The 44684-nt window shown below is 63.9% G+C and carries 49 protein-coding genes, 2 tRNA genes and 2 pseudogenes (1 of these 53 cut by a window edge); 24 read left to right on the top strand and 29 right to left on the bottom strand.

The genetic code is table 11. From position 1 onward, the window contains the following. Positions 1-74: 74 nt before the first annotated feature. Positions 75-1085 (top strand): annotated as a pseudogene (locus tag AC1Q5P_RS14115) (IS3 family transposase); the annotation flags it as partial. A 47-nt stretch (positions 1086-1132) separates the two neighbouring features. Here the strand turns inward: AC1Q5P_RS14115 and AC1Q5P_RS14110 are convergent. Beyond that, positions 1133-1411 (bottom strand): annotated as a pseudogene (locus tag AC1Q5P_RS14110) (MerR family transcriptional regulator); the annotation flags it as partial. Positions 1412-1485: 74 nt separating this feature from the next. On the opposite strand from AC1Q5P_RS14110, the gene AC1Q5P_RS14105 reads away from it, so the two are divergent. The 7 genes from AC1Q5P_RS14105 (at position 1486) to AC1Q5P_RS14075 (ending at position 6150) form a co-directional block, all read left to right on the top strand. Further along, on the top strand, positions 1486-1845 hold the full coding sequence (locus tag AC1Q5P_RS14105) for a hypothetical protein (protein WP_021224336.1): 360 nt from the start codon (positions 1486-1488) through the stop codon (positions 1843-1845). Further along, positions 1838-2062 carry a GDCCVxC domain-containing (seleno)protein gene (locus AC1Q5P_RS14100; protein ID WP_021224337.1) on the top strand — a complete coding sequence of 75 codons (225 nt, stop codon included), beginning with the start codon at positions 1838-1840 and terminating at the stop codon, positions 2060-2062. The genes AC1Q5P_RS14105 and AC1Q5P_RS14100 overlap by 8 nt, the downstream gene beginning before the upstream one ends. A 167-nt stretch (positions 2063-2229) precedes the next feature. Further along, positions 2230-2853, top strand: a complete 624-nt coding sequence (locus AC1Q5P_RS14095; protein WP_016744717.1) for an alkylmercury lyase family protein — start codon at positions 2230-2232, stop codon at positions 2851-2853. Then, positions 2835-4184 (top strand): dihydrolipoyl dehydrogenase family protein, encoded by a 1350-nt coding sequence (locus AC1Q5P_RS14090; RefSeq protein WP_016744716.1) that lies wholly within the window; start codon positions 2835-2837, stop codon positions 4182-4184. The genes AC1Q5P_RS14095 and AC1Q5P_RS14090 overlap by 19 nt, the downstream gene beginning before the upstream one ends. Before the next feature lie 330 nt (positions 4185-4514). Further along, complete coding sequence (locus AC1Q5P_RS14085) at positions 4515-4769, top strand: zincin-like metallopeptidase domain-containing protein (RefSeq protein ID WP_492519249.1); 255 nt, start codon at positions 4515-4517, stop codon at positions 4767-4769. Continuing rightward, positions 4769-5539: a hypothetical protein gene (locus AC1Q5P_RS14080; RefSeq protein ID WP_492519248.1), complete on the top strand. Its 771-nt coding sequence runs from the start codon at positions 4769-4771 to the stop codon at positions 5537-5539. Before AC1Q5P_RS14085 ends, AC1Q5P_RS14080 begins: the two co-directional genes overlap by 1 nt. Positions 5540-5880: 341 nt before the next feature. Further along, on the top strand, positions 5881-6150 hold the full coding sequence (locus AC1Q5P_RS14075; RefSeq protein WP_492519247.1) for an excalibur calcium-binding domain-containing protein: 270 nt from the start codon (positions 5881-5883) through the stop codon (positions 6148-6150). A gap of 108 nt (positions 6151-6258) precedes the next feature. Here AC1Q5P_RS14075 and AC1Q5P_RS14070 read toward each other — a convergent pair whose 3' ends face one another. Next, on the bottom strand, positions 6259-6450 hold the full coding sequence (locus AC1Q5P_RS14070) for a hypothetical protein (RefSeq protein WP_492519246.1): 192 nt from the start codon (positions 6448-6450) through the stop codon (positions 6259-6261). A 29-nt stretch (positions 6451-6479) separates the two neighbouring features. On the opposite strand from AC1Q5P_RS14070, the gene AC1Q5P_RS14065 reads away from it, so the two are divergent. Then, a complete protein-coding gene (locus AC1Q5P_RS14065; RefSeq protein ID WP_492519245.1) occupies positions 6480-6659 on the top strand; it encodes a sigma factor-like helix-turn-helix DNA-binding protein in 180 nt (59 codons plus the stop codon). Positions 6660-6727: 68 nt separating this feature from the next. On the opposite strand, the gene AC1Q5P_RS14060 is transcribed toward AC1Q5P_RS14065, so the two are convergent. The 8 genes from AC1Q5P_RS14060 to aspS all read right to left on the bottom strand — a co-directional run bounded on the left by AC1Q5P_RS14060 (position 6728) and on the right by aspS (position 14830). Continuing rightward, positions 6728-7924 (bottom strand): tyrosine-type recombinase/integrase, encoded by a 1197-nt coding sequence (locus AC1Q5P_RS14060; RefSeq protein WP_492519244.1) that lies wholly within the window; start codon positions 7922-7924, stop codon positions 6728-6730. A gap of 162 nt (positions 7925-8086) precedes the next feature. After that, positions 8087-8162: transfer RNA gene (locus tag AC1Q5P_RS14055), tRNA-Thr, on the bottom strand. Between the two features lie 77 nt (positions 8163-8239). Continuing rightward, positions 8240-9520: an adenosylmethionine--8-amino-7-oxononanoate transaminase gene (locus AC1Q5P_RS14050; protein ID WP_193827005.1), complete on the bottom strand. Its 1281-nt coding sequence runs from the start codon at positions 9518-9520 to the stop codon at positions 8240-8242. Then, complete coding sequence (locus tag AC1Q5P_RS14045; RefSeq protein WP_492519243.1) at positions 9517-10080, bottom strand: 2'-5' RNA ligase family protein; 564 nt, start codon at positions 10078-10080, stop codon at positions 9517-9519. The genes AC1Q5P_RS14050 and AC1Q5P_RS14045 overlap by 4 nt, the downstream gene beginning before the upstream one ends. A gap of 228 nt (positions 10081-10308) precedes the next feature. Continuing rightward, entirely contained in the window at positions 10309-11286 is a 978-nt protein-coding gene (gene mltG / locus AC1Q5P_RS14040; protein WP_492519242.1) for an endolytic transglycosylase MltG, read from the bottom strand. A gap of 11 nt (positions 11287-11297) precedes the next feature. Beyond that, positions 11298-12560, bottom strand: coding sequence for a beta-ketoacyl-ACP synthase II (gene fabF, locus AC1Q5P_RS14035; RefSeq protein WP_062347628.1), 1263 nt, complete (start codon positions 12558-12560; stop codon positions 11298-11300). Between the two features lie 134 nt (positions 12561-12694). After that, the gene (locus AC1Q5P_RS14030) at positions 12695-12931 is read right to left on the bottom strand and encodes an acyl carrier protein (protein WP_011444997.1); all 237 of its coding nucleotides are present in this window, start codon (positions 12929-12931) and stop codon (positions 12695-12697) included. Between the two features lie 117 nt (positions 12932-13048). Next, positions 13049-14830 carry an aspartate--tRNA ligase gene (gene aspS / locus AC1Q5P_RS14025; RefSeq protein ID WP_039334231.1) on the bottom strand — a complete coding sequence of 594 codons (1782 nt, stop codon included), beginning with the start codon at positions 14828-14830 and terminating at the stop codon, positions 13049-13051. A gap of 140 nt (positions 14831-14970) precedes the next feature. Between aspS and rnd the strand changes: the two genes are divergently transcribed. Together rnd and AC1Q5P_RS14015 are read left to right on the top strand one after the other, a co-directional pair. After that, complete coding sequence (rnd, locus tag AC1Q5P_RS14020; protein WP_492476721.1) at positions 14971-16188, top strand: ribonuclease D; 1218 nt, start codon at positions 14971-14973, stop codon at positions 16186-16188. A gap of 6 nt (positions 16189-16194) precedes the next feature. Then, a complete protein-coding gene (locus tag AC1Q5P_RS14015) occupies positions 16195-17091 on the top strand; it encodes a hydrogen peroxide-inducible genes activator (RefSeq protein ID WP_039334235.1) in 897 nt (298 codons plus the stop codon). A gap of 5 nt (positions 17092-17096) precedes the next feature. Here AC1Q5P_RS14015 and chrA read toward each other — a convergent pair whose 3' ends face one another. Next, on the bottom strand, positions 17097-18416 hold the full coding sequence (chrA, locus tag AC1Q5P_RS14010; RefSeq protein WP_492519241.1) for a chromate efflux transporter: 1320 nt from the start codon (positions 18414-18416) through the stop codon (positions 17097-17099). Positions 18417-18566: 150 nt separating this feature from the next. Beyond that, entirely contained in the window at positions 18567-19160 is a 594-nt protein-coding gene (gene pgsA / locus AC1Q5P_RS14005) for a CDP-diacylglycerol--glycerol-3-phosphate 3-phosphatidyltransferase (protein ID WP_193827009.1), read from the bottom strand. Between the two features lie 135 nt (positions 19161-19295). Here pgsA and AC1Q5P_RS14000 point away from each other — a divergent pair, with 135 nt between their 5' ends. Beyond that, positions 19296-20606 carry an MFS transporter gene (locus AC1Q5P_RS14000; RefSeq protein ID WP_039334426.1) on the top strand — a complete coding sequence of 437 codons (1311 nt, stop codon included), beginning with the start codon at positions 19296-19298 and terminating at the stop codon, positions 20604-20606. Here AC1Q5P_RS14000 and AC1Q5P_RS13995 read toward each other — a convergent pair whose 3' ends face one another. The 3 genes from AC1Q5P_RS13995 to AC1Q5P_RS13985 all read right to left on the bottom strand — a co-directional run bounded on the left by AC1Q5P_RS13995 (position 20607) and on the right by AC1Q5P_RS13985 (position 21732). Beyond that, positions 20607-20864 carry a hypothetical protein gene (locus tag AC1Q5P_RS13995; protein WP_039334239.1) on the bottom strand — a complete coding sequence of 86 codons (258 nt, stop codon included), beginning with the start codon at positions 20862-20864 and terminating at the stop codon, positions 20607-20609. A 161-nt stretch (positions 20865-21025) separates the two neighbouring features. Continuing rightward, entirely contained in the window at positions 21026-21208 is a 183-nt protein-coding gene (locus AC1Q5P_RS13990) for a CsbD family protein (protein WP_039334242.1), read from the bottom strand. An 80-nt stretch (positions 21209-21288) separates the two neighbouring features. Continuing rightward, positions 21289-21732 carry an EVE domain-containing protein gene (locus tag AC1Q5P_RS13985; RefSeq protein WP_039334244.1) on the bottom strand — a complete coding sequence of 148 codons (444 nt, stop codon included), beginning with the start codon at positions 21730-21732 and terminating at the stop codon, positions 21289-21291. Positions 21733-21796: 64 nt separating this feature from the next. On the opposite strand from AC1Q5P_RS13985, the gene AC1Q5P_RS13980 reads away from it, so the two are divergent. Further along, on the top strand, positions 21797-22738 hold the full coding sequence (locus tag AC1Q5P_RS13980; RefSeq protein ID WP_039334246.1) for an isopenicillin N synthase family dioxygenase: 942 nt from the start codon (positions 21797-21799) through the stop codon (positions 22736-22738). 49 nt (positions 22739-22787) lie between these two features. Here AC1Q5P_RS13980 and AC1Q5P_RS13975 read toward each other — a convergent pair whose 3' ends face one another. The 4 genes from AC1Q5P_RS13975 to AC1Q5P_RS13960 form a co-directional block, all read right to left on the bottom strand. Next, the gene (locus tag AC1Q5P_RS13975) at positions 22788-23495 is read right to left on the bottom strand and encodes a COG3904 family protein (RefSeq protein WP_039334248.1); all 708 of its coding nucleotides are present in this window, start codon (positions 23493-23495) and stop codon (positions 22788-22790) included. Then, positions 23495-24025, bottom strand: a complete 531-nt coding sequence (locus tag AC1Q5P_RS13970) for a hypothetical protein (RefSeq protein ID WP_236727125.1) — start codon at positions 24023-24025, stop codon at positions 23495-23497. The genes AC1Q5P_RS13975 and AC1Q5P_RS13970 overlap by 1 nt, the downstream gene beginning before the upstream one ends. A 228-nt stretch (positions 24026-24253) precedes the next feature. Then, a tRNA-Ala gene (locus AC1Q5P_RS13965) sits at positions 24254-24329 on the bottom strand. A gap of 153 nt (positions 24330-24482) precedes the next feature. Further along, the gene (locus tag AC1Q5P_RS13960) at positions 24483-24800 is read right to left on the bottom strand and encodes a TIGR02300 family protein (RefSeq protein WP_039334252.1); all 318 of its coding nucleotides are present in this window, start codon (positions 24798-24800) and stop codon (positions 24483-24485) included. Between the two features lie 198 nt (positions 24801-24998). On the opposite strand from AC1Q5P_RS13960, the gene aroA reads away from it, so the two are divergent. The 3 genes from aroA to AC1Q5P_RS13945 are packed head-to-tail and all read left to right on the top strand — an operon-like array spanning position 24999 to position 27201. Continuing rightward, on the top strand, positions 24999-26321 hold the full coding sequence (gene aroA / locus AC1Q5P_RS13955; RefSeq protein ID WP_039334255.1) for a 3-phosphoshikimate 1-carboxyvinyltransferase: 1323 nt from the start codon (positions 24999-25001) through the stop codon (positions 26319-26321). Beyond that, complete coding sequence (locus tag AC1Q5P_RS13950; RefSeq protein ID WP_062347614.1) at positions 26318-26575, top strand: CBU_0592 family membrane protein; 258 nt, start codon at positions 26318-26320, stop codon at positions 26573-26575. Before aroA ends, AC1Q5P_RS13950 begins: the two co-directional genes overlap by 4 nt. Then, complete coding sequence (locus AC1Q5P_RS13945) at positions 26572-27201, top strand: (d)CMP kinase (protein WP_193827013.1); 630 nt, start codon at positions 26572-26574, stop codon at positions 27199-27201. The genes AC1Q5P_RS13950 and AC1Q5P_RS13945 overlap by 4 nt, the downstream gene beginning before the upstream one ends. Here AC1Q5P_RS13945 and AC1Q5P_RS13940 read toward each other — a convergent pair. Continuing rightward, complete coding sequence (locus AC1Q5P_RS13940; RefSeq protein WP_193827014.1) at positions 27198-28484, bottom strand: adenylate/guanylate cyclase domain-containing protein; 1287 nt, start codon at positions 28482-28484, stop codon at positions 27198-27200. The two genes, AC1Q5P_RS13945 and AC1Q5P_RS13940, sit on opposite strands and share 4 nt — an antisense overlap. A 284-nt stretch (positions 28485-28768) precedes the next feature. Here AC1Q5P_RS13940 and rpsA point away from each other — a divergent pair, with 284 nt between their 5' ends. From rpsA to AC1Q5P_RS13925, 3 genes are all read left to right on the top strand, one after another. Beyond that, positions 28769-30475: a 30S ribosomal protein S1 gene (gene rpsA / locus AC1Q5P_RS13935; protein ID WP_039334259.1), complete on the top strand. Its 1707-nt coding sequence runs from the start codon at positions 28769-28771 to the stop codon at positions 30473-30475. Positions 30476-30622: 147 nt separating this feature from the next. Continuing rightward, complete coding sequence (gene gloB / locus AC1Q5P_RS13930; RefSeq protein WP_492519240.1) at positions 30623-31387, top strand: hydroxyacylglutathione hydrolase; 765 nt, start codon at positions 30623-30625, stop codon at positions 31385-31387. A 39-nt stretch (positions 31388-31426) separates the two neighbouring features. After that, positions 31427-32455 (top strand): LacI family DNA-binding transcriptional regulator, encoded by a 1029-nt coding sequence (locus AC1Q5P_RS13925; RefSeq protein WP_492519239.1) that lies wholly within the window; start codon positions 31427-31429, stop codon positions 32453-32455. 206 nt (positions 32456-32661) lie between these two features. Here the strand turns inward: AC1Q5P_RS13925 and AC1Q5P_RS13920 are convergent, their stop codons facing one another. The 8 genes from AC1Q5P_RS13920 to AC1Q5P_RS13885 form a co-directional block, all read right to left on the bottom strand. Further along, positions 32662-33216 carry a F0F1 ATP synthase subunit B family protein gene (locus AC1Q5P_RS13920; protein ID WP_039334263.1) on the bottom strand — a complete coding sequence of 185 codons (555 nt, stop codon included), beginning with the start codon at positions 33214-33216 and terminating at the stop codon, positions 32662-32664. Further along, positions 33209-33703, bottom strand: a complete 495-nt coding sequence (locus AC1Q5P_RS13915; protein WP_193827017.1) for a F0F1 ATP synthase subunit B family protein — start codon at positions 33701-33703, stop codon at positions 33209-33211. The genes AC1Q5P_RS13920 and AC1Q5P_RS13915 overlap by 8 nt, the downstream gene beginning before the upstream one ends. A gap of 74 nt (positions 33704-33777) precedes the next feature. Continuing rightward, entirely contained in the window at positions 33778-34005 is a 228-nt protein-coding gene (locus AC1Q5P_RS13910) for a F0F1 ATP synthase subunit C (RefSeq protein ID WP_011444975.1), read from the bottom strand. Positions 34006-34053: 48 nt separating this feature from the next. After that, entirely contained in the window at positions 34054-34836 is a 783-nt protein-coding gene (locus AC1Q5P_RS13905; protein ID WP_039334268.1) for a F0F1 ATP synthase subunit A, read from the bottom strand. Positions 34837-34875: 39 nt separating this feature from the next. Continuing rightward, a complete protein-coding gene (locus AC1Q5P_RS13900; protein WP_062347609.1) occupies positions 34876-35196 on the bottom strand; it encodes an AtpZ/AtpI family protein in 321 nt (106 codons plus the stop codon). Between the two features lie 233 nt (positions 35197-35429). Beyond that, entirely contained in the window at positions 35430-35828 is a 399-nt protein-coding gene (locus AC1Q5P_RS13895) for a YdbL family probable chaperone protein (protein ID WP_492519238.1), read from the bottom strand. A gap of 28 nt (positions 35829-35856) precedes the next feature. Further along, positions 35857-36063 carry a YnbE family lipoprotein gene (locus AC1Q5P_RS13890; RefSeq protein ID WP_062347608.1) on the bottom strand — a complete coding sequence of 69 codons (207 nt, stop codon included), beginning with the start codon at positions 36061-36063 and terminating at the stop codon, positions 35857-35859. Positions 36064-36110: 47 nt separating this feature from the next. Continuing rightward, entirely contained in the window at positions 36111-39335 is a 3225-nt protein-coding gene (locus tag AC1Q5P_RS13885) for an intermembrane phospholipid transport YdbH family protein (RefSeq protein WP_492519237.1), read from the bottom strand. Between the two features lie 122 nt (positions 39336-39457). Between AC1Q5P_RS13885 and radC the strand changes: the two genes are divergently transcribed. Continuing rightward, positions 39458-40195, top strand: coding sequence for a RadC family protein (gene radC, locus AC1Q5P_RS13880; protein ID WP_039334272.1), 738 nt, complete (start codon positions 39458-39460; stop codon positions 40193-40195). A 4-nt stretch (positions 40196-40199) separates the two neighbouring features. Here the strand turns inward: radC and AC1Q5P_RS13875 are convergent, their stop codons facing one another. Continuing rightward, positions 40200-40325, bottom strand: a complete 126-nt coding sequence (locus tag AC1Q5P_RS13875) for an entericidin A/B family lipoprotein (RefSeq protein WP_082013356.1) — start codon at positions 40323-40325, stop codon at positions 40200-40202. Between the two features lie 209 nt (positions 40326-40534). On the opposite strand from AC1Q5P_RS13875, the gene AC1Q5P_RS13870 reads away from it, so the two are divergent. From AC1Q5P_RS13870 to pyrF, 4 genes are all read left to right on the top strand, one after another. Continuing rightward, positions 40535-42397, top strand: coding sequence for an acyltransferase family protein (locus AC1Q5P_RS13870; RefSeq protein ID WP_193827019.1), 1863 nt, complete (start codon positions 40535-40537; stop codon positions 42395-42397). Between the two features lie 81 nt (positions 42398-42478). Continuing rightward, the gene (gene purB, locus AC1Q5P_RS13865; protein WP_039334274.1) at positions 42479-43795 is read left to right on the top strand and encodes an adenylosuccinate lyase; all 1317 of its coding nucleotides are present in this window, start codon (positions 42479-42481) and stop codon (positions 43793-43795) included. A gap of 82 nt (positions 43796-43877) precedes the next feature. Then, positions 43878-44195, top strand: a complete 318-nt coding sequence (locus AC1Q5P_RS13860) for a lipopolysaccharide assembly protein LapA domain-containing protein (protein ID WP_062348484.1) — start codon at positions 43878-43880, stop codon at positions 44193-44195. Then, on the top strand, positions 44192-44684 hold the 5' portion of the coding sequence (gene pyrF, locus AC1Q5P_RS13855) for an orotidine-5'-phosphate decarboxylase (protein ID WP_492519236.1). Its footprint extends 182 nt past the window's final position; the window shows 493 of its 675 coding nt (coding positions 1-493); the start codon lies at positions 44192-44194; the stop codon falls past the right edge of the window. The genes AC1Q5P_RS13860 and pyrF overlap by 4 nt, the downstream gene beginning before the upstream one ends.

Raw genomic sequence — 44684 nt, 5'->3', positions numbered from 1 at the left:
ATCGGTCCGCTCCTTTCCTCTTCAAGCACCAGCATCATATCCGATGCCGGGGAAAAGGGGCGGGCCATCCCATAAAGCATGATCGCGGATGGGGGCGACGACGAATGAGGTACCCCGCCGCAGAAAAGCTGGAGATTATCAGGATCGTCGAGCAGTCGCACCTGCCGGCCAAGCACACTCTGGACAAGCTGGGTATTCCTCGCCGGACGTTCTACCGCTGGTATGACCGCTTCCTTGAGGGCGGTCCTGAAGCCCTGGAGGATCGCCCCTCGGCGCCGAGCCGGGTGTGGAACCGCATCACCGAGGATATCCGCGCGCAGATCGTCGAGATGGCGCTCGAGGCGACCGAGCTTTCCCCTCGCGAACTGGCGGTGCGCTTCACCGACGAGAAGCGCTATTTCGTGTCGGAAGCCACGGTTTACCGCCTGTTGAAGGCCCATGACCTGATCACCAGTCCAGCCTATACCGTGATCAAGGCCGCTGACCAGTTCCACACGAAGACCACCCGGCCGAATGAGATGTGGCAAACCGACTTCACCTACTTCAAGATCATCGGGTGGGGCTGGATGTACCTGTCGACCGTGCTCGACGACTACTCGCGCTACATCATTGCCTGGAAACTGTGCACCAACATGCGCGCCGAGGACGTCACTGACACGCTGGACTTGGCCCTCAAGGCATCGGGCTGCGACAGCGCCACGGTCCTGCACAAGCCCCGGCTACTATCCGACAACGGCCCCAGTTACATCGCGGGCGAACTCGCCGAGTACATCGAGGCCCAGCAGATGAGTCACGTCCGTGGCGCCCCGTTGCATCCGCAAACGCAGGGCAAGATCGAGCGCTGGCACCAGACCTTGAAGAATCGCATCCTGTTGGAACATTACTTCCTGCCCGGCGACCTCGAAGCCCAGATCGAAGCGTTCGTGGAGCACTACAATCACCAGCGCTACCACGAGAGCCTGAACAACGTGACGCCCGCTGACGCCTACTTCGGCAGGGCTCCCGCTATCATCAAGCGTCGCGAAACCATCAAGCAAAAAACCATCGAATATCGCCGCTTGCTTCACCGCAAGCTCGCCGCCTAACATCAACCCCCAGACGAGGCTCGCTCTCCGCTAATCCACGCCCCGATCTGTGCCAAATGTCTCGACGACGGACACTCGGCGCAGGAGGCCTGACCGCCAACCGCGAGTCCGAGCAAGGCGCGTACCTCGTCCAGGGTAAAGCCCAGCTCCCTCGCGCGGCGCACGAAGCCCAGGCGAGCCACGTCCTCCCGGCCATAGCTGCGGTAGCGGCCCCGCCGCGGCGGAGCGGGCAGCAGCCCGATCCGCTCGTAATAGCGGATCGTCTCGATGTTGCATCCGGTGCGGCGTGAGAGTTCGCCGATCTGGATCGCGCCGGTTGCGGCCATCCCCAAAATACCTCTTGAGTCTGTAGTCGCTACAGATGTTAGGACAGCTCAATGCCCGCCACAAGGAGTCGCCCGTGACCCAGACGCCAAGCCCGCCTAAGGGGATCGGCACCGCCACGCTCACGCTGGCGGGGATCGCTGCGGCGTTCGGCGTCGCCGCCTGCTGTGCGCTGCCGATCCTCTTCGCATCCGCCGGGATCGGCGCAGCTTGGCTCGGCGGCGTGGCCATTGTCGCCGCGCCGTATCGCACGCCGCTTCTCCTCATTGGCGCATTGTGCCTGCTTGCCGGCGCGGCGCTGCTGTTGCGCCAGCAAGTTACGGCGGCGCGCTGTGGGCCGGGCGGCATATGCACGCCGCGCTGGATGCGTGTTCTCACGCTCATCGGATTGCTGCTCGGTGCGGCCCTGCTCTGGGCAGGCTATCGCTATGTCTGATGCCACCCCCGAGCTGCGCTCGACGCTGACCTGTCCCCACTGCGGTCATCGGGCGACGGAGACCATGCCGACCAATGCCTGCCAGTATTTCTACGACTGCCGGGGTTGCGGCGCGGTCCTCAAGCCCAAGCCGGGCGATTGCTGCGTCTATTGCTCCTACGGCGACGTGCCCTGTCCGCCGATCCAGGAGAGCGGCGGCAAGGCGTGCTGCGGCTGAGGAGGGCGGGCGATGGCGCGCGCATCATCCGCTGAAGCCGCCTTTGGATCGACGGTTACATTCCCGGCGGTGCCGTTGTCCCGGACTGGAGCGCAGTCACAACACCCAGCGCCCGCGCAGCCCTGACGGCACTGTTCGCGGCGTTCATCGGTTCGAAGTGGCGCGGGATGGACGGCGTCGAGGAGCGGGTCCGGCGCGCCGTGCTTCAAGCCTATGCTGCCGATGGTCGCTCGCCGGTGCCGGCACAGATCGCCGCCGCATCGGGACTCCCCTCCGGCGAGGTCGGCTCGGCCCTGCAGCGGCTCGCCGGGCGCGATCTCGTGGTCCTCGACGGCGCGGGCCGGGTGACCGGCGCCTATCCGTTCACCGACGGCCCCAGCGAACATCAAGTCGAAGTCAGCGGAGTGACCATGAGCGCCATGTGCGCCATCGACGCGTTGGGGATCGGCGCCATGCTGGAGCGGGACTGCATGATCCGCTCGGCCTGCCGCCAGTGCCGGCGCACGCTCGCCATCCATACCCCCAGCCGCGGCCGCGAGCTGGAAGAGGTTGAGCCGGGCGCGATCGTCGTCTGGTCCGGCCGTCGCTATGCCAGTGGCTGCGCGGCATCGTCGCTCTGCACCTTGCAGGCCTTCTTCTGCGATGACGATCATCTGGCGGCCTGGTGCGCGAGCGGTCCGGTCGGAGCCGATGACGGCATTCGTCTGTGCCTGGCCGAAGCGCTCGAGGTTGGGCGCGCGATTTTTGCGCCGATGCGGATGGAGATGCGACCATGGCTTCCTACGACCTGATCGTCATCGGCAGTGGCACGGCAGCGCAGGTCGCGGTCGGCCGGGTCCGTGCCGCTGGATGGTCCGTCGCCGTCATCGATCACCGTCCGTTCGGCGGCACCTGTGCGCTGCGTGGCTGCGATCCCAAGAGGATGCTGGTCAGCGGCGAGGAAGCGATCGACGCGGCAAGGCGCATGGCCAGACATGGCGTCGACGGCACGCTGGCGATCGACTGGCCCGACCTGATGGCGTTCAAGCGGACCTTCACCGATCCGATCCCCGCCAAGCAGGCGCACCGCTACGCCGAGCTCGGTGTCGACGCATTACACGGTGTTGCTCGCTTTGCCGGCCCAGACACGATCGTGGTGGAAGGCCGGACATTGCGGGCCCGCCATATCCTGATCGCCAGCGGCGCGCGTCCAGTCCCGCTCGGCATTCCGGGCGAAGATCTGGTGAGCACAAGCGATGCGTTCCTGGAGCTTCAGGCCCTGCCGCGCCGGATCGTGCTGATCGGCGGCGGCTATGTCGCTGCGGAGTTCTCGCATCTGGCGGCCCGAGCGGGCGCAGAGGTCACCATCCTACAGCGGGCCGAGCGGCTCCTGCCGCACTTCGATCCCGACCTGGTGGGCTGGCTGACGCCCCGGTTCGAGGCGCTCGGCATCCGCGTCGAGACCGGTGCCACCGTTACCCGGGTCGAGCGCAGCGGGAGCGGTCTGCTGGTCCACGCCGAGCGCCAGGGCGAGCCTGATCTCAGCGTCGCCGCCGATCTCGTCGTTCATGCCGCCGGGCGCGGTCCTGACCTCAAGGCGCTCGACCTGTCCGCCGGCGAGGTGGCGGTGCAGGACGGGCGCCTGCAGCTCGACGCGCATCTGCGGAGCATTTCCAACCCGCGGGTCTATGCCGCCGGCGACGCTGCCGGAGTCGGGCCGCGGCTGACGCCGGTGTCCAGCCACGATGCCAAGGTAGTTGCCGCCAACCTCCTGGATGGCCCGACGCACCAGCCGGACTATCGCGGCGTGCCGAGCGTGGCCTTCACTCTGCCGCCGATCGCCGCCGTCGGACTGTCAGAGGAGGCGGCGCGCCGCGGCGGCGTCGCGCTCCGGGTCAACGCAGCCTCGACGCCAGACTGGTTCACCGCCCGCCGCCTCGCCGAGCCGGTCTACGGCCATAAGCTGCTGATCGACGAGGACACGGACCTCATCCTCGGCGCGCATCTCGTGGGGCCGAACGCCGACGAGGTAATCAACGTTTTCGGTCTGGCAATCCGCCACGGCCTCACCGCGGCCGATCTTCGCTCCACCATGTTCGCCTATCCGACCGGCGCCTCCGACGTCGGCTACATGCTGACTTAACGCACGAGCGCCACTGCCATGGCGGCCGATCCCTCGCGCGATCGGCCGCTTCGCGATGCATGTCGATGCGGGCTGTCGCCCGCCATTAAGCGGACGCCGCTTGCGCGGCGGCTCCGATTTTTTGGCCTCTCCCTCGATGCGGGAGTGGTCGGCGCTCCCTGCTAGGCCCGCCGCGGCGCGCTGCAAGCCTCGGCTTCGCCGGGCTGCTCCATTTCATTTCGCCCCTGCGGGTGCAGCCCGCCGCTTCAGCAGGCCTCTCCGGTCGCTCTCGCCGCCCACCCCCGCCTCGGGGGAGGCCATGGGGCTTTTGGGCAGTGCTGGAGGCAACCGATGGTTTTCACCTTCCAACCGCCATTTTGGGCTGGACTGTCAGGATATGTAGCCGAACTCGGATCAGCCTTCCTCGCCGCCGACCTTGGTCTGGCGCTTGAACCGCGCGCCGATCACGCTGCTTACATTGGAAGCTGGGTGCAGGTCCTGAAGAACGACCGCCGCGCGATCGTACAGGCCGCAGCACATGCCGAGCGTGCCGTTGCCTATCTCCACACGCTGGCAAAGCCCGCTGTTCAGCAGGAGGCAGCCTGATGGACGATCTTGCGACCCTGATCGTGGAGCGCGGCCTTGCCGCCTCCACATACCTGCTCGACCTCAACCGCACCCTGTCTGTGCCCCGCGACTTTCCTCTCTCCCATCCATGGTCCCTGCCCTCGCGGCTCTTTCGGTTTCCGATCGAGGTCAGTGCAGGACTTGATGAAGCGCCGCGACGCATCGGTCTGATGCATCCGCTTCTGGCCGATCACCCCTTTGTGCGCCACGTCGAGGAGGTGCTGGGCACTGTGCTTGATCCCGATGGCGCCCCGAACGCCTATGGTGTGAGCAATGCGCGCAGTGGCCTGTGGTGGCATGCCGTCGATCTGGTCAGTGCCGGGCAATGGCGTGCGCTTCTCGAAACGCGATGCTTTACCACCGAAGAGGAAATCGCACGCGCTGTGGCCTATGGCCTGTCCTATTCGGCCCACGATGGCAGGCGGCAGGGCTATCTTTCTGTGAGCGAAGCCCGTGCGATCATGGCGGCGATCGATGCGCCCGAGCCTGCAGGGCGGTGCGGATTGCTGGCGTTCTCAAAGCCATCGCCGTGCCAGCCCGGCAATGGTGCCGCACACTGGCCGATCAACCATCCCGCACTCCGCGCCAACCCCGTTGCGTGGGCCCTGATCCACGGTATCGAAAGCGGCTGGTTCGCCCACGACCGCGCCGGGTTCCTGCAATGGACAGAAGCTGGGCGCGAGCGTTTTGCCGCAGGCGATGCCTCGACCTTTGTCTCGTCGACCGGTCAGGGCGCATTCGCGTTCTGACCGTGCAAGCCCGTCAATTGTGGCGCGCCCGTTCCGGGCTGCCGCATTCCAGCCCACCCGCAGCCACCCCGGTGCGGGCTTGAAATCAGCTGAGGCCCTTGGAGAAGCTTCTTCCGCTTACGCGCCGTTTACGATCAAGGCCTTATTCTTCAGAGATGGCTGATATCCACCAGTTCAGACCTCGGCGAAATCGTCCGGGAAAACCGCGTCGCGTCTACCAGGCGCCGCGGCCAATTCGAAATCGCGCCCGCGTACTGCGCTGGACGGGAATTGCGGCTGTATTCGGCTTACTCGTTGGCACGGCAAGCGTCGCAGTGACGCCTGGGGGCACAGAACAGATCATGGCCAAGCTTGACACCGCCGCTGTCGGTCTTGGCTTGGCCCGCGAGCGCGCACCGCAGCAAGGCGACTACTGGCCGAATTGCGACGCCGCCCGCGCTGCGGGGACTGCGCCAATCTATCTGGGTGAGCCGGGCTATCGCGAAGGCCTCGATGGAGACGGCGACGGGTCGCTTGCGAGCCCTACCACGGCAGTTCAAGGCGGTGGCGGCGGAGCCATTGGGGCACCTGACGTCTGGCTGCGTCCTCTCCGACAGCTAGGCTGGCCCTGACGACGCAGGAAACGAAGCTGCAGCTGCTTGGAAGCTGTCTCCCTGATCTGCCTCTGAGCCTTGCCAATTCTGGCAAGCGCAGCGCCCAGCCGGTCTTGCCCGGTTCGGTCAGCGCTGCAACCCGGCTGCGCCGGGTCCTACACTGGCGTTGCGGCCCTGCGGGTGCAGACCGACCTTTGCGACCAGGCGGGACGGCTTTGCGTCGCTGCCCTTGCCATCATGGCAGACAAGTAGACGGCTGGAGGCTTCCCATGTCGTGCTCACTGCCCCGTTTCCTGCGCCGTCTTTCTCCTTGTTCACGCTGGACGACCCGCCACCGCCGCAGGGCGATGCAATCGGCGATCGACGCCCTGCCGGCGTTTCACCAGCAGGTCTTCCAACTCATGCGGTTCGAGAACCTGTCGATCAGTCAGGCTGCTGAGCGGCTTCAGTGCGAGGCCGAGACAGTGGAAACCGCCTTTGCCGAGGTGCTGATTGCACTGGTGCAGTCGGTTTCCCCGGATCCGTGAGAGTGATGCTGAACAGACCTGATAAAGCGAAACGAGCGCCCAGAAGCGCCTTCGCACCTACCGGAATATCAGGTTTGCCCGTTCTTGAGCGTGTCAAGGTAATCGGCCCACCACTGCGCCATCTCCACGCGCTCTGACCAATGCGCGCCCCTGTGATATGCGGCACGAACCTGGTCGCGATCCTTGTGAGCAAGAGCCCGCTCGATTGCATCAGGCGTCCACTTCCCCGATTCGTTCAGCAACGTGCTCGCCATCGCCCGGAAGCCGTGGGCGGTCATCTCGTTGCCGGTATAGCCCAGCCGTCGCAGCGCCGCATTGACCGTGTTCTCTGACATCGGTGCTCGAGGGGTCCGGATCGAGGGGAAGACGTACTTTCCATCGCCTGTGAATGCGCCAGCTTCCTTCAACACAGAAATCGCTTGCCGGGACAATGGCACGACGTGTTCGATCCTGCCCTTCATCTTCTCGGCAGGGATGCGCCAGACTGCCTCGGTCAGATCGATTTCGCTCCACTCTGCGTGGCGAAGTTCGCCCGGACGGACAAACACAAGGGGAGAGAACTGGAGCGCATACTTGGTTGTCGGATAGCCTTCATAGCCATCGATCGCGCGGAGCAGTTCGCCGACCTGTTTCGGTTCGAGAATTGCCGCGAAGTGCTTGGGCTTTCGACTGGAAAGCGCTCCCCGCAAATCGCGCGTCGGGTCACGATCGACCAGTTGATTGGCCACTGCGAACCGGAAGACCTGACCGATGAACTGCAGCGTCCTGTGCGCCTTCTCATCGTTGCGCGCAGCTTCGTAGGGCCGAACCGAATCAAGGATTTCGCCGGGTTTTATGTCGACGATTGGTCGCTTGCCGAGGGGTTTCTCCACCAATGACAGAAACCACTCCCGCTTTCGTACGGTTGCCTCTGCCTTTCCGTCGCGCTTGTTCTTCTCGATACAGGCACGTGCAATTGAAGCGAATGTGTTGTCCGCGTTGATACGTGCAACGCGCTTGTCCAGCTGCTTCTTTTCAGCTGGGTCTTCGCCTTTTGCGAGGCTCGACCTTGCCTTGTCGCGCATCTCCCGCGCCTCCTTGAGGCTCAGGTCGGGATAGGCCCCCAGTGACAGCTTCTTTTCGGCCCCCAGCGCATTGCGGAATTTCACTTTCCACAGCTTGCCCCCCGCCGGCGTGATCAGCAGATAAAGCCCCTTCTCGTCGGAGACCTTGTAGGCCTTGTCTCGGGGCTTCAAGGCGCGGACGCCGGAGTCGGAAAGGGACATTTGGGGGCCTCTTAAATTGGGGCTTTCAAAAGGCCCCCAGACAGGCCCCCAAAGCATGCCGGATATCGGCGCACAGAGGTGAACACTGGCGGTGGGCCAGCGCTAAGAATGGTAGATTTCCGGGATTTTTCAACCTTCAGCGGTTGTTAGCGATGAAGGAAATGGTGCCGCTTACGTGACTCGAACACGTGACCCCATCATTACGAATGATGTGCTCTACCAACTGAGCTAAAGCGGCGTGCCTCTTGGGCAGGGGCGCCGTTTAGCCAGCACCCGGGTGCTAGGCAACCCTTTTTCGCCTCGCGCCGGAGCGATTCACGTTGCCCGGTCGGCGCTCCATTCGCTGACAGCCGCAACCATGGCATTTGCGATGTGCGCAACATCCTCCTCTTGGGCGACAAGCGGGGGCGTGGTGTACAGGATATCTCGGAACGGGCGAAGCCAGACACCACTTGCGATGCAGCTTTCGGAAAGGCGGTCGGCGGGCGCAGGACCATCCAGCTGGATCACGCCGATCGCACCGCGCACGCGCACGTCCCTCACCCCAGGCAATTCCCGGGCAGGTTCGAGCAACGCCTGAAGCTGACGACCGATTGCGCGGGCCTGGGCAAGACGCGGTTCCTGTTCGAAAAGATCAAGCGAAGCATTGGCCGCTGCACAACCCAGGGCATTGCCCATATAGGTCGGCCCATGCATCAAAGCATGCATCGGATCGTCGGACAGGAAGCCTTCGTGGATACGGCGACTGGCGATCGTGGCGGCAAGTGGCAGTGTCCCGCCGGTCAAGGCTTTGGACAACGTGACAATGTCCGGCTGCACGCCCGCGATCTCACAGGCAAACATCGCGTCGCCAAGCCGTCCAAGCCCCACGAAAATCTCGTCGAAGATCAGCAGGAGTTCGTGGGTATCTGCAAGGCGCCGAAGAGCCTGCAATGTAAACGGATCGTGAAAGACCATGCCGCCCGCACCCTGTACCAAGGGCTCGACAACAATGCCGGCAAGATCCTTGCCATGCTGCTCCAGCAGTTCGCCGAGCGCAGCCTCTTGCGCAGCATTCGTGGGGAGGTTGACCACGATCTGTTCAAGCAATGCGCCCTTGAACAGGCTGTGCATGCCTTCGTCGGGATCGCAAACGCTCATCGTTGCGAAGGTATCGCCGTGATAGCCGCCCTTGAAGCAGAGGAACTTCACTCGGCGCCGTCCGCGATTGAGCCAATATTGCGAAGCCATTTTCATTGCGACTTCGACGGCGACCGAACCGGAGTCGCTGAAAAAGACGTGGTCCAGATCGCCGGGCAGCAATGCAGCGAGCCGTTGTGCCAAGGTATAGGCCTGCTCATGGGCCAGACCGCCAAGCATGACATGGGGCAACGTCTCAAGCTGGCGACGTACCGCAGCCTCGATATGCGGGTGGCGGTAGCCATGAACACAGGCCCACCAGCTGGAAATGCCGTCTATCAGCTCCCTTCCGTCGGAGAGACGAAGCCGAGTACCGGCCGCAGATGCCACCGGCAGGGGAGCTCTGGCAGTCTGCATCTGGGTGTACGGGAGCCACACATGCTTCCGGCCCTTGTCGAACCAGTCTGGCGCGGTCATGTGACTGTCCTTATCCTGCGTGGCTTGTGCTGAAGGGCCGCACGAAACGGCCAGCGTCCGATCGCTTCCCATGGTCCGCCCAGATAGCGGTGCAGCGCCAGCCCGGCAAAGGCAAAGCGGGAAGGCTCGAAATTGCGCGCCAGCAGTTCTTGCAATGCACGCGCTTCGCCTTGCGAGACCTTGTTCTGTATGGTCACGTGGAGACGGGGGCGATGGCTGTCCTGCACCGTCAGCATTCCCTGAAAGTGCTCGGCAATAGAATCGCGCAGGGCGATCATTGCAGGACTTTCGATCAGGAACGCGGTGCCCGTGCCAAGATCCATGACGCGCCGCAACTGCGCATCGACCGGGGGCGTGGCGCTCGCCATCCGAGACAGCAGATCGCGCGCCTCCGCCTCAACCTGCGGGGGCAGCGAATGGAACAGCGTGACATGGGCCGAGATCCAGTTGCGCTCCGCGGGGAAGTGGGCGCGGCGCAGACGATCAAGCCGGGCCTGCAATTCTGGCGGAAGGCTAGCCGTCACCACCAGCGGCGCTGTTCGGGAAGGATGCGATACCACCGCATCTGCCTGAGCAGCATTCACAGCGTTTTCAAGAGAAATGGAGAAGTGGGAACATTCGGCAAAGTCGAGACGGCGGCACGCGTCCGCTGCCCGGCACAGCCGGAATGTTCCCTGGATACTGGAGAAGCAAGCTCCTCCCGTGCCTCCGGGGCAGAGGTTTAAGCGATGTTACTTAATAATGGAAGAACCTGCGCTTATCGGAAATCCTGCCGAATCGGTTCCAGGTCACAGGTCGCCGCGCGCCTTGCGCAGCGCGAACCATTTGGCAACATTAGCGTTATGCTGTTGCAAGGTGTCTGCGAAGACGTGGCCACCGGTCCCATCGGCAACCATGAATAATGCTTCCGTTTCGGCAGGATCAAGCACCGCGGCAATCGAGTCGCGGCCCGGATTGGTGATCGGGCCTTTCGGCAGTCCAACCATCGTGTAGGTGTTGTATCCGTTCACGGCCTGGATTTCGGACTGGCGAATGCGCCGCCCGAGCGGCTTGCCCTTGGTGATAGGGTAGATGATCGTCGGATCGGCCTGCAGCAGCATGCCCTTGCGCAAGCGATTGGAGTAAAGCCCGGCCACCATGCGGCGCTCCTCGGGCTTGCCGGTTTCCTTTTCGACGATGGAGGCGAGGATCAGAGCCTCCTGTGGCGTCTTGGCGACGGTGCGAGGGCTGCGCTTGGCCCAAAGCTCGGCCAGCGTCTTGTCCATTGCTGCCTGCATGCGTTTGAGCACTGCGGCACGTGGTTCGCCCTTCTGCCAGTCGTAGCTGTCCGGCAGGACGGAGCCTTCCTCGGGAGCGGAGATCTCGCCAGTCAGATCCTTGTTGGCCGACAGGCGCTCGGCGACGAGGATAGACGGCATGCCCTCGGGAACGGTAATCAGGCGGCGGATGACCTTGTCACCCTTCAGGATTTCAAGAACGGTCGCTTCGCTGGCCCGTCTGGGAATCAGGAACGAGCCTGCCTTGATGTCGGTGCCTCCGCCAAGCAGCTTCGCCCGCAGCTTGAACAGTGTGGCCGAGCCGATCGCACCCTGCCCTTGCAGATCGTCAGCCAGAGCACTCAGGCCCTCGCCTTCGCCAACATCAAATTCGATCTGCTGCTCAAGGGGGCCGGAAGCGTACCAGCCACCCACGAGCCAGCCGGCGAGAGAAAGCAAGATGACGGCTGCCGCAAGCAACGGCAGCCGGGATGGACGACGGCGGGCCATCGCTTGCGTCCTTAGTCTTCGATCGCCTTGACGATCACGCTGGCATTGGTGCCGCCAAAACCGAACGAATTGTTCAGTGCCGCACGCACCTTGCGCTGGCGTGCCTTGAGCGGGACAAGGTCTACGCCCTCGGTGCCTTCGTCGGGGTTGTGCAGGTTAAGCGTCGGCGGAACGATCTGGTCGCGGATGGCGAGGATGCAGAATATCGTCTCGACCGCGCCGGCACCGCCAAGCAGGTGGCCGATGGCCGACTTGGTGCTGCTCATCGAAGCGCCCGAAAGATCATCGCCGAGCACGCGCTTGACCGCAGCCAGTTCGATCGTGTCGGCCATGGTCGAAGTGCCGTGAGCGTTGACGTAATCAATGTCGCCCGGCTCCATACCCGCCTTGCGCATCGCCATGCGCATGGCGAGTTCGGCGCCCTTGCCTTCAGGGTGGGGCGCAGTGACGTGGTAGGCGTCGCCAGAGAGGCCGTAACCGACGACTTCGGCGTAGATCTTCGCCCCACGCGCCTTGGCATGCTCGTATTCCTCGAGCACGACAACGCCTGCGCCTTCCCCCATCACGAAGCCATCGCGGTCCTTGTCGTAAGGACGGCTCGCCTCTTCGGGACGGTCGTTGTAGCTGCAGTTCAGTGCGCGGGCCTGCGCGAATCCGGCCACGCCCAAGGGGTTGATGGTGCTTTCCGCACCACCTGCCAGCATCACGTCGGCATCGCCGTCCTTGATCATGCGCGCGGCATCGCCGATCGAGTGCGCGCCGGTCGAGCAGGCAGTGACCACAGCGTGGTTTGGACCCATCAGGCCGTACTTGATCGAAACCTGGCCGGAGATCAGGTTGATCAGGCGGCCGTGGACGAAGTGCGGAGAGACGCGGCCCGGGCCCTTCTCGTGCAGGACAATCGATTCGCTTTCGATGCCCGGAAGGCCACCGATGCCCGAACCGATCGAGCAGCCGGTGCGCATCTTGAGATCGTCGTCCATGTCGGCAAGGCCGGCGTCTTCGAGCGCCTGTCCAGCGGCATCGATGCCGAACACGATGAATGGATCGACCTGACGCTGGATCTTGTGATCGACACGCTTTCCGGCATCAAAGCCGTATTCGTGGTCAGCAGGCTTTACCTCGCAGGCGATCTTGCACTTCTGGTCGCTGGTGTCGAACTTGGTAATCAGGCCCGCGCCGCTCTTGCCGGCGAGCAGGTTCTTCCACACGGTATCCACGTCTGCGCCCAGCGGGGTGACGAGGCCAAGTCCGGTTACGACGACACGACGCATTGAAATCTCCGGAAAATAAGCAAACAGGCCCAGCCCCTGAATTAGGGCTGAGCCTGCCGAAGTCCTCCCCTGCCCGACATCGAGTGCCTTGGCAGCCCTTCGACACGCTCAGGGCAATAGGGGGATGTGGGCGATCAGCCCTTGTTTTCGTCGATGTACTTGATCGCGTCCGAAACAGTCGAGATCTTCTCGGCCGCATCGTCGGGGATCTCGACGCCGAATTCTTCTTCGAACGCCATCACCAGCTCAACGATGTCGAGCGAGTCAGCGCCCAGATCGTCGATGAAGCTGGCTTCTTCGGTGACCTTGTCAGCCTCGACGCCGAGGTGCTCGACAACGATCTTCTTAACGCGGTCGGCGGTATCGCTCATGAAATGCCCCTTCGAAGGAAAGCGGTTGGTTATCTGTTTCGGACTTCGCCCTAATCAACGCAAAGGGCGCTGGCAAGAGGCGCGCTGTGGATCACCTCAGCGCACGCCCTGTCCGTCTCAGCCTTTTGTCTGCTCGACGACGCGGATGTTCAGCTCGCGCAGCTGCTTGAGTGCGGCAGGAGACGGTGCACCCATCAGCAGATCCTCGGCGCGCTGGTTCATCGGGAACAGCGTGATCTCGCGCAGATTCTGCGCACCGCAGATCAGCATGACGATGCGATCGACGCCAGCGGCCATGCCACCATGCGGCGGCGCGCCATACTGGAAGGCGCGATAGAGGCCGCCGAAGCGCTCTTCCACGTCAGCCTTGGACAGACCGACGATCTCGAATGCCTTGACCATCGTTTCGGGCGACTGGTTGCGGATCGAACCCGAGGCGATCTCGAAGCCGTTGCAGACGAGGTCGTACTGGAAGGCGTTGATCGTCAGCGGGTCCTGGGTGTTCAGCGCCTCGATCCCGCCCTGCGGCATCGAGAACGGGTTGTGGCTGAACTCGACCTTCTTGTTCTCCTCATCCCACTCGTAGAACGGAAAGTCGACGATCCAGCACAGCTCGAACCGGTCCTTGTCGATCAAGCCAAGCTGATCGGCGACGCGGGTGCGGGCGGCACCGGCAAGCTTGGCGGCCTGGCTCTCCTTGCCCGCAGCGAAGAAGCAGCCGTCATCCGGGCCGAGACCGAGCTTGTCGAACAGCGCGGCCATCTTGTCGGCGCCGTGGTTCTTGGCGATCGGCCCGCCAAATTCGCCACCCTTGCGAGTGACATAGCCCAGACCTGCGTGGCCTTCGGACCGCGCCCAGTCATTCATGTCGTCGAAGAACTTGCGGCTCTTGTCTGCCGTGCCCGGTGCCGGGATCAGACGCACGACGCCACCGGTGCCGACGATCTTCTCGAACAGGCCAAAGCCCGACTGGGTGAATTCTTCCGAAACATCCGAGATGATGATCGGGTTGCGCAGATCCGGCTTGTCCGAACCGTACTTGAGCATCGCTTCGGCATAGGGAATGCGCGGAAAGCTGCCAGTCGGCGTCACCGAGCGTCCGTTGGCAAATGCTTCGAATACGCCGCCGATGACCGGCTCCATCGTCTCCCAGACCTCTTCCTGGGTCACGAAGCTCATCTCGAGGTCGAGCTGGTAGAATTCGCCCGGCAGACGGTCGGCACGCGGATCCTCGTCGCGGAAGCAAGGGGCGATCTGGAAATAGCGGTCGAAGCCCGCCACCATCAGCAGCTGCTTGTACTGCTGCGGCGCCTGCGGCAGTGCATAGAACTTGCCGGGATGGATGCGGCTCGGCACGAGGAAGTCGCGCGCACCTTCGGGCGAGGATGCGGTGAGGATCGGCGTCGAGTATTCCGTGAACCCTGCGCCTTCCATGCGGCGGCGCATGTCGGAGATGACCTTGGTGCGCGTGACGATGTTTGCGTGCAGCGTCTCGCGGCGCAGGTCGAGGAAGCGATAGCGCAAGCGAATGTCTTCAGGGTACTCCTGCTCGCCAGCCACCGGCATCGGCAATTCCTCGGCCGCGGAAAGCACTGTTGCACCACGCGCGAAGACTTCGATCTCGCCGGTCGGCAGGTTGGCATTGATAGTGCCTTCCGAGCGCGCCTTGACCTCCCCGTCGATGGTGACGACCGATTCCACGCGCAGCGCTTCCAGGATCGGCAGTGCCGGACTGTCGGCATCGGCGACGATCTGCGTCATGCCATAGTGGTCGCGCAGGTCGACGAACAGCACGCCGCCGTGATCGCGCTTGCGGTGCACCCAGCCCGAAAGGCGGACGGTCTGCCCGACATCACCGCGCGTGAGGGCGCCGCAGGTATGGGAACGGTAAAGGTGCATCGAAACTCTTTCCAATCGGTCTGCAATCGGGCAGGGGGAATGGGCGGCTAACAGGCGATGGCCGCGCTTTTGTCAAGCCGCGCTCCCTGACGGGAGCACCACCGGGTCGCCCTTACCGGCGCGCCATACAGAAAAGACCGATGAAGATACATCCCCTGATCACGACGACCGACGCTCTGGCTGACTTGTGCGAGCGTCTGGCAAAAGCCGATTTCATCACGGTCGACACCGAATTCATGCGCGAGAACACCTACTGGCCGGAACTGTGCCTGGTGCAGATCGCCGATGACAAGGAAGCCGCAGCGATCGATCCGCTGGCGCCTGGGCTGGACATGACGCCGCTGCTCGACCTGCTGGTGGACAACGAGGATGTGCTCAAGGTCTTCCACGCTGGCGGACAGGACGTGGAGATCATCTACAACCTCACCGGCAAGACACCTCATCCCATCTTCGACACGCAGATCGCAATGATGGCGGTCAGCCAGTCGGAACAGATCGGCTATTCCAACCTCGTCGAATCCTGGCTCGGCTTCTCGATCGACAAGGGCGCCCGCTTCACCGACTGGTCGCGCCGTCCGCTGACCGACCGACAGATCGAATATGCCATCGGCGACGTCACCCATCTGTCCAAGATCTTCCCCAAGCTGCTCAAACGCCTGATCAAGACCGGTCGTGGCGAGTGGCTCGACATCGAGATGGAGAAGCTCGCCGATCCGGAGAATTACCGGACCGACATGGACACCGTCTGGCAGAAGATCCGCGCGCCCAGCCGCAACCCGGCCGTGCTTGGTCGGCTCAAGGCGCTGGCTGCATGGCGCGAGCGCGAGGCGATGGACAAGAACATCCCGCGCGGCCGCATCATGCGGGATGAAACGCTGGCGGATATAGCCAGCCACCCGCCCAAGGAGCAGCAGGACCTTGCCAAGGTGCGCGGGCTCTCGACGGGATGGAAGGATAACGACATCGGGCGCCGACTGATGCAGACGCTGGCCGAAGCCAAGCCCCTGACCGACGCCGAGATGCCGCCCAAGGCGCCCCGCGGCGCCCCGCTCGGCAAGGAAGGCGCGCTGGTGGCCGATCTGCTCAAGCTCCTGCTCAAGATCCGCAGCCGCGAGATCGATATCGCTGCGCGCCTCCTCGCGCGGACGGATGATCTCGAACTGCTTGCAGCTGGTCAGCGCAAGAACCTGCCGATCCTCGAAGGCTGGCGCTTCGAGCAGTTCGGTCGCGACGCCCTTGAACTGGTAGAGGGCAAGCTGGCGTTCGCGGTGGTGAACGGCCGGCTCAAGATGGCGCATATCGACGATATCGGCGGTTCCGCAGACAAGCCCGAAGTCGTCGTTCACGTGGACGAATAGGTCAAGATGAGCACATACCTGCCCACGCTCAAGCAATTGCAGTACCTCGTGGCCTTGCACGAGCATGGGCATTTCGGGCGTGCGGCGGACTCGTGCTTCGTCTCGCAATCGACGCTGTCAGCCGGTCTGCGCGAGCTGGAATCGCTGCTGGGCGTCGTGCTGGTCGAACGCACTCGCCGCGTGGTCCGCTTCACGCCGCTGGGAAATCAGGTGGTGGCCAAGGCGCATCGTCTGCTGCGCGAGGCCGAGGAGCTTTCCGAACTGGTGCAGAGCCACGGCGCGCCCCTGGCCGGCGAGTTGCGCATGAGCGTGATCCCGACGATCGCGCCGTTCCTGCTGCCGCGCATACTGCCGCGCCTGCGCAAAGAGCGCCCGCAGCTCAAGCTCTTCCTGCGCGAGGAGCCGAGCGCCGCGGCAATCGAATCGCTCCACCATGGCCGGGCTGACTGCGTGCTGCTGGCTCTCCCCTACGCCACTGGCGAAGTCGAAACCGAAGTCCTGTTCAAGGACGAATTGCTGGTGGCCTTCCCCAAGGACGATCCGCGCGATCCGCCTGCAACGATCACCGCAGACCTGATCGACGAGAACCGCCTACTCCTGCTCGAAGACGGCCACTGCCTGAAAGAGCACGCACTGGCCGCCTGCAACCGCCCCGAAATGCGCGCCAGTGCCACGATGATCGGCACATCGCTCCACACGCTGGTGCAGATGGTCGACAACGGGCTTGGCCTCACCATGCTGCCACAGATGGCGATCGATGCGGGCATCCTGCACGATACCCAGATCGTCGCCCGCCCGCTGAAGGCCGACCACGCCTGGCGCGACATTGCGTTGGTCTGGCGCCGCAACAGCCCCCGCGCCGAGGAGTTCCACATGCTGGCGCAGGAACTCCGGGCGGGTTGAGCGCTCTAAATTCCCGCTAGCACGAGACCCGCCAACGCGCAGACACCAAGCGTCGTGATGATGCCCAGGCGCAGACGAAAGATCATCACCGCGCTTCCAAGCGCGATGACCAGCACTCTCCAGTCAAGGGAAGCTAGGTCGGGCAGATCCAGCGTGATGGCCCCCAAGCTAGTCGGCGTAAGACGCGCGAACAGCACGTGCAGGGCAAACCACAGCGTCAGGTTCGCTATCACGCCCACCACGGCCGCGGTGATAGCCGCCAATCCACCCTTCAGACGCGGCGCATTCTCCAGCCGGTCCAACCAAGGGCTGAACGCGAATATCCACATGAAGCAAGGCACGAAGGTCACCCAAGTCGTCAGGATTGCGCCGAGGAGTCCGGCAAGGTAGGGGCCGAACGGCTCTGGCGCGCGAAACGCGGCAAGGTAGCCCACGAACTGCGTAACCATGATCAGCGGCCCGGGCGTCGTTTCGGCAAGGCCCAGTCCATCGGCCATTTCACCGGGCCGCAGCCAGCCGAACCCGTCGACCGCCTGCTGCGCCATGTAGGCAAGCACGGCATAGGCCCCGCCGAAGGTCACGACTGCCAGCTGGGAAAAGAACACGCCGATCTTCCACAGCACGTGGTCGGCGCCCAGAGTTGTCAGCACCAGAGCCAGGGGCAACACCCAGATCATCGCGCCCACGGCAATGGCGCGCATCGTGGCACCCCAGGGTCGCGGCCCGCTGGTTTCAACCGGCGCGCTGGACTTGACCCCGAGCATGTCGGGTCGCCGCGCTGCGATCACCATGCCGAGTGCCCCTGCTCCGAGAACGACCGCAGGGAACGGCACGGCAAATAACGCCAGCCCGATGAAGGCCGCGAGCGCTATGATCTTCTTGGTCGGCGTGCCAAGCGCCCGCCCGGCAATCCGCAGGAGCGCCTGCACGACAATCGCCAGAACGGCCGCCTTGATGCCGAGAAACAGTGCGGAAAACCAGCCAAGACCTGCCGCGGCCGCATAGAGCATCGACAGGGCGAGAATCACCGCGGCCCCGGGCAGGACGAAGAGCAGCCCCATGGCCAGCCCACCGCGATTGCCGTGCAGCTTCCAGCCGATCCACGTCGCCAGCTGCTGCGCTTCCGGGCCAGGCAGAAGATGGCAGAAATTCAGCGCGTGCAGGAACTGGTCCTCGCTGACCCAGCGGCGTTCGTCCACCAGTTCGCGATGCATCAGGGCGATCTGTCCGGCCGGACCGCCGAAACTGAGGCAGCCGATCCGCGCGCCCACGCGAACCAGCTCGGAGAAATCGGGTTTATTCAGCAAATCTGTACGTTCACTCATGATCAGCCCAACTACCTGCGGCCCGCAAAGCGGGCCGTGCAGGCAACGCTTGGGCTTCTGCCATGGCAGAACGCCTGACCGGGAGGTTGCATCGCCCCGGACATCCAGTAGCGCTCATTTAACTGCCGCTATCCAAAACCGCAAGCGCGCTCAATCCATGTGCTTGAGGCCGACGCGCAAGTAGTCCCAGCCCGTGACCACGGTCAGCACCGCTGCGCCCCACAGCGTGGTGAGGCCAACGGTATGCGGGACGTTCACCGTCAAACCTCCAGCTGTCAGCACCCAATCGGGCAGGGCCTGACCGAGGATCAACGCGCCGAGCGAGATCATCTGGAACGTCGTCTTCCATTTGGCGAGGCGGCTGACCGGCACGGAGACACGCAGGCCCCCGAGAAACTCCCGCAAACCAGACACCGCGATCTCACGCAGCAGAATCACCAATCCGGCGATCACGTGCATGTCGCCAACGTACGGTCCGCGCAGCACGCCCTGCGCTGTCAGCACCAGGATAACGGCAGCGACCATGATCTTGTCCGCTATCGGATCAAGGAAGACGCCCAGCTTGCTGACGGTCCCCTGGGCGCGAGCAAGATAGCCATCGAAATAATCGGTGATCCCCATCAGGCAATAGACGCCAAAGGCGAGCCCATAACCGAGGTGCCATTCCGGCCACCAAAGCAGCGCTGCCAGCAAGGGCACCGTAACGATCCGTGACAGGGTGAGCAGATTGGGCAACGTCAGCATGGAAAAGGCATAGCCTGCATTCGCGCCAAACGGAATCGCAACATTCACCGCTTAAGACAGCCGCCGCAAAACCTCTTGCCCGCAATCCTCACCGGGCTAAGGGTGCGCTCAAGAAGAGATGTCGGCAAAGGGTTCATGACAACATCGACGCATCTGGTGCGCACGCGCCGTTTCCTGCCGCTGTTCGTCACCCAGCTGCTGGGGGCCTTCAACGACAATCTCTACAAGAACGCGATGGTCCTGTACGTTGTGTACAGCGTCTACAATTCGGAGGCTGCCGAAGCGCGCTTCTCCGCTATCGCTTCGGGCCTGTTCATCCTGCCCTTCTTCCTGCTCTCAGCCTTGGCAGGCCAGTTGGCCGACATGCGTGACAAGGCGAAGATCATCCGCGTCGTGAAAGCGTGTGAGATCGCGATCATGCTTGTCGGTGGGACGGGCCTCGTCCTGGCCTGGCTGGGGCTTGAAGTCGAACAGGTGGCGATTCCGCTGATGCTTGCCGCCCTGCTGGCAATGGGCGTGCATTCCACGTTCTTCGGCCCGATCAAGTACGCCATCCTGCCGCAGCATCTCCATGACGGCGAGGTTCTGGCAGGCACCGGACTCGTCGAGGCAGGCACCTATATCGCCATCCTCGCCGGCACGATCCTGGCAGGCTGGATTCCGGTGGAAGTGGCGGCAGGTGGCGTAGTCGTGACGGCGCTCATCGGCTACTTCTCCGGTCGACAGGTCCCCCCTGCCCCGCCGATGATCGAGGCACAGAAGATCGATTTCAACGTCTTCACGTCATCGTGGAGACTGATCCGCAACACGACGCGGCACCGACAGGTGTTCATGGCGATCGTGGCGATCAGCTTCTTCTGGACCGTCGGCACCGTGCTGTTCATCCAGTTTCCGCCCCTTGCCAAGAACGTGCTTTCTGCCAGCAAGGAGGTGGCAAGCCTCTTTCTGGTGATGTTCTCGATCGGCATTGCCATCGGTTCGATGTCGATCAACGCGCTGCTCAAGGGGACCGTCTCGGCGCGTTATTCGCCCGCGTCGGTGATCGTGATGGGCCTGTTCATCGCCGCGTTCCATCAGGTTTGCGATTACTGGCCCGCACATCCCGGCATGCCATTGATGGACGTTGCCACCTTCATCGCTCAGCCCCTCGCCATCCCCCTGCTGCTTTGCCTGCTCGGCATCGCAGTGGCAGGCGGCATGTTCGTCGTGCCGCTCTACGCATTCCTGACGACCGTGGTCGACAAGTCCGAGACAGCCCGCACGATCGCTGCCAATAACATCGTTAATTCAGGAGCCATGGTGGTGGGGTCGCTGCTCGCGGTTGGCCTCAGCGCAGCAGGGGTCGCCATTGTCGACCAGTTGCTGCTCGGCGCAGCGATGTGCGTGGTCTCGGCCTGGCTCGGTTATCTGCTGTACCGCGCGGAGAAGGCTGCCAAGGCAGTCTGATCAGGCGATAAACACCATGATTGCCAGGAAGCAGGCGCAATAGGCGATCAGGAAATCGCGGATATCCTGCATGGATATGCGCCGCAGGTTGACTGGTTCAGACCGTATGTCTGCTTCGCGCAGCAGAGCCTCTGCCCGCTTCATCGCCGCCAGCACTTCCGGCTCATGGCGCGGCAACTCGCGCAACGCGTGCCGCGGCAACTGGGCGCGGAACGGGTGGCGTGCGGTGCCATAGGCGGTGCTGGGCGACATGGTCATGACCTGACCTTAACGCTTTTTTCACCCTTCGGTATCCCGGCATTCTGCGCTTTTTGCAGTCGTGCCTGTTCGGGACAGTCTGGCGCACACAGAAAGAGGCCGCCCCATCCGGGACGGCCTCCTGTGACCGGCCTGCCGGTCAAAACTGGTCCTGAATTGAATCAGACGTCGTCGCCGAGTGCGCCCTTGACCTTCCCGGCCGCCTGTTGCGCTTCACCCTTGCGCTCCTGCGCCACGCCTTCACCATGGAGGCTGGCATTGTCGGTTGCCTTGCCCGCTGCCTGCTTGGTGTTGCCAATGGCTTCGTTGGCAAGGCCCTTGGCGCGATCGGTCAGCTCACCCATCTTTGATCTCCTTGAATTTACGGCGAAGTTGCATCGCCTTCACGAAGATCAGTACGCACTGAATCCGCCGCGGTTCCGGCTTAGAGCACGCCTGCCATGCGCAGGATAAGGTTCCATTCGACTGGTCGCACGGCACCCACAGAAAGGCGCGAAAGCCGGATCAGATCCATCTCCTGAAGTTCCGGCGTGGCCTTTATCTGCTTCAGGGTCACTGTCTGCGGCAACTTCTCGACCGGCTTAACCTTCACCGCCGCCCACTTGCCTTCCGGATCGGTAGGATCAGTCAGACCGCCCTCGCTGATCACGATCACGCCAACCACCTCGACACCAATGTTGGAATGATAAAAGAACGCCAGATCGCCAGCCTGCATTGTGCGCAGGTTGCGCGCGGCGAGGTGGTTGCGCACGCCGTCCCACGTCCCCTCCCCTTCTGCGACGAGGTCATCCCAGCCATAGACGTCCGGTTCGGACTTCATCAGCCACAGGTTGCGGCCAGTCGTGTCGGTGATGTTGATTTTGGTCATGAAACCCCACGCGAATCCCGTTACAGGCGGTTTCCATAGCGACAATTTTCCGAACTGGAACACCATGCCCCTGCAAACCCTGCCGGTGATCTCGCTGAACAGCGAGCCCGCAACGCTTTCCCGTGACCTTGGCGAATCCTTCCAGACCTTCGGCTTTGCCATGGTCCGCGACCACGGTATCGATGCCGAACTGATCGCGCGCGCCTGGACTCTCACCGCCGAGTTCTTCGCCCTGCCCGAGGACGAGAAGCGCAGCTACTACATCGAGGGCCTTGGCGGCGCCCGTGGCTACACGCCATTCGGCACTGAAATCGCCAAGGGTGCAAAGCGCCACGACCTCAAGGAATTCTGGCACGTCGGCCGCGATCTGCCAGCAGACCATCCGCTTGCCGCGATGTCGATGTTCCCCAACGTCTGGCCGACCCGCCCCACAGGCTTCCGCGAGACTTTCGAAGCGCTCTATGCCGAGTTCGACCGCGTCGGCGCGCGCATCCTGTCGCGCATTGCGGTGTGGCTGGGGCTTGACGAGCACTGGTTCGACCCGGCGATCGAGGATGGAAACTCGGTCATGCGCCTCCTGCACTATCCCCCCCTGCCCGCCGATGCCGAACCCGGCGCGATTCGCGCCGGTGCGCACGAGGACATCAACCTGATCACGCTGCTGCTGGGCGCAGAGGAAGCAGGCCTTGAACTGCTGACGAAGCAGGGCGAATGGATTGGCGTCTCGCCGCCTGAAGGCGCGCTGGTGGTCAACATCGGCGACATGCTGCAGCGCCTGACCAACCACGTCCTGCCCTCGACGACGCATCGCGTGCGCAATCCCGAAGGCGAGCGCGCCCGCCACAGCCGGTATTCGATGCCTTTCTTCCTGCACCTGCGCAGCGACTTCCCCTTCAGGACGCTGGACCAGTGCATCACCCCGGAAAACCCCGACCGTTACCCGGTTTCGATCACGGCCGATGATTACCTGCAGGAACGCCTGCGCGAGATCGGGCTGAAGAAGTAACCTCGGAATTCCGCGCCCCCCGCCCGAGCGGGGGCACGGCATTGCAGATTCAGCCCGCCGGCCGCTCCACCGGGACGACGTTGTACTTGCGCACCTCATCCTGGCTCAGGCAATAGCGTGTCGACGGGTTCTCCTTCGTCGCCACGGCCTGCTGCTTGTACATCACCTCGGTCAGCAGCTTTCGGCTGATGCCCATGCGGATCAGGAAATCGTTGTCCTCGCTTGCCAACAAGGCGCTGGCCTGTTCGATCTCGCCGATCAACCGAGTGGTCTCCTCGGTGCCTTCATCGACCGATATCTCGATGACGTCGCGGTCGCCGGTGTGGGTGAACATGTGGACCATGAACATTCCACCGGGCTCCACAAACCGGCGATCGCCGCCCATGAACACGAAATTGCAGGCCGAAAAGCACGTCCATCCCGAAGGAATGCGGGTGACCATGCCGGGATAGGACCGAATCACCTTCCCCGCGCGATTGCCGGCAGCGGCATCTCCCCCTCGGGATTTCAGCCAGACCTCCTCGATCCGCTCGTCGGCGTCGATCGCCGCTTTCAGGCGTTCAGGCAAACGCGAATCGATGATGCCGTCGGCAATCAGCACGCGCTTGCCGCCCTTGTCGACAGGGGTCAGCTTCATGGCCTGGGCAAGGCCCCATTCCGGTTTCTCAGGGCATGTCGGGTTCCTGGGGTCCATCGCGACCGGCTTTGTTGCCCCTGTGGCCAGCAGCAGGGCCAGAAACGGGAAAGCCAGCCGCATCAGGCCGCCAGCGAATAGCGTGCGGAACCCGGAGCACGGCACATGCGCTTGTTGGCAGTCGTCTCCTCACCGTTGACGATGATGACGTCGGTCACGGTTATGCATTGGCGTCCCACCGCTCCGTTCGATGCCAGCTCATCATTGCGCGCGGTGACGGTCGAAGTGCCCGACACGTTCTCGCGGGTGTTCGACGTCCACGACGAGGTGCTGCCAACCTCTTCGCCCCGCGTCGCTTCAACCGTGGCTTCGGCTGCCTGCTTCTGCTCCTCGGGATCGAGACGGCAGGCAATCGCGTTTGTCAGCGTGTCGGCGAACTCGGCCGAAGGGAAGAAGCTGCCGACACCTGCCGAACTTGCGGCCCGCCCCACGCCCTGTCCGATCAGCCCGCCAAGAATCGAAGACCCGGTACTCTTGCTCTTGCCCTTGGGGCAGCCGTCTGCGCTTTTTTGCGAGGACGACGAACTGCGCGGGATCGACGGAATGCTGAAGCCGCCGAACTGCGCCGAGGCCTGGCTACCGACCAGGGCCATGGCTGCGAGAGTCGCCGCAATACGGCAGGAAATGGCAAGAGGCTTTGGCGCGCGGCGCATGACAGGTCTTTCCGGCAATGTGACTTGTGCGGCCCTTTAGGTGACCGGAGGCTAGCAAGGCTGTGATCTTCGTCAATCGCGGCGCGACAGGCTGATCACATCACCCACCTCAGATGCTACGCGCACCAACGCAAAAGGCCGCCCGGAGGCGGCCTTTCAAGGAGGGGATGGTGGAGCCTAGCGGGATCGAACCGCTGACCTCCTGCATGCCATGCAGGCGCTCTCCCAGCTGAGCTAAGGCCCCATTTCCCATCAGGCTCGCCCTGGGAGGCGAACCGTTCCGGCGGTGTCTCTCGCCGGGAGCCGCGCCTCTAAGGGAGGTTGCCTTGGCTGGCAAGACGAAAAAATCGCCCCCGGAAATTTTTTGGAGCCGGTCCGAAAACCGGCCCCGAAACCATTACACTTCGTCGTCGTCGCCGTCGTGACCGGCAACGCCAAGATCATCGTCGCCGCCGAGATCGACGTCGTTGTCCGGCGAATCACCGTCCTCATCGATGTCGAGATCCTCGTCGGCCAGATCGACGTCAGGTGCGACATCAACCTTGTCCTTCTGGATCTCCTCGTACGGGATCGGCTGCTTCGATTTGAGCACCGGCTCGGCGGTCCAGGTGTACTTGCACTCGACGCAGGTGATCGGGTCGGCATTGCCCAGATCGTAGAAGCGAGTGCCGCACTTCGGACAGCTGTGCTTGGCGCCCCATTCCGGCTTGACCATGAAACTTCCTCAAGACTGGCCCGGCAGGACAGAACATCGCCGGGCGGAGAACTGCACGCTTGATGGGTCCGCTCGTGCGCGGAATCAAGAGAGCGCGCGCCTTGCCATAGCGGCGCGCTGCTGTCAAAAGCCGCGCGCTTTATCAGCCCTCCCCGCTTCGAAAGTAGAGATTCCGTGTCCTCTCACGATCCGGCGCAGATGCGCCCCCGCCGCTTCACTGCCAACGGACCTCTCAGGGGCCGGATCCGCGTGCCCGGCGACAAGTCGATCAGCCACCGCTCGATCATGCTCGGCGCATTGGCCGTGGGCGAGACGCGAGTGACAGGGCTGCTCGAAGGCGAGGACGTGCTCTCGACCGCTGCTGCCATGCGCGCGATGGGTGCGACGATCGAGCGCGATGCCGATGGCATGTGGCACGTCCACGGCGTCGGCGTCGGCGGCCTTCTGCAGCCTCAGGCCGCGCTCGACATGGGCAATTCCGGCACCTCGACTCGCCTGCTCATGGGCCTTGTCGCCACGCATCCGATCACCGCGACATTCGTGGGCGACGCATCGCTGTCGAAGCGCCCGATGGGGCGCGTGATCGATCCGCTCTCGACCATGGGCGCGGAATTCACCGCGAGCCCCGGCGGCCGCCTGCCGCTCACGCTGCGCGGCATCTCGCCCGCAGTCCCGATCGAATACCGACTGCCAGTCGCCTCGGCGCAGGTGAAGAGCGCGATCCTTCTCGCAGGCCTCAACACCCCCGGCATCACCACGGTGATCGAGCCGATCCCCACGCGCGACCATTCCGAACGCATGCTGCGCGGCTTCGGCGCCGAGCTGACGGTCGACATCGCCGATGACGGCGCGCGCGTAATCAAGGTGCGGGGCGAGGCCGAGTTCAAGCCACAGGACATCGTCGTGCCCGGCGACCCCTCCTCAGCCGCGTTCTTCGTGGTCGCCGCGCTTCTGATCGAAGGCTCGGACCTCGTGGTCGAGAACGTCGGCCTCAACCCCACGCGCGCTGCGCTGTTCGATGTGCTGCGCCTGATGGGCGGCAGCATCGAGGAGCTTGACCGTCGCGATGTCGGCGGCGAGCCCGTGGCTGACCTGCGCGTGCGGCATTCGCTGCTCTCCGGCATCGACGTCGATCCCGCCGTGGTGCCCAGCATGGTCGACGAATTCCCGATCCTGTTCGTCGCCGCTGCGCTGGCCAAGGGCCGCACGGTAACGACCGGTCTCGAGGAACTGCGCGTCAAGGAGAGCGACCGCATCAGCGCCATGCGCGCCGCACTGGAACTGGCCGGTGCTACCGTCACCGAAACCGAGGACGGGCTGATCATAGATGGCACCGGCGGCGATCCGCTTCCCGGCACCGCGGAAGGTGCCAGCGTCGTCACCCACCTCGATCACCGCATTGCCATGTCGATGGCCATTGCCGGCATCGCCAGCAAGCGCGGCGTCGAGGTTGACGACACCCGCCCCATCGCCACCAGTTTCCCGGTCTTCGAAAGCCTGCTGGAGGGCGCGACGCGTTGACCAGTCACGATCTGGCCAACATCATCGGCTTCTGCGGCACCGCCTGCATTATCTTCGCCTACGGCTATGCCACCCGGCAGGACCGCCCCGACCCCTTCGTCCAGCACGGCGTCAACCTGCTCGGCGCGGTGCTGCTGACGATCTCGCTGCTGTTCAACATGAACCCCGCCTCGTTCGTGCTGGAGTTCTTCTGGGCGGCAATTGCGATATGGGGGCTGGTCAAGGCCTTCCGCAACCGGAGTTCCAACCCGTGATCATCGCTGTCGACGGCCCGACCGCTTCGGGCAAGGGCACCATCGCCAGGGCGCTGGCCGCACATTACGGGTTGCCTCACCTCGATACCGGCCTGCTCTATCGCGCCGTGGGCCGACAGGTATTTCTGAGCGAAGGCAACCCGGATGACGCGGGCGCCGCCCTTGCTGCCTGCGCCTTCCCGGAAAGCCTGCTGGCTGACCCTGAACTGCGCAGCGAAGAGACCGGCGGTTACGCCAGCCGCGTGTCAGTCCACCCTGCCGTCCGCGCCGCGCTGCTTGAACGCCAGCAAGCCTTTGCCAACCAGCCCGGCGGCGCGGTCCTAGACGGCCGCGACATCGCCACCGTCATCGCCCCCCACGCCGACGCCAAGCTCTTTGTCACCGCCAGCGTAAGCGCCCGCGCGATGCGCCGCTGGGTGGAAATGAAGCAGCTTGGCAAGGACGTGGAGCGCGCCGAGATCGAAGCCGACCTCGAAGCCCGGGACGAACGCGACCGCAACCGCGCCGAGGCTCCGCTACGCCAGGCCGCAGGCGCGGCGCTGCTCGATACATCAAATCTGACCAAGGAAATGGCAGTGGCGACAGCAATTGCGCTTGTCGAAAAACAGCTAGGGGAAAAGGCCTAGGCCGCAGCTGGACGCATCTTCAGATCGGCCTCTTCGACCACCGCTTGAAAAACGCAGGTCTCGCCGATTCCTTTCAACGTCATCATCATGGGCGGACCAAACGCGCCACGGTCATTTGCGCGCAGCCATGTGCTTTCCGAGATCGCGATCCCATTTGCCGCCGCGGTCCCTTCGAGTCGTGCTGCAATGTTCACCGTGTCGCCCCAATAATCGTATGCCATGCGGGTCGCGCCGATCACGCCGCCAACCACAGGTCCGGAGTGGATGCCGGCTCGCAGGCCTACTTCATCGACGCCGGCAACGCGCTTGAGCTCCTCGACACCGGAGAGCACCGCGCGTGCAAACGCGATGGCGGCATCGGCACTGTTACCGCTCGGTATGTTCCCGCCGGCGATCGCGAGGTAGGCATCGCCCACCGTCTTGACCTTTTCGACTCCAAACTCGCGGGCGCAGGCGTCAGCATGATTGAAGAAGCTGTTGAGCAACTCCACCAGATGGCCCGGCGAAACCCGCTTCGTCAGCTTCGAGAAACCGACCATGTCGATGAAGATCACGCTGGCATCGGCGTACGAATCCGCAACCATCTGCCCTGTCCGTATCCGCTCCACCGCCGTGGTGGGCAGCATGTTGAGCACCAGCTCCTCGTTGCGGGCACGCTCTGCGTCCAGCGAATCCGCCAGCATGAAGGCAGCGCGGCTCGTCCGTCCTACCGCCAGATTTATCGCCGCCATGACCAGGGCTCCACTCAAGTAGCTCAGCAAGGCATAGACCACCGCGGCATCGACAGTCTGTTCCGGAATGACTTGACCCAGCCAGCCAAGAAGGTCGCATCCAAGCCATCCCAGAAAAAGGTGCGGACGGCCGGCCAGAGTCACTGCCGCAAATGCCGTGATCGCCAGCCTGTTGATGACGCCGACGGCGTGAAGGTTGGTATGGATGTGCAGCAGATGGTCGAACAGAACGAAATTGATCCGCGCCACGATCAGCGAAATCACCAGCAGGGCGGTGAAATCGACCATCGGATGACGGACGTAGTCCTGCCAGAATGTGGCGCCGATATAGGCCCCGATGCACATCAGGCCGATGCCCAGCCAGAAGGCCAGACGCGCATTCTCGACCGGATCGAGATAGAGCGGATTGATGACGGAATAGGCCAGCATCACTGCCATGAACAGGACAGCGTAAAGCCGGACGAACGGCGTCCGCAAAGTACGCGCCGTCTCGTTGTAGCGGGCTTCGGTCGCCGCGTCATGGAACGTGCTGAACACCCCCGGCTGCTCCATCGCGGATCTCCTTGAAGATGCAGACTATCACGAGAAGTTTAACAGGTTCTGCGAACGGCCACACGATATCTTGAATACCCCATTTTCCTTGCTTTTCTCGGGCCATGAGCCTAAGCGCCGCCCGTCCGCGCAGGTCTTTGCCTGAGCGGGTGCCTTCGGCAGCATTCGGCTCCGGGGGCGGTTCGGCCCTTTTTGGCCCACGGCCCGCATGGGGCGGTACGTGGAGGAAAGACCGGCGGAAACAACCGCCTGGCCGGAATACCTAGAAACAGGAAGCTTTGATAATGGCTACCAACCCGTCGCGCGACGATTTCGCCGCGCTGCTTGACGAATCGCTTGGCGGAGCCGCCAACGGTGGCTTCGAAGGCCGCGTCGTCAAGGGCACCATCACCGCCATCGAAAACGACAAGGCCGTCATCGACGTGGGCCTGAAGAGCGAGGGCCGCGTTGCCCTGCGCGAATTCGCTGCCCCCGGCCAGGCGCACGGCCTCAAGGTCGGCGACGAAGTCGAAGTCTACGTCGACCGCGTAGAGAACGCCGATGGCGAAGCCATGCTGTCGCGTGACCGCGCCCGCCGCGAAGCCGCGTGGGACAAGCTCGAGAATGAATTCGGCGAAGGCAAGCGCGTTGAAGGCGTGATCTTCGGCCGCGTGAAGGGCGGCTTCACCGTCGACCTCGACGGCGCCGTTGCCTTCCTCCCCGGCAGCCAAGTCGACATCCGTCCGGTCCGCGACGTGACCCCGCTGATGGACATGCCGCAGCCGTTCCAGATCCTCAAGATGGACCGCCGCCGCGGCAACATCGTCGTCTCGCGCCGTGCGGTGCTGGAAGAAACCCGCGCCGAACAGCGCTCGGGCCTGATCCAGAACCTCAAGGAAGGCCAGATCATCGACGGCGTCGTCAAGAACATCACAGATTACGGTGCGTTCGTGGACCTCGGCGGCATCGACGGCCTGCTCCATGTCACCGACATGAGCTACAAGCGCGTCAACCACCCGTCGGAAGTCATCGCCATTGGTGATACCGTCAAGGTGCAGATCATCCGCATCAACCAGGATACGCAGCGCATCAGCCTCGGCATGAAGCAGCTTGAAAGCGATCCGTGGGATGGCGTTGCCGCCAAGTACCCGGTCGGCGCGAAGCTCTCGGGCACTGTCACCAACATCACCGAATACGGTGCGTTCGTGGAACTCGAAGCCGGCATCGAAGGCCTCGTCCACGTTTCGGAAATGTCCTGGACCAAGAAGAACGTCCACCCCGGCAAGATCGTCTCGACCTCGCAGGAAGTCGACGTGCTGGTTCTGGAAGTCGACAGCGACAAGCGCCGCATCAGCCTCGGCCTCAAGCAGGCCCAGCAGAACCCCTGGGAAGCCTTCGCCGAAAAGCACCCGGTCGGTTCGACCGTGGAAGGCGAAGTCAAGAACGCGACCGAATTCGGCCTGTTCATCGGCCTCGATGGCGACGTGGACGGCATGGTCCACATGTCCGACATCGCCTGGGGCATCTCGGGCGAAGACGCGCTGGCTCTGCACCGCAAGGGCGAGCAGGTTTCGGCCGTGGTTCTCGATGTCGACGTCGAGAAGGAACGCATCAGCCTCGGCATGAAGCAGCTTGAAAAGGGCGCTCCGGCTGCTGGTGGCGTTTCGGCTGCTGGCGCTGGCTCGCTGCGTCGCGGCGAAGTCGTCACCGTCACCGTTCTCGAAGTCCGCGACGGCGGCCTCGAAGTGCAGGCTGGCGAAGACGGCGCAACCGGCTTCATCAAGCGCTCGGATCTGGGCCGCGACCGTGACGAACAGCGTCCGGACCGCTTCCAGGTCGGCCAGAAGCTCGACGCCATGGTCACCGGCTTCGATCGTTCGAAGAAGCCGAACTTCTCGGTCAAGGCCCGCCAGCTGGCCGAAGAGAAGGAAGCCGTGGAACAGTACGGCTCGTCGGATGCCGGCGCATCGCTGGGCGACATCCTCGGCGCCGCTCTGAAGGCGAAGCAGTAAGCGCGACCGAAGGTTGCGCCCCCGCGAAGGCGGGGGCCCCCCTCGGCCAAGCGCTGCGCTTCCTCGAAGTGAGCAAAAAGCAAGGCCCGTCCGGAGAAATCCGGCCGGGCTTTTGCTTTGTCCGGAACGCGGCGCTAAGCTGCAGCCATGACGCTACAGATCCACCAATTCCCCTGCCTGTCCGACAACTACGGCTTCCTCGTCCACGATCCGGCAAGCGGCGAAACCGCCTGCATCGACACGCCCGACGCGCCAGCCTACCTGCGCGAGGCCGAGGCGAAGGGCTGGCGCATCACTCAGATCTGGAACACACACTGGCACCCCGACCATGCCGGCGGCAACGAGGCGATCAAGGCCGCCACCGGCTGCACCATCATTGCCCCCGAAGATGACGCCGGAAAGATCGCCGCCGTGGACCGCACTGTGGCTCAAGGCGACACCGTGCAACTCGGCAGCTTTGATGCGACGGTCATTGACGTTGGCGGTCACACCATGGGTCACTGCGCCTACCACTTGCCCACAACTTCGGTGGCTTTTGTCGGTGACGCGCTTTTCCCGCTAGGGTGCGGGCGGATGTTCGAAGGCACCCCGCCGCAATTCTGGGCCAGCCTCTCGCGCCTCAAGGCCCTGCCGCCGGAAACCACGCTCTACAGCGCACACGAGTACACCCAGTCCAACGCCCGCTTTGCGCTCTTCGCCGATCCGGACAACGCAGCCCTCGCCGGCTATGCCCGAGGCGTGGATGAAAAGCGCTCGCGCGGCGAATGGACCGTGCCTACCACCCTCGCCGCAGAGCTCGCCGCCAACCCCTTCCTGCGCGCGGACGACGCGGAGATGGCCTCGCGCTGGGGCGGATCATCGCCCGAAGAGACATTTGCCGCCCTGCGCAAGGCCAAGGACACTTTCCGCTGACGCCGATCCTGCTAAAGCGATAGCTGACTTGGGGGTAGCATGGCCGGCGAGAGAAAGATCATCCGCGTAACGTCGTTCGACGTGGCCGAGGCGGCGGGCGTCAGCCAGTCGACCGTTAGCCGTGCCCTTGCCGGTGACACCTCGATCAGCGAACCCACCCGCCAGCGTGTCATGGAAGCCGCCCGCCGCCTGAACTATCAGGTCGACGAGAACGCCGCTCGCCTGCGTCGGGGCCGCACCGGCACACTGGCCGTCGTGATGATCTGTCGCGAGGCGCAGGACCGCAAGGATATCAACCCCTTCTACTTCTCGCTGCTCGGCTCCACTTGCGCCGCCGCCTCGGCCAAGGGCTACGAAACCCTTGTCTCCTTCCAGGATGCGCCCGAGAACTTCTGGGGCCACTTTCAGGAGCGCCGCAAGGCCGACGGCATGATCGTGATCGGCACGACCACCAACACCAAGGCCTGGGACTATTTCCGCGACATGCCGGAAGGCACGCACTGGACTTGCTGGGGCTCGCCCGACAACGACATGCCATGGGTGCGCAGCGACAACCTCTCGGGCGCAACGCTCGCAACCCGCCATCTGCTGGTGCGCGGCTACCGCAAGATCGTCTGCATCGGCTCGGCCACCTCGCCCCAGCGCCAGTTCCAGGAGCGCTACGAAGGCTATGCCGAGGCAATGCGCTCGGCAGGCCTGGAACCTGTCCTGCAACAAGTCGAAAGCGGCCTCGCCCGCGAAGAACAGGGCCGCCGCGCCGCGATTGCCCTGGCCCAGAGCGGCACCCCGTTCGACGCCATCTTCGCCGTCTGCGACGACATGGCCCTGGGCGCGCTCAAGGAGCTGACCGCGCGCGGCTACGCTATCCCCGAGCAGGTAGGCATCATCGGCTTCGACGGCATCCGCGCCGGCGCGTGGTCCACCCCGCCCCTCACCTCGATCGAACCGGACTTCCAGATGGCAGGGGCCCTGCTGGTCGAGCAACTCTTGGCGAAGATAAACGGCACCGAAGGGTCGGGACGGCGCGTACCGGTCAAGCTGGTGATCCGGGGATCGACACGGGCATGAAGTGGAACCGACAGGATTCCAAAGACGCGTTGACGCTTGCCGGTATCATCGCAGCCTTGCTCTCATTGCCGCTGCTGGGTGCTCTTCTTTTCGCCTTCAACCCACACCACTGAAGGGCGGAATTGAGGACACAAACAAAAACCCCTCCCGGCTCACACCGAGAGGGGCTTTCATGTTTTGTTGGCCGTGAAGCGGCTTGAAGCCGATCAGTTCACCAGCCCGGCAATCGCTCCATCCACCAGAGCCTTGTCGGCACCTGCGGAGTGGTTCTTCGCGATCAGGTCGCGCGCGGCAGCAGTTGCAGCCTGTGCAGCCTTGGCGCGCAGGTCGTCGACCGCAGCGCGTTCGGCAGCAGCGATCTTATCCGAGGCCATCTTCTCGCGGCGGGCGATCACGGCTGCAGTGTCAGCTTCGGCCTTGGCGACGATGGCAGCAGCTTCGGTCTTGGCGTGCTCGACCATGGCCGCCGCGTCCTTCTCGGCGTTGGCGATCTTTGCGGCGTATTCGGCGCGCAGCTTCTCGGCTTCGGCGCGGAGCACCTTGGCTTCATCGAGTTGCTTGCGGATCGCGTCGATCTGCTTGTCGAGACCGCCGACGATCGCGCCGGGGACCTTCTTCGACACGAGGATCGCGAGGAAGATGGCCATCGACAGGGCAACCCATGCACCAGGCCCAAGGCCGAGTGCCGAAGGTTCGACGTGGTGTTCGCCGCCCGCAGCTTCGTGCTCGACGACAGCGGTCGTCTCTACAGCGTTAGCCATTTGCGAGAACTCCCTTCACGGCGGCCTGCGCTTCGGCAGCTGGGATCGACAGGCCGGCAATGCGGCTTGCGATGTCCTGCGCGGCTTCGGCGGCAACGCCTTCCACTTCACCCAGCGCGGCAGCGCGGGCAGCGGCAATGCGGGCTTCGGCAGCCGTCACGGTCTCGTCGATGCGAGCCGAAGCGGCGGAAAGCTTGGCGTCGGTGGCCTTGGCGGCGTCAGCCTTGGCGGCCGCAATCACGGCCTGGGCTTCGGCGCGCTGCTTGTTCGCCTGGACGCGCCATGCCTCTTCCTCGGCATCGGCGGCGGCCCGTGCGGCTTCGGCAGCGGCAAGGTCGTCGGCGATCTGCTTGTCGCGGCCGTCCATCGTGGAGACGACCTTGGGCAGCATGCCCCGGCCGATCACGAAGAAGACGATGCCGAAGAACACCAGCAGCCAGAAGACCTGGCTGGAATAGGTGGTGGCAAGCTGTTCAATCTGAGGCATCGCGGGTGTCCGGGCGTCAGGCGGCCGGGGCGGACCCCGGCCAGCATTTCAACAATCAGTGAGCTTCGCGTGCCTTAGGCAACGAAGATCAGGATCATCGCGACGACGAACGAGAGCAGGCCCAGAAGTTCGGCGGCGGCGAAGCCGATGAACAGGCGGCCCTGCTGACCGTCAGCAGCACCCGGATTGCGCAGCGCGCCTTCGAGGAACTTGGCAAACACGTTGCCCACGCCGAGCGAGGCGAGACCGGCGCCAACAGCGGCGAGACCAGCACCGAGCAGCTTTGCGCTTTCTGCGTCCATGTCAAAAACTCCTTTTTCTCAATTCCGTATGGGAAAATGTTGCGGGTATCAGTGAAGGTTCTCGGCGTCGTTCAGATAGACGCAGGTGAGCAGGGCAAAGACGTAAGCCTGGATGCCAGCCACCAGAAGTTCCAGCGCGCAGATGCCGATCATCAGCACGAAGCTGGGAACGGCGGCGAGGAAGAAGGTCCCCACCCCGGCGTTGGTGCCGGAGATGACGAAGCCCGAGAGCACTTCGAGCAGCACGTGCCCGGCCATCATCGCCACGAAGAGACGCAGGCCAAGGCTGAACGGACGCACCATGAACGAGATCAGCTCGATCGGGAAAATGATCGGGATCATCGGAACGGGCGTGCCGTGCGGCACGAACAGGGAGAAGAAGTGAAGGCCATGCTTGGCAAAGCCGACGCCGAGCACGATGGCAAAGCTCATGATCGCGAGCACGCCGGTGACGGTGAAGTGGCTGGTTGCCGTGAACGGATGCACGCCGACCAGAGCCAGCGGCAGCAGGCCGAGCATGTTGGCAAACAGGATGAAGCCGAACAGCGAGAACACGTAAGGCAGGTACTTGCGACCGGCCTTGCCGATGTTGGCCTGAAGCAGGTTGTCGACGAAACCGGTCAGGCCTTCGACAGCCATCTGCCAGCGCCCCGGAACCAGTTCGCGCTTGGCGCCACCGGCGACGAACGCAACCAGCACGACCGTGGTGATCGCCATCCACAGCGACGAGTTGGTGAACGCGATGTTGTAACCGCCGATAGACCAGTGATCGGTCCCGAAAAGGGTCTCGATCGTGAACTGGTGAACCGGATCGACCTTGCCTTCGGCCACGCGCTTAACCCCGTATCACTCGAATACAACAACAGCGCCCTATTCGGGGCGCCGGCTCGAAATTCGGATGATGTTCCGGAATGCCACGACGACCCCCATGAACAGCATCACCAAGAGACCCCAGGGGCTCGTCCCGGCAAACTGGTCGATGACCCAGCCGATGAACGCGCCGCCCACGAGGCCGCCTATCAGTTCCGCCAGCACGCGGTTGCCCATGCGGTAATTCGCATCGGTTTCCCCACCTGCCTTTGGCCGGTTGCGCTCTTCTTCCCGCTCGCGAAGGGCTTTCAGCCGCTTGTCGAGCGCGTCGATCCGCGCATCCTCGCCGATTGGCTCCGTCCCGCCGGGTTCGTCATTCATGCTTGTTCCCCTGATCAGTCGCCCGACCGAAAGTGCAGCACAAACGACGGATGACCGCCGAGAGCGCCGCCCCCTTAGGCGGGGGGTATTCTTGAGTCAACCGTCACGAACCGTGTCTGATCCCCAGTCTGACCCAAGGTATCATCGCAAATGCGAACGCCCTCCCCCGCAAGTGCGAGGAAGGGCGTGAAAGTGGCTGAAACCGGGCAGCGATTCGTATGCGGAATTTTGCGTCAGGGGCAGCGCGAATCACGCAACGGGGCGCCCGTACCGCGGGTCTGCCAGGAACCGTCGGGCGCCTGGTACTTCTCGCCGGGCTTGGTCTGGGCGATCAGCAGGCAGCCCGAGGTGAGCGCATATTCTTCCACGGTTGCCTTGTTGGCCTGGGCCTTCTCGGCATAGACGGCCTTGCGCTTGATGTTGATGTCCTCGACCACCGCGCGCAGCGCCGGAGAGGGCGGCGTGACATACCCAAGATAGCCGTCCATCTTTTCGCCAACTTGGCCGGCAGACCGCGCCGCAGCATAAGCCGGATCGCGGCTCTGCGCGAAGGCGGGCACCGCGATCGTGCCGAGCACGAGCCCGGTTGCAGCGATAATTGCGAAAGGCCTGCGCATCGAAACCTTGGTCATCGTCTTCGTCCTTAGAACGCGCCTGACATCAGAAGATGTCCGGGTTGCTTTCGATCGTGTTGTTCGCATCCTGCGCGAGCCGGTACACGACCTCCTGCTTGATGTTGATGTTGAGCTCGATCACGATCGGCTTGTCCGGCGCCTTCACCGAAATGCAGCCGCCCAATGCCAGGCCCCCCATCAATGGCAACGCCAGCAGAAGGCGCGACCAGAACTGAAATCCGTCTTTCCCCATGACGCTTCTCGTCGCAGGCTTCGCGGATCGGGTCAATTCCAGGTTCCTCATGGCATTTTTCCGCTTTCTGCAGGCTGAATGTTTTCAGTGTTTCCGGGAAGGACGATCACCGGCACCCCGCCGGGGCGCACGCCGTTTGCCGAACGGTAGAGCGGTCGTCCCTGCGCATCGACCAGGCCCAGGGTTCTGGGATCCTTGACGAAGGCGGGATCGTACATCGCCTTGAACGAGGTAATGAGCTGGTAGAATGGCGCGCGGATGTTCACGTTGAACTGGATCGGCAGGTTGGCAACCTGCTTGGTGATGAAGTTCCGCTTCGTGCCAGCGCCCTGCTTTACGCCGCCGAACTTGACGTTGGTGACGATCTCGCCTTCCAGATCGCCCCGCATGGCGATGGTCATCGTCTTGTAATCCAATGATTTCAGCGCATCGAACGCGAAGTTCGCCATCGCCCCCATGTTCTCGTAGGTCAACGCGCCGATGTATGAGACGTTGCCGCCGGGCGCGCGGGAGACCAGCGTCCCTTCCTCGATCCGCCCGCCGTTCGCGTCGAAAATCAGCGGGAACTGTCCGTCGAAAGTGCCTGTCGCAGCAAGATTTCCCAGTTCCATCTTCTCGATGAACTTGGCGGCATCAATGCCGATGACCGTCAGGGTGTAGCGACGGGCTTCGGCCAGGCCGAGGCGCAAGTCGGTTGGCTCCAGCACCAGCGTGCCCCCGAGGAACGGCCAGCGCGCATCGTGCAGTCTAAGCACCTGATCCGGCAGGAGACTTATGTCGACCACACCCTCGGTCACCTCGATGCCGGGGTTGATCGAGGCAACAGTCAGCTTTTGATGCGGGGCGGTGACCATGCCGAGCAGGTCGGTGAACACGAGCTTGCCCTTCAGGCCCTTCACCGGACCGAAAGCTGCTGCAAGATCAAGATTTTCGGTGCCGAACGTGCCGGAACTTGTCACCCCGCGCGCATTCCAGTCGATGACCCCGTCGCCGGTCACCTTGCCGTTGACATTGGCGACCACGCCGAGGGCAAGGCGGGTCAGTTGCGCAGGCTGGAAGCCCTTGTCGAAGACGAGGTTGTCGACGCTGATGTCGGCGTGGCCGCTGGCGGTTGCGAGATCATGGCGCACCTTCACCGCTCCAACCTCGCGCGAGGTCTTTGCTTCGCGCAGCAAGGCATTGGCCGTAATGCGATTATCCGCCAGCGTGAGCGTCGCGCCCGTGGCATGGAGCCTTTCGAACCGCGCTGGGTCCAGGCGGTCGGTAAGGTCAAACTCGGTGGCGGAAAGCACAAGCTTTCCATCGATATAGCGCCACTGCCCCGAGGCATTGGAGATATCGAGCGGGACGGCTGCGAGCGTGGCTCCAACTCCCCCGTAACTCCCCCCCAACTCTCCCCCAACTCTCGCGTCCAGATTGGCAACTGTGAGGTGCGTTGCGGTAGCAGGCGGGCCCAGCGTGACATCCACGGCCGACGCCTTGAGCACGCCCGGCCAGGCAAATCCAACAGCGCCGGTGCGCAGGGCAAGTTGGGTTTCGCCAAGCTTGCCGGTGAGGTCGAGTCCGGGCGTGCCGGCCGCCACCTGCAGCCCCCTTGCCCCGTTGCGGACGATCGCGCTGCCACCGGGTGGGCAGAGCTGGAGGGCGTTGCCATCCACCGCCATCTGGCCGAGTTCCAACCGGTCGAAGCGGGCGGTGATGCAGTGGCGCCAGAGTGCAAGTTCGCCTCGCGCACCGTAGGCACCGCTGACGGGGAGCACGAGGTTCTGCACCGAACCGCCCGGAATTGCGCCGGACACCTGCGCGGTTCCTGAAAAGCCCAGCGATCCGTCGGCGATCTGGGCAACCATCATTTCGGGGATTGCCAGCGACCCACCGGCTGCACGCCACGGTGCCATGGTCAGACGGAACAGCGCCTGCCCGGCCCGCCCGCGCTCCATCCGTCCGACGATTCGCGGCAGACCCGCGCCACCGGTTGCAAAACTGCCCGCCAGCAGCGGTGGCCCGCCCTTGGTGCCACTGGCCATCTGGAAGCGCGAAAGCGTGAGCAGGGTCTGCCCGGTTCCGCCGGTCAGCCGTGCCTGCGGAACAACCACCGAAATCGCCTCGCCATTGCGGCGCAGCGCGATCTCGCCGCCGAGGCGACTGCCACGTTCCTCGCGCTTGAGGCTGGCGCGCAATTGGGCGAGCATCGGGGCGAGGAGCGTGCCGCTGGCACTCCGCTCACCCGAGGCCAAGGCGTTGTCGAGGGCCGCCCCCTGCCGCAGGCCCTGCCCGTCGATCGTTCCGCGGAATTCGGCCTTGCGGAAAGCCTCGCGGGTGCGGACCGAACCTTCCAGCCCGAGCAGGCCAAAGCGAACGCCGCCGCTGCTGACCCCGCCAGCATTGGCATCGACCCGACCGGTCAATGCGCCATCACGGAAAGCGAGGCGCGTATCAAGCGCCAGCGTTTCGGCAGAGAGGCCGGGGACGACCAGCTTGTTGCCGCGCACCGTGGCGGCACCGGCGATTCCTGCAAAACCCTTGTCGGCCCGTGCATCAAGATCCGCCACCAGTGGCCCGCTCCTCGCACCGCTGTCGCACGCAATGCGATCCAGCCGGAGCGGCCCGGTCAGCGATGGGCGCTCCTCGCGCACCGCGATTCTGCCGACAAAGCGAGCGCCGTCCGCCTTGCAGCCGCCCCCCATCAGCGACGGCGCGACCGCAGCCAGTGTCCCGGCAAAGCCGTTCTGCAAGCCGCCCTTGCCTTCCACCGAAAGGCCGATCTTCCCCGAATCGGTGAGGATCAGGCCGCGACCGTCCCGGACCTGCAGGTCGAGCCTGGGCAGCGCGAAAGGCTGGCTGTCGGTCTTGGGCGCGTAGATCACCTTGTCGAGCGAGCCAAAACTGACCCTGCCATCCCGGTACTGGCCATAAAGACGCGGGGCGACCAGCTTGACCGAACCGAGATAGGGCGCACCAAGGCCGTAGCGGATACCCACCTCGACCCGCTCTATCGTGAGATCCGGGCGGCGGGGATCCCCCACAACCACGTTGCGGAGAACCTGCCTGCCAGGACCGATGCTTTCTATCTCATAAGTCGCGGGCAAACCGTAGGATTTGAGCTGGCCGACAATGATGCGGTCAGCGATCGAATTGCGTGCAATCCACAGCCCCCCAAGACCTGCCACGGCAAGGACAAGCACAGATACGCTGACGCGCCGAAGCCCCTTTCGCGAACGCGCAGGGCCTGGCGGCGCATCCGGTTCCGCCAATTCGAAACTATCTGCCATCTGCCCCCTTCTTGCGCACTCCCACCGCTTGGGCAATGCACGGCATCTACATCTTGCGTGTACGAACTGTTTGTACCGATTGGCGAACACTTGAGCGCCGAAGTGGTGCCCGGATAGGATCAATGACGGATCAAACCGGACTCTTTCCTGAACGGAACGGCGAAAGCGGCAGCAAGACGAGCTTCGATGGCGGCGATGCCAGCGGCCATCGCGCGCGTTTGCGCAAGCGTCTGATGAGCGGCGGGGAGGACGCCCTCGCCGACCACGAGGTGATCGAATACCTGCTGATGGTGGCGCGGCCGAGGATCGACACCAAGCCGATCGCACGTTCGCTGATCCAGCGTTTCGGCAGTCTGGCAGGCGTGCTCACCGCCGATCCACAAGCCTTGGCGCTGCATCCCAATATGGGCGAGACCAGCGCGGCCGCGCTGCGGATCGTCGCGCTTGCCGCACGCAGGTTGGCGAGGACGGTCGTCCGCGAACAGCCGGTGCTTTCGAACTGGCAGGCTCTCCTCGATTACCTGCACATCGACATGGCCCATCTCAACGTGGAGCGGGTGCGGGTGCTCTATCTCAACACCCAGAACATGCTGATACTCGACCATCTTGTCGGCGATGGCACGCTCGACGAAAGTCCGATCTATACACGCGAGGTGGTAAAGAAGGGGCTCGACGTGGGGGCGGCCGCGATGATCCTCGTCCACAACCACCCTTCGGGCAGCCCCAAGCCCAGCCGGGCCGACATTCAGGTTACGCAGAAGATCACGGAAGCCGCGCGCCTTATGGGCATGACCGTGCACGACCACATCGTCATCGGGCGCGAAGGCTATACCTCGCTCAAGGCACAGGGCCTGATCTAGTGGATCAGATCGCCTTCTCGCCTGCCTTGCCGACCGATTCGATGTCGCGACCAATGCCCTGGACGGTGTTGCAGGCCGCGAGGGCCAGTGAACAGCCAAGTGCGACGAGGACCAGAACCTTGCGAGCCATGTGCATTCTCCGTGCAATATGCGCTGACGCGGATATAGCGCGGCCGCCGTCGATGCAATCTCGTGCAATGGCCATGGCGACGGGTCCGGCAATCTTCACCACGACACCTCCACTACGACACCGGCACCACGACACCGGCAGCGTAACAGGAATTGCGTGATCGGCCGGGTTTGGCCATCGTGGTCCTCAGGACGGTTGGGCGGGCAGTTTTGCAATACAGACGTGAAATCGAAGGGCTGAGAGCGCTTGCCGTGATTCCGGTAGTGCTGTTCCATGCCGGCACGCCGGGATTCGGTGGCGGCTTCGTGGGCGTCGACGTGTTCTTCGTGATCAGCGGCTACCTGATCTCCGGCGTGATCCTGGCCGATCTGAAGCAAGGGCGCTTCAGCCTTGCAGACTTCTATGAACGCCGCGCCCGCCGCATCCTGCCTGCGCTGATTCCGGTGCTGCTGACAAGTGCACTGGCGGCGTGGGCCGTGATGATCCCCGATGATTTTCGCCGGTTCGCCAAAGGACTGGGTGCGAGCGCAGTCTTCGCCTCGAACATGATGTTCGCTCGGGGCTCGGGCTACTTCGACGATGACGAGGGGTTCGAGCCCCTGCTCCACACCTGGAGCCTGTCGGTCGAAGAGCAGTTCTACATCCTGTTTCCCGCGCTGGTCATGCTGCTATGGTGGGCAGGCCAAAGGCGCCTGCATCCCTGGTTTGCCGGGGCGGCGGCCGTATCGCTGACCGGTTGCCTCGCCCTTGCGGGCAGCCACCAGACGATCGCCTTCTATTATCTGCCGACGCGCGCATGGGAACTTCTGCTCGGTGCATTCTGCATGGCCTTGCCGCAAGGTCGGACGAACCCGTGGCTGGCCCTTTCCGGCCTGTCACTGGTTCTGGCGGGGCTAGCCTTCGTCGAGGCGGCGAGCGCACCGGACTGGCGGCTGATGCTGCCCGTTCTGGGCACCGCACTCCTCCTCCGCCATGCGCGGCCGGACAATGCTTTCGGCAGCATGCTGTCGCTCCGCCCGCTGGTGGCGATCGGCAGTGCCTCCTTCGGCCTCTATCTCTGGCACAATCCGCTTCTGGCATTTGCGCGCTATCAATGGCTGGGGACGCCGCCGATCTGGCTGACGGCAGCTGCGGTCGCCTTTTCGGTCCTGCTGGGGTTCGGATCGCTGCACCTTGTCGAGCGTCCGGTGCGCGAGCGTCGGATGCTGGCTTCACGCAAGGCGCTGGCCGCGTTCTGCATTGCCGGGTTGGCGCTTTGCCTCGGCATTGGTGCAGCTGGCGCTTTCGGGAAACTGGAACCGGCCAGCGCTGCCCGGCGCGATGCCCTGCTGGCTTACCCGGCTGCACTGCCCCAGCCGGTCGAACACATGCCGCCGGCAGGGGTGCCTGTTCCATACATCCTGTTCGGCGACAGCCATGCCCGCCAATATGTTCACGTACTGGCGGCACGCGCGGGCGAAGGGGCAATGCTGACCCAGGCAGGCTGTTTCTCCCTGCCGGGCGTGACCAACTACAGCTATGCATCCAGCGAGGCTTCGGCTTGCGTCGAGCATTACACGGCTCTGGCCGGCCTGGTGCGCCAGCGGGCTATTCCCGTGGTGATAATCGCGAATCGGTGGGACCGCGCGCTGTTCGACCCTTCGGATTTTCATCGCTTCGGTCGCGCTTCAAGGGACGGATGGCCCCGCCTCGAGGCAGCGCTGGACCAGTTGCGGGCCAGCCTGCCTGCAGCAACGCGAATCGTGATCATCGGCAGCGTGCCGACCGCTGCTTCTGCGGGCCCCGAGATGGTTGGCGGGTACATGCGGTGCCTGGCCTTCGTCAACGCGCGCTGCCCGCAGCATTTGCCGCGCGAAGATGCGGAAGGGTACCGGATCAACCCCCTGCTTTCGCGCTACGCCGCAACGCACCCGGGCGTCAGATTCTTCGATCCGCAAGAGGTGCTGTGCGGGCCGCAGGCCTGCGACATCGTCCAGCACGGCAAAGCGCTCTACTTTGACGACACCCACCTCACCCCGCATGGAGCAGACCGGGTGATTGCCCGGATGCTGGAGCGGATCGGGCCGATTTGACGCCTCGCCCCTTGCGTTCCGGCCCCCTTGCCCCTAGCGGCCCCGGCGAAGCCTGCCGCGCCAAGATTCACGGAGTCGAACATGGTCCCCCGTTACGCCCGCCCCGCAATGACCGCGATCTGGGAGCCGGAAGCCCGCTACCGCATCTGGTTCGAGATCGAAGCGCACGCCACCGAAAAGCTGGGCGAACTGGGCGTGGTGCCGCCTTCGGGCGCCAAGGCACTGTGGGACTGGTGGGCGACCAACCCCGCCATCGACGTCGCCGCGATCGACGCGATCGAGGCCGTGACCAAGCACGACGTCATCGCCTTTCTTGACTGGGTGGCGCAGCAGGTCGGCCCCGAAGCCCGCTTCATGCACCAGGGCATGACCAGCTCGGACGTGCTCGACACCACGCTCAGCGTACAGCTCGCCCGTGCCTCGGACCTGCTGCTGGCCGATCTGGACGCCCTGCTCGAGGCGATCAAGCGCCGCGCGTTCGAACACAAGTACACCCCGACCATCGGCCGCAGCCACGGCATCCATGCCGAGCCGACCACCTTCGGCAAGAAGCTCGCCGAAGCCTATGCCGAGTTCACCCGCTGCCGTGCGCGCCTTGTCGCCGCGCGGGCGGAAGTCGCGACTTGCGCAATCTCGGGCGCGGTCGGCACGTTCGCCAACATCGATCCTTCCGTTGAAGAATACGTCGCCGACAAGCTGGGCCTTGCGGTCGAGCCGGTTTCCACCCAGGTGATTCCGCGCGATCGTCATGCGATGTTCTTTGCGACGCTGGGCGTCATCGCCTCGTCGATCGAACGCCTTGCCGTGGAAATCCGCCACCTGCAGCGCACCGAAGTGCTCGAGGCGGAGGAATACTTCTCGCCCGGCCAGAAGGGCTCGTCGGCGATGCCGCACAAGCGCAACCCGGTGCTGACCGAGAACCTCACAGGCCTTGCCCGCATGGTCCGCTCGGCCGTCACCCCGGCGCTGGAGAACGTGGCACTGTGGCACGAGCGTGACATCTCGCACTCCTCGGTCGAGCGCTTCATCGGCCCGGACGCGACGATCACGCTCGATTTCGCACTCGCCCGCCTGACCTCGGTGGTCGACAAGCTCGTGATCTACCCCGAGCGGATGCAGAAGAATCTCGACAAGATGGGCGGCCTTGTCCACTCGCAGCGCGTGCTGCTGGCGCTGACCCAGGCCGGGTTGGAGCGCGACGCTTCTTACCGTCTGGTGCAGCGCAATGCGATGAAGGTGTGGGAATCGGACGGCCAGCTTTCGCTGATGGAACTGCTCAAGGCGGACCCTGAGGTCGCTGCGGTGCTGAGCGCGGAGCAGATCGAGGAGAAGTTCAACCTCGATTACCACTTCAAGGCCATCGACACGATCTTCGCGCGGGTGTTCGGGGAAGCCTGAGCCCCTTCCTGCCGGGACTCGCCAAGAGACTTAACCTGTCCTAATCATCGGAGCAGGACGGGTGGCTCACGGAGCGAAAGGCATGAGGATGCTGCGCACGATTTTCTGGGTACTCGTCGTTGGCGTGCTGGCTGCGTTCACCGCAGCCAACTGGCAACCGGTCGAGGTCCGCATCTGGGAAGGCCTGCTGCTGGAGACCCGCCTGCCCGCGCTGGTGATCCTTGCTTTCCTGCTCGGTCTCGTCCCGACCTGGCTGCTGTACCGGACGACGCGCTGGCGGCTGACGCGGCGCATTGCCAACCTCGAGGCATCGCTTGGCGCCAAGGCCGCGCCTTCGCTGTCGTCGACCAATCTCGAAACCGCGCGTGACGCGGATACACTCAAGAGCGAGACCCCGTGAGCAACCCGATCTACCTTGCCCTCGACCTGCCCCGGCTCGACGCCGCCATCGCGCTTGCCCATAAGGTCAAGGGCCACGTCGGCGGGCTGAAGCTGGGCCTCGAGTTCTTCTGCGCGCATGGTCATCATGGCGTGCACGAGGTGGCCAAGGTGGGCCTGCCGATCTTCCTCGACCTGAAACTGCACGACATCCCGAACACGGTGGCGGGCGCGATGCAGTCGATCCATGTGCTCGAACCGGCGATCGTGACGATCCATGCCGGCGGTGGCCGCGCGATGATGGAGGATGCCAAGGCGGCGGCAGGGGAGCATACCAAGGTCGTCGCCGTGACGGTGCTGACCAGCCTCGACGACAGCGACATGGCGGCGATGGGCGTTGGCGGCTCGGCCCATGACCAGGCGCTTCGCCTTGCCGACCTCGCCCAGGAAGCCGGGCTCGATGGCATCGTCTGTTCGGGGCATGAGGTCGGAGCGATCCACAAGCGCTGGA

The organism is Novosphingobium sp. GW835-FHT14H07, from assembly GCF_058793515.1.
This window is presented reverse-complemented; position numbering and strand designations above follow the sequence as displayed.

Bases quoted from the DNA above. Each gene is read 5' to 3' on its own strand.
- AC1Q5P_RS14100 (WP_021224337.1), top strand. From the start codon at position 1,838: ATGTCTGATGCCACCCCCGAGCTGCGCTCGACGCTGACCTGTCCCCAC.
- AC1Q5P_RS14095 (WP_016744717.1), top strand. From the start codon at position 2,230: ATGGACGGCGTCGAGGAGCGGGTCCGGCGCGCCGTGCTTCAAGCCTAT.
- AC1Q5P_RS14090 (WP_016744716.1), top strand. From the start codon at position 2,835: ATGGCTTCCTACGACCTGATCGTCATCGGCAGTGGCACGGCAGCGCAG.
- AC1Q5P_RS14085 (WP_492519249.1), top strand. From the start codon at position 4,515: ATGGTTTTCACCTTCCAACCGCCATTTTGGGCTGGACTGTCAGGATAT.
- AC1Q5P_RS14080 (WP_492519248.1), top strand. From the start codon at position 4,769: ATGGACGATCTTGCGACCCTGATCGTGGAGCGCGGCCTTGCCGCCTCC.
- AC1Q5P_RS14075 (WP_492519247.1), top strand. From the start codon at position 5,881: ATGGCCAAGCTTGACACCGCCGCTGTCGGTCTTGGCTTGGCCCGCGAG.
- AC1Q5P_RS14065 (WP_492519245.1), top strand. From the start codon at position 6,480: ATGCAATCGGCGATCGACGCCCTGCCGGCGTTTCACCAGCAGGTCTTC.
- AC1Q5P_RS14060 (WP_492519244.1), bottom strand. From the start codon at position 7,924: ATGTCCCTTTCCGACTCCGGCGTCCGCGCCTTGAAGCCCCGAGACAAG.
- AC1Q5P_RS14050 (WP_193827005.1), bottom strand. From the start codon at position 9,520: ATGACCGCGCCAGACTGGTTCGACAAGGGCCGGAAGCATGTGTGGCTC.
- mltG (WP_492519242.1), bottom strand. From the start codon at position 11,286: ATGGCCCGCCGTCGTCCATCCCGGCTGCCGTTGCTTGCGGCAGCCGTC.
- fabF (WP_062347628.1), bottom strand. From the start codon at position 12,560: ATGCGTCGTGTCGTCGTAACCGGACTTGGCCTCGTCACCCCGCTGGGC.
- AC1Q5P_RS14030 (WP_011444997.1), bottom strand. From the start codon at position 12,931: ATGAGCGATACCGCCGACCGCGTTAAGAAGATCGTTGTCGAGCACCTC.
- aspS (WP_039334231.1), bottom strand. From the start codon at position 14,830: ATGCACCTTTACCGTTCCCATACCTGCGGCGCCCTCACGCGCGGTGAT.
- rnd (WP_492476721.1), top strand. From the start codon at position 14,971: ATGAAGATACATCCCCTGATCACGACGACCGACGCTCTGGCTGACTTG.
- AC1Q5P_RS14015 (WP_039334235.1), top strand. From the start codon at position 16,195: ATGAGCACATACCTGCCCACGCTCAAGCAATTGCAGTACCTCGTGGCC.
- chrA (WP_492519241.1), bottom strand. From the start codon at position 18,416: ATGAGTGAACGTACAGATTTGCTGAATAAACCCGATTTCTCCGAGCTG.
- pgsA (WP_193827009.1), bottom strand. From the start codon at position 19,160: ATGCTGACGTTGCCCAATCTGCTCACCCTGTCACGGATCGTTACGGTG.
- AC1Q5P_RS14000 (WP_039334426.1), top strand. From the start codon at position 19,296: ATGACAACATCGACGCATCTGGTGCGCACGCGCCGTTTCCTGCCGCTG.
- AC1Q5P_RS13995 (WP_039334239.1), bottom strand. From the start codon at position 20,864: ATGACCATGTCGCCCAGCACCGCCTATGGCACCGCACGCCACCCGTTC.
- AC1Q5P_RS13990 (WP_039334242.1), bottom strand. From the start codon at position 21,208: ATGGGTGAGCTGACCGATCGCGCCAAGGGCCTTGCCAACGAAGCCATT.
- AC1Q5P_RS13985 (WP_039334244.1), bottom strand. From the start codon at position 21,732: ATGACCAAAATCAACATCACCGACACGACTGGCCGCAACCTGTGGCTG.
- AC1Q5P_RS13980 (WP_039334246.1), top strand. From the start codon at position 21,797: ATGCCCCTGCAAACCCTGCCGGTGATCTCGCTGAACAGCGAGCCCGCA.
- AC1Q5P_RS13975 (WP_039334248.1), bottom strand. From the start codon at position 23,495: ATGCGGCTGGCTTTCCCGTTTCTGGCCCTGCTGCTGGCCACAGGGGCA.
- AC1Q5P_RS13970 (WP_236727125.1), bottom strand. From the start codon at position 24,025: ATGGCCCTGGTCGGTAGCCAGGCCTCGGCGCAGTTCGGCGGCTTCAGC.
- AC1Q5P_RS13960 (WP_039334252.1), bottom strand. From the start codon at position 24,800: ATGGTCAAGCCGGAATGGGGCGCCAAGCACAGCTGTCCGAAGTGCGGC.
- aroA (WP_039334255.1), top strand. From the start codon at position 24,999: ATGCGCCCCCGCCGCTTCACTGCCAACGGACCTCTCAGGGGCCGGATC.
- AC1Q5P_RS13940 (WP_193827014.1), bottom strand. From the start codon at position 28,484: ATGGAGCAGCCGGGGGTGTTCAGCACGTTCCATGACGCGGCGACCGAA.
- rpsA (WP_039334259.1), top strand. From the start codon at position 28,769: ATGGCTACCAACCCGTCGCGCGACGATTTCGCCGCGCTGCTTGACGAA.
- gloB (WP_492519240.1), top strand. From the start codon at position 30,623: ATGACGCTACAGATCCACCAATTCCCCTGCCTGTCCGACAACTACGGC.
- AC1Q5P_RS13925 (WP_492519239.1), top strand. From the start codon at position 31,427: ATGGCCGGCGAGAGAAAGATCATCCGCGTAACGTCGTTCGACGTGGCC.
- AC1Q5P_RS13920 (WP_039334263.1), bottom strand. From the start codon at position 33,216: ATGGCTAACGCTGTAGAGACGACCGCTGTCGTCGAGCACGAAGCTGCG.
- AC1Q5P_RS13915 (WP_193827017.1), bottom strand. From the start codon at position 33,703: ATGCCTCAGATTGAACAGCTTGCCACCACCTATTCCAGCCAGGTCTTC.
- AC1Q5P_RS13910 (WP_011444975.1), bottom strand. From the start codon at position 34,005: ATGGACGCAGAAAGCGCAAAGCTGCTCGGTGCTGGTCTCGCCGCTGTT.
- AC1Q5P_RS13900 (WP_062347609.1), bottom strand. From the start codon at position 35,196: ATGAATGACGAACCCGGCGGGACGGAGCCAATCGGCGAGGATGCGCGG.
- AC1Q5P_RS13895 (WP_492519238.1), bottom strand. From the start codon at position 35,828: ATGACCAAGGTTTCGATGCGCAGGCCTTTCGCAATTATCGCTGCAACC.
- AC1Q5P_RS13890 (WP_062347608.1), bottom strand. From the start codon at position 36,063: ATGGGGAAAGACGGATTTCAGTTCTGGTCGCGCCTTCTGCTGGCGTTG.
- AC1Q5P_RS13885 (WP_492519237.1), bottom strand. From the start codon at position 39,335: ATGGCAGATAGTTTCGAATTGGCGGAACCGGATGCGCCGCCAGGCCCT.
- radC (WP_039334272.1), top strand. From the start codon at position 39,458: ATGACGGATCAAACCGGACTCTTTCCTGAACGGAACGGCGAAAGCGGC.
- AC1Q5P_RS13875 (WP_082013356.1), bottom strand. From the start codon at position 40,325: ATGGCTCGCAAGGTTCTGGTCCTCGTCGCACTTGGCTGTTCACTGGCC.
- purB (WP_039334274.1), top strand. From the start codon at position 42,479: ATGGTCCCCCGTTACGCCCGCCCCGCAATGACCGCGATCTGGGAGCCG.
- AC1Q5P_RS13860 (WP_062348484.1), top strand. From the start codon at position 43,878: ATGAGGATGCTGCGCACGATTTTCTGGGTACTCGTCGTTGGCGTGCTG.